Source organism: Streptomyces sp. TRM64462, assembly GCF_013362995.1.
GTDB lineage: Bacteria > Actinomycetota > Actinomycetes > Streptomycetales > Streptomycetaceae > Streptomyces.
This window is the reverse complement of record NZ_JABWDV010000273.1, coordinates 1-49,008: the sequence shown is the minus strand read 5'-3', so window position 1 is coordinate 49,008 and position 49,008 is coordinate 1. Positions and strand designations below refer to the sequence as shown.

Annotated in this window: 40 protein-coding genes, 2 pseudogenes and 1 riboswitch; of the genes and pseudogenes, 16 read left to right on the top strand and 26 right to left on the bottom strand. The window is 73.5% G+C overall.

All coding sequences use genetic code 11. The features are described from left to right. Positions 1-98: 98 nt before the first annotated feature. On the bottom strand, positions 99-1,637 hold the full coding sequence (locus HTZ82_RS12960) for a hypothetical protein (protein WP_175409496.1): 1,539 nt from the start codon (positions 1,635-1,637) through the stop codon (positions 99-101). A 91-nt stretch (positions 1,638-1,728) separates the two neighbouring features. After that, positions 1,729-2,427: a GntR family transcriptional regulator gene (locus HTZ82_RS12955; protein ID WP_175409495.1), complete on the bottom strand. Its 699-nt coding sequence runs from the start codon at positions 2,425-2,427 to the stop codon at positions 1,729-1,731. Positions 2,428-2,637: 210 nt separating this feature from the next. Between HTZ82_RS12955 and HTZ82_RS12950 the strand changes: the two genes are divergently transcribed. Genes HTZ82_RS12950 through HTZ82_RS12935 form a run of 4 tightly spaced genes read left to right on the top strand, consistent with a single transcriptional unit; the run spans position 2,638 to position 6,188 of the window. Then, positions 2,638-3,918 carry an MFS transporter gene (locus tag HTZ82_RS12950; protein WP_175409494.1) on the top strand — a complete coding sequence of 427 codons (1,281 nt, stop codon included), beginning with the start codon at positions 2,638-2,640 and terminating at the stop codon, positions 3,916-3,918. A gap of 31 nt (positions 3,919-3,949) precedes the next feature. Continuing rightward, on the top strand, positions 3,950-4,714 hold the full coding sequence (locus HTZ82_RS12945; protein ID WP_175409493.1) for a LamB/YcsF family protein: 765 nt from the start codon (positions 3,950-3,952) through the stop codon (positions 4,712-4,714). After that, complete coding sequence (pxpB, locus tag HTZ82_RS12940) at positions 4,711-5,328, top strand: 5-oxoprolinase subunit PxpB (RefSeq protein ID WP_175409492.1); 618 nt, start codon at positions 4,711-4,713, stop codon at positions 5,326-5,328. The genes HTZ82_RS12945 and pxpB overlap by 4 nt, the downstream gene beginning before the upstream one ends. After that, positions 5,325-6,188, top strand: coding sequence for a biotin-dependent carboxyltransferase family protein (locus tag HTZ82_RS12935; protein ID WP_175409491.1), 864 nt, complete (start codon positions 5,325-5,327; stop codon positions 6,186-6,188). The genes pxpB and HTZ82_RS12935 overlap by 4 nt, the downstream gene beginning before the upstream one ends. 30 nt (positions 6,189-6,218) lie before the next feature. Here the strand turns inward: HTZ82_RS12935 and HTZ82_RS12930 are convergent, their stop codons facing one another. The 6 genes and pseudogenes from HTZ82_RS12930 to HTZ82_RS12900 all read right to left on the bottom strand — a co-directional run bounded on the left by HTZ82_RS12930 (position 6,219) and on the right by HTZ82_RS12900 (position 16,398). Beyond that, the gene (locus HTZ82_RS12930; RefSeq protein WP_175409490.1) at positions 6,219-9,827 is read right to left on the bottom strand and encodes a hydantoinase B/oxoprolinase family protein; all 3,609 of its coding nucleotides are present in this window, start codon (positions 9,825-9,827) and stop codon (positions 6,219-6,221) included. Next, a complete protein-coding gene (locus HTZ82_RS12925; RefSeq protein ID WP_175409502.1) occupies positions 9,824-10,774 on the bottom strand; it encodes an SGNH/GDSL hydrolase family protein in 951 nt (316 codons plus the stop codon). The genes HTZ82_RS12930 and HTZ82_RS12925 overlap by 4 nt, the downstream gene beginning before the upstream one ends. Before the next feature lie 572 nt (positions 10,775-11,346). Next, positions 11,347-12,516: pseudogene (locus HTZ82_RS12920) on the bottom strand (glycosyltransferase); the annotation flags it as partial. Further along, positions 12,513-13,652 carry a glycosyltransferase family 1 protein gene (locus HTZ82_RS12915; RefSeq protein WP_175409501.1) on the bottom strand — a complete coding sequence of 380 codons (1,140 nt, stop codon included), beginning with the start codon at positions 13,650-13,652 and terminating at the stop codon, positions 12,513-12,515. The pseudogene HTZ82_RS12920 and the gene HTZ82_RS12915, both read right to left, overlap by 4 nt. Before the next feature lie 271 nt (positions 13,653-13,923). Next, positions 13,924-15,342, bottom strand: coding sequence for a HEAT repeat domain-containing protein (locus HTZ82_RS12910; protein ID WP_175409489.1), 1,419 nt, complete (start codon positions 15,340-15,342; stop codon positions 13,924-13,926). Positions 15,343-15,996: 654 nt separating this feature from the next. Then, the gene (locus tag HTZ82_RS12900) at positions 15,997-16,398 is read right to left on the bottom strand and encodes an ankyrin repeat domain-containing protein (RefSeq protein ID WP_175409487.1); all 402 of its coding nucleotides are present in this window, start codon (positions 16,396-16,398) and stop codon (positions 15,997-15,999) included. 251 nt (positions 16,399-16,649) lie between these two features. Between HTZ82_RS12900 and HTZ82_RS12895 the strand changes: the two genes are divergently transcribed. After that, positions 16,650-16,844, top strand: a complete 195-nt coding sequence (locus HTZ82_RS12895) for a hypothetical protein (protein WP_023589716.1) — start codon at positions 16,650-16,652, stop codon at positions 16,842-16,844. 78 nt (positions 16,845-16,922) lie between these two features. Further along, positions 16,923-18,614: a hypothetical protein gene (locus HTZ82_RS12890; protein WP_175409486.1), complete on the top strand. Its 1,692-nt coding sequence runs from the start codon at positions 16,923-16,925 to the stop codon at positions 18,612-18,614. A gap of 13 nt (positions 18,615-18,627) precedes the next feature. Here HTZ82_RS12890 and HTZ82_RS12885 read toward each other — a convergent pair whose 3' ends face one another. Then, positions 18,628-20,133 (bottom strand): PLP-dependent aminotransferase family protein, encoded by a 1,506-nt coding sequence (locus tag HTZ82_RS12885; protein ID WP_175409485.1) that lies wholly within the window; start codon positions 20,131-20,133, stop codon positions 18,628-18,630. 125 nt (positions 20,134-20,258) lie between these two features. Between HTZ82_RS12885 and HTZ82_RS12880 the strand changes: the two genes are divergently transcribed. The 4 genes from HTZ82_RS12880 (at position 20,259) to HTZ82_RS12865 (ending at position 23,786) form a co-directional block, all read left to right on the top strand. Then, positions 20,259-20,936 (top strand): YitT family protein, encoded by a 678-nt coding sequence (locus tag HTZ82_RS12880; protein WP_175409500.1) that lies wholly within the window; start codon positions 20,259-20,261, stop codon positions 20,934-20,936. After that, a complete protein-coding gene (locus tag HTZ82_RS12875; RefSeq protein WP_175409484.1) occupies positions 20,933-21,718 on the top strand; it encodes a glycerophosphodiester phosphodiesterase family protein in 786 nt (261 codons plus the stop codon). Before HTZ82_RS12880 ends, HTZ82_RS12875 begins: the two co-directional genes overlap by 4 nt. Positions 21,719-21,731: 13 nt before the next feature. Continuing rightward, positions 21,732-23,114, top strand: a complete 1,383-nt coding sequence (locus HTZ82_RS12870; RefSeq protein ID WP_175409483.1) for an MFS transporter — start codon at positions 21,732-21,734, stop codon at positions 23,112-23,114. A gap of 297 nt (positions 23,115-23,411) precedes the next feature. Next, entirely contained in the window at positions 23,412-23,786 is a 375-nt protein-coding gene (locus HTZ82_RS12865) for an RNA polymerase-binding protein RbpA (protein WP_010468770.1), read from the top strand. Between the two features lie 108 nt (positions 23,787-23,894). Here HTZ82_RS12865 and fxsA read toward each other — a convergent pair whose 3' ends face one another. The 4 genes from fxsA to HTZ82_RS12845 all read right to left on the bottom strand — a co-directional run bounded on the left by fxsA (position 23,895) and on the right by HTZ82_RS12845 (position 27,958). Next, positions 23,895-24,488, bottom strand: coding sequence for an FxsA family membrane protein (gene fxsA / locus HTZ82_RS12860; RefSeq protein WP_175409482.1), 594 nt, complete (start codon positions 24,486-24,488; stop codon positions 23,895-23,897). A 61-nt stretch (positions 24,489-24,549) separates the two neighbouring features. Next, the gene (locus HTZ82_RS12855; RefSeq protein ID WP_175409481.1) at positions 24,550-25,323 is read right to left on the bottom strand and encodes a polyprenol monophosphomannose synthase; all 774 of its coding nucleotides are present in this window, start codon (positions 25,321-25,323) and stop codon (positions 24,550-24,552) included. A gap of 513 nt (positions 25,324-25,836) precedes the next feature. Beyond that, positions 25,837-27,462, bottom strand: a complete 1,626-nt coding sequence (locus HTZ82_RS12850; protein WP_175409480.1) for an amidohydrolase — start codon at positions 27,460-27,462, stop codon at positions 25,837-25,839. 55 nt (positions 27,463-27,517) lie between these two features. Beyond that, the gene (locus tag HTZ82_RS12845; RefSeq protein WP_175409479.1) at positions 27,518-27,958 is read right to left on the bottom strand and encodes an Lrp/AsnC family transcriptional regulator; all 441 of its coding nucleotides are present in this window, start codon (positions 27,956-27,958) and stop codon (positions 27,518-27,520) included. A gap of 202 nt (positions 27,959-28,160) precedes the next feature. Here HTZ82_RS12845 and HTZ82_RS12840 point away from each other — a divergent pair. Beyond that, positions 28,161-28,517: pseudogene (locus tag HTZ82_RS12840) on the top strand (hypothetical protein); the annotation flags it as partial. Positions 28,518-29,023: 506 nt separating this feature from the next. On the opposite strand, the gene HTZ82_RS12835 reads toward HTZ82_RS12840, so the two are convergent. From HTZ82_RS12835 to HTZ82_RS12825, 3 genes are all read right to left on the bottom strand, one after another. Next, the gene (locus tag HTZ82_RS12835; protein WP_175409478.1) at positions 29,024-30,196 is read right to left on the bottom strand and encodes an acyl-CoA dehydrogenase family protein; all 1,173 of its coding nucleotides are present in this window, start codon (positions 30,194-30,196) and stop codon (positions 29,024-29,026) included. 212 nt (positions 30,197-30,408) lie between these two features. Beyond that, positions 30,409-30,564 (bottom strand): SCO1431 family membrane protein, encoded by a 156-nt coding sequence (locus HTZ82_RS12830; RefSeq protein WP_175409477.1) that lies wholly within the window; start codon positions 30,562-30,564, stop codon positions 30,409-30,411. A gap of 142 nt (positions 30,565-30,706) precedes the next feature. After that, complete coding sequence (locus HTZ82_RS12825) at positions 30,707-32,179, bottom strand: peptidase C39 family protein (RefSeq protein WP_175409499.1); 1,473 nt, start codon at positions 32,177-32,179, stop codon at positions 30,707-30,709. A gap of 231 nt (positions 32,180-32,410) precedes the next feature. Here HTZ82_RS12825 and HTZ82_RS12820 point away from each other — a divergent pair, with 231 nt between their 5' ends. Both HTZ82_RS12820 and HTZ82_RS12815 read left to right on the top strand, forming a co-directional pair. After that, positions 32,411-33,070, top strand: coding sequence for a uridine kinase (locus tag HTZ82_RS12820; protein WP_254711814.1), 660 nt, complete (start codon positions 32,411-32,413; stop codon positions 33,068-33,070). 401 nt (positions 33,071-33,471) lie between these two features. Next, the gene (locus HTZ82_RS12815) at positions 33,472-35,454 is read left to right on the top strand and encodes an AAA family ATPase (RefSeq protein WP_175409476.1); all 1,983 of its coding nucleotides are present in this window, start codon (positions 33,472-33,474) and stop codon (positions 35,452-35,454) included. 17 nt (positions 35,455-35,471) lie between these two features. On the opposite strand, the gene HTZ82_RS12810 is transcribed toward HTZ82_RS12815, so the two are convergent. From HTZ82_RS12810 to ribD, 10 genes are all read right to left on the bottom strand, one after another. After that, on the bottom strand, positions 35,472-36,524 hold the full coding sequence (locus tag HTZ82_RS12810; protein ID WP_175409475.1) for a hemolysin family protein: 1,053 nt from the start codon (positions 36,522-36,524) through the stop codon (positions 35,472-35,474). Beyond that, positions 36,521-37,855 carry a hemolysin family protein gene (locus HTZ82_RS12805; RefSeq protein ID WP_175409474.1) on the bottom strand — a complete coding sequence of 445 codons (1,335 nt, stop codon included), beginning with the start codon at positions 37,853-37,855 and terminating at the stop codon, positions 36,521-36,523. The genes HTZ82_RS12810 and HTZ82_RS12805 overlap by 4 nt, the downstream gene beginning before the upstream one ends. Before the next feature lie 258 nt (positions 37,856-38,113). After that, the gene (locus HTZ82_RS12800) at positions 38,114-38,590 is read right to left on the bottom strand and encodes a PH domain-containing protein (protein WP_175409473.1); all 477 of its coding nucleotides are present in this window, start codon (positions 38,588-38,590) and stop codon (positions 38,114-38,116) included. Between the two features lie 32 nt (positions 38,591-38,622). After that, on the bottom strand, positions 38,623-39,471 hold the full coding sequence (gene hisG / locus HTZ82_RS12795; protein ID WP_175409472.1) for an ATP phosphoribosyltransferase: 849 nt from the start codon (positions 39,469-39,471) through the stop codon (positions 38,623-38,625). 50 nt (positions 39,472-39,521) lie between these two features. Continuing rightward, entirely contained in the window at positions 39,522-39,794 is a 273-nt protein-coding gene (locus HTZ82_RS12790) for a phosphoribosyl-ATP diphosphatase (RefSeq protein WP_175409471.1), read from the bottom strand. A gap of 35 nt (positions 39,795-39,829) precedes the next feature. Continuing rightward, on the bottom strand, positions 39,830-40,315 hold the full coding sequence (gene ribH, locus HTZ82_RS12785) for a 6,7-dimethyl-8-ribityllumazine synthase (protein WP_175409470.1): 486 nt from the start codon (positions 40,313-40,315) through the stop codon (positions 39,830-39,832). A gap of 96 nt (positions 40,316-40,411) precedes the next feature. Next, entirely contained in the window at positions 40,412-41,743 is a 1,332-nt protein-coding gene (locus HTZ82_RS12780) for a bifunctional 3,4-dihydroxy-2-butanone-4-phosphate synthase/GTP cyclohydrolase II (protein ID WP_175409469.1), read from the bottom strand. Then, positions 41,740-42,321 carry a nicotinamide mononucleotide transporter family protein gene (locus HTZ82_RS12775; protein WP_217624022.1) on the bottom strand — a complete coding sequence of 194 codons (582 nt, stop codon included), beginning with the start codon at positions 42,319-42,321 and terminating at the stop codon, positions 41,740-41,742. Before HTZ82_RS12775 ends, HTZ82_RS12780 begins: the two co-directional genes overlap by 4 nt. 56 nt (positions 42,322-42,377) lie before the next feature. Then, positions 42,378-42,980, bottom strand: coding sequence for a riboflavin synthase (locus HTZ82_RS12770; RefSeq protein WP_175409467.1), 603 nt, complete (start codon positions 42,978-42,980; stop codon positions 42,378-42,380). Next, positions 42,981-44,165 carry a bifunctional diaminohydroxyphosphoribosylaminopyrimidine deaminase/5-amino-6-(5-phosphoribosylamino)uracil reductase RibD gene (gene ribD, locus HTZ82_RS12765; protein ID WP_175409466.1) on the bottom strand — a complete coding sequence of 395 codons (1,185 nt, stop codon included), beginning with the start codon at positions 44,163-44,165 and terminating at the stop codon, positions 42,981-42,983. 167 nt (positions 44,166-44,332) lie between these two features. Further along, positions 44,333-44,463: riboswitch (FMN riboswitch) on the bottom strand. 275 nt (positions 44,464-44,738) lie between these two features. Here ribD and HTZ82_RS12760 point away from each other — a divergent pair. The 3 genes from HTZ82_RS12760 (at position 44,739) to HTZ82_RS12750 (ending at position 48,904) form a co-directional block, all read left to right on the top strand. After that, positions 44,739-47,078: a chitinase C-terminal domain-containing protein gene (locus HTZ82_RS12760; protein ID WP_175409465.1), complete on the top strand. Its 2,340-nt coding sequence runs from the start codon at positions 44,739-44,741 to the stop codon at positions 47,076-47,078. 99 nt (positions 47,079-47,177) lie between these two features. After that, complete coding sequence (locus tag HTZ82_RS12755) at positions 47,178-48,101, top strand: RNA polymerase sigma-70 factor (protein ID WP_309235440.1); 924 nt, start codon at positions 47,178-47,180, stop codon at positions 48,099-48,101. Positions 48,102-48,142: 41 nt separating this feature from the next. Further along, entirely contained in the window at positions 48,143-48,904 is a 762-nt protein-coding gene (locus tag HTZ82_RS12750) for an SDR family oxidoreductase (RefSeq protein WP_175409464.1), read from the top strand. Positions 48,905-49,008: the final 104 nt, after the last annotated feature.

Below are 49,008 nucleotides of genomic sequence, written 5' to 3'. Positions count from 1 at the left end.
GGGCGTCCGGGTCGCTCCACGCGTCGGGGTGCTCGGCGTGGTGGTCGCTCACGGCTGGGGCTCCTTGGTGCGGATGAGGTTACGGAGGGCGGTGGGGCTCATGCCGTGTCCGTGCGGGCGGCGGCCATGCCGGCCGCGTCGAGGAGGGCCGTACCGACGATGAGGTCGGCGCCGCCGAACTCGGGGTCGTCGAGCTCGGTGCCGTCGTCGACGGCGAACAGCAGGCGTTCCTCGCCCTGCCGGTAGGCGGTGCCGACCGGGGGGCTGGCCGCGTGGACGGCGAGGAGGGCGACCAGGTAGGCGAGGTCGGAGCCGCCGCGGCGGCGGGCCTCGGCGAGGAGTCCGGAGAGGCGGCGCGGTGCGTCGTGCTCCAGGTCGAGCAGCTCCATGGCCGTCGCCAGCTGCTCCTCGCTGAAGCGGCTGTCGTCGGGTGTGGCGATCAGGTCGGGTTCGGGCATCTCGGCGCCGAGGTGTTCGCGCTCCATGGGCGGGGTGAGGAGCAGGTCGATCAGGTCGCCCATGCGGACGGAGCCGGGGGTGCGCAGGCCCGTACCGCGCGCGAAGTAGGCGTCGGTGACGCGCGTGGCCTGCTCGACGGGGAGGGGCAGCAGGGGGGCGACCAGCTGGCCGTACAGGTCGAGGCCGGTGCGGGTGGCGGGCTGGGCGAAGGCCTGGCGGTCCTGTTCGGCGCGGAAGAGGGGGCCGGCTTCGAGGAGGCGGGACTGGAGCTGGGTGTGGCGGCGGATGCAGTCCTTGACGATGTCGACCAGCTCGGCGGCGCGCCGCTTGTGCTCGGGGTCCTCGGCCTCGTCGCGGGCCTTGCGGATGTTGGTGAGGATCGCGTTCTCGTGGCGGTACCGGTCGGCGACGTGGGCGAGGGCCTCGTCGATCATGTCGGGTACGGCGCTGAGCCAGTCGACCGCGCGGACATTGCGCCGGGTGGCCTCCAGGGTCTTGCGGAGGGTCTCCGCGTACTGCACGGTGCGGTAGCGCGCCTGTTCGGCGGCGAGCTGGGCGTCGGCGAGACGGCCCCTGCTGATCAGGACCTCAAGTTTGACTTCGGCGGCGATCTGGGCGCTGGTGACGTCCGTGTCGAGGGCTCCGACCAGGACGTTGACGGCCTCGTCGGTGGTGCGGAGGTAGACACCGCCGCCGTAGCCGGGGACCTCTTCGAGGAGCTTGAAGTCGTAGTCGCGGCGGACGTACACGCCGTCGGGCCCGAAGGTGCCGTAGACGGCGCGGAAGCCTCGGTCGACGCTGCCGACGTTGATCAGGTTCTCCAGGACCCAGCGGGCGACCCGCTCGTGCTCCGCGGCGGGGCGCCGCGGAGCCTGCGCGGCGACGCGGGGCAGCAGCCGGGCGACGATCTGTTCGTGGTCGGCGCCCGTGTCGAAGTCCATGTGGAGCGTGACGAGGTCGATCGCGGCGAGGGCGACTTCGGCCATGGCGTAGACCGAGTACTCCCCCGCCAGGTTCGCCTTGCGGGCGTCGAGGTCGTGGAGCGGCGCAGTGCAGGCGAGCGCGCGGAGGCGCCGCGCCAGTCCTTCGTCGGCGGCCGGGCCCTGCGCGGGCCGCGGCCCCGCGCTGAGCTGGGGCGGAACGAGTTCCGTCGGTTCCGTCGGGGCAGGCGAAGTCACGCTGCACAGAGTAGGTGCTGACACTGACAGCGGTCGAAACGGCGCGGGTCGTGCGGCGGCGCGTGACCTTCGTACGACGTGGGGACGCGACCTAGCGGCCGCCGTCGGTGACGTGGCGTGCGTACACGTCGACGAGCCGGCTGCGGGAGTCGTCGAGGTAGTCGGCCAGGAGTTGTTCGGCGCGGGTACGCTCCCCCACTCGCAGGGCGTCCAGAATCTCCTGGTTTCGGGCGAGATAAGGCTCGTGGAGTTCGCGGGGTTCGTCCACCGCGTGGAAGGCGAGCCGTAGTTCGGCGAGGACGCGGCGCATGAGTTCGTCGGTGTGTTCGCTGCCGGCGAGCGCGACCAGTTCACGATGGAAGTGGATGTTCGCCGTCGCGACGCCCGTCCAGTCGCCGTGCTCGGCCGCTTGCTGCCCTTCGGCGACCGCGGCACTCAGCGACGCGAGCGCGAACGGCGGTTCGCCCAGGCCCCGGACGACGGCGCATTCGACGAGCCGGCGGGTGCGGTAGAGGTCCTCGACGTCCTCGACGGCGAGGAGCCGTACGAACACCCCGCGGTTGAGCTCGTGGACGAGCAGCCGTTCGTGGGTGAGCAGGCGGAACGCCTCGCGCAGGGTGTTGCGGGAGACGCCGAGCGCACCGCCGATGCTGTCCTCCGACAGCCGGGTGCCCGGGGGGAAGTAGCCCTCGGCGATCCGGGTCCGCAGGATGTCCGCGACCCGCTCGGCCGTGCTCGTGCGCCCCAGGAGCGCGCGGTCGTCCGCCAGTCCGCCGCCCGTCGTTGCCACCGGCGATCCCTTCTCCGCGCCTGCGCCGCGTGTGCTCTCGGTTCCGTCGCCATCGTAGATCCGTCGGTGCCGGGCGGGCGGGGTGCGGGCGGATACGGGACGCAGAGCAGGTTTTCCACAAGCCTTGTCGGATCGTTCAACAATCCTCTACGTTGTCGGGCACTGCACGGATCCACTCAGGCACGCTCCTCTCCGTTCTGCGAGGTGCAGATGAGTACGACCCAGACCGAGAAGACATCCGAATCCCGACTCGACGACGACTCCCGTCCGTTCGGCTGGCTGCGCGCCCTCGGCCCGCGCGGCCGGCGGGCGTTCGGCGGTGCGTTCGGCGGCTACGCGCTGGACTCGTACGACTTCTTCACGCTGCCGCTGAGCATGGTGGCGATCGCCGCGTACTTCAGCCTGGACAGCGGCCAGACGGGGCTGCTGACCACCGTCACGCTGGTCGTGTCGGCGGTCGGCGGGGCGCTCGCGGGGATACTCGCCGACCGGATCGGCCGGGTGAAGGCGCTGATGGTGACAGTGATCACCTACGCCGTGTTCACCGTGGCGTGCGGCTTCGCGACCGACTACGGCACGCTGCTGGTCTTCCGCGCCCTGCAGGGGCTGGGCTTCGGCGGCGAGTGGGCGGTCGGCGCGATCCTGGTGGCCGAGTACGCCTCCACCAAGCACCGGGGCCGCACTCTGGGCGGCGTCCAGAGTGCGTGGGCGGCCGGCTGGGCACTCGCCGTGATCGTCTACACACTGGTGTTCCACTTCCTCGACGCGGACACCGCGTGGCGGGTGATGTTCTGGACGGGCGCGCTGCCCGCGCTGCTGGTGGTCTACATCCGGCGGAACGTGGAGGACGCACCGCAGGCCGCCGAAATACGCAGGACCAGCGCCGAAAGGGGCTCGTTCACCGTGATCTTCCGCCCGCCGCTGGTGCGGACCACGCTGTTCGCGGTCCTCCTGTCGACCGGTGTGCAGGGCGGCTACTACACCCTGGCCACGTGGGTGCCGACGTATCTGAAGACCGAGCGTGGACTGACGGTGGTGGGCACCGGAGGCTATCTGGCGTTCCTGATATCCGGTGCCTTCATCGGCTATCTGACCGGTGGGCATCTCACCGACCGGCTGGGCCGGAAGCGGAACATCGTGCTCTTCGCCGTGCTGTCCGCCGTGTGCATCCTCGCCTACACGAACATCCCGGCCGGCGCCGACGGCCTGGTCCTCGTCCTGGGCTTCCCGCTCGGGTTCTGCATGTCGGCCATCTTCAGCGGGTTCGGTTCCTTCCTGGCGGAGCTGTACCCGACGGCGGTGCGCGGCACGGGGCAGGGGTTCACGTACAACACGGGCCGTGCCGTGGGGGCGTTCTTCCCGACGCTGGTGGGCTTCCTCGCGGACAGCTGGGGCGTGGGCGGGGCCCTGGTGTTCGGTGCGGTGGGTTACGGGATCGCCGTGCTGGCGCTGCTGGGCCTGCCCGAGACGCGGGGCCGGGAACTGGTGTGAACGTACGGATGAGTGTGAGGAGTTGACGGGTGTGACCTGGGCTTCGATCGATCTGAACGCCGACCTCGGGGAAGGCTTCGGGCGCTGGCGGCTGACCGACGACGAGCAGTTGCTGTCCGTCGTCACCAGCGCCAACGTGGCCTGCGGCTTCCATGCCGGGGACGCGGCCACGATGCGGCGTGTGTGCGCGCTGGCGGCCGAGCGGGAGGTCCGGATCGGGGCCCAGGTCTCCTACCGGGACCTGGCCGGGTTCGGGCGGCGCGCCATGGATGTGCCGGCGGAGGAGCTGGCGGCGGAGGTGGCGTACCAGATCGGTGCGTTGGAGGTGTTCGCGCGGGCGGCCGGAGCTCGGGTGTCGTACGTGAAGCCGCACGGCGCGCTCTACAACCGGGTGGTCCACGACGAGGAGCAGGCGCAGGCCGTGGTGGAGGGGGTGCTGCTGACCGGTGAGCGGCTGCCGTTGCTGGGGCTGCCCGGCTCACGGGTGCACCGGGCGGCCGAGAAGGCGGGGCTGCCGGTCGTCACCGAGGCGTTCGCGGACCGGGCGTACACGGCCGAGGGCACCCTGGTGCCGCGCGGCCGGGAGGGCGCGGTGCTGCACGACCCGGGGGCGGTGGTGGAGCGGTCGGTGTCGATGGCGCGGTTCGGGGTGGTCACCTCGCACTGCGGGCGGTCGGTGCCGGTGCGGGCGCGGTCGCTGTGTCTGCACGGCGACACACCGGGGTCGGTGGAGCTTGCCCGGCGGGTGCGGGCGCGGCTTGAGGAGTCGGGTGTGCGCGTGGAGGCATTCGTATGAGGGTGCGGGAGGTGGGTGAGAGGGCGCTGCTGGTGGAGTTCGGCGGCGGGGAGGAGGCGCGGGCCTTCCATGCCGAGGTGCTGAGGCGGCGGGCTGCGGGGGCGCTGCCGGCGGTACGGGAGGTGGTGCCCGCGGCGCGCACGGTGCTGCTGGACGGGGTGGACGAGCCGCGGGCGCTGGCCGCGCGGATAGCCGGGTGGCGGCCGGAGCCGCTGCACGCGCGCGTGGAGCCGGTGGTGGAGGTGCCGGTCCGGTACGACGGTCCTGATGTGGCCGAGGTGGCCGCGGTGTGGGGGGTGGCGCCCGGGGAGGTGGGGCGGGTCCATGCGGCGGGCGAGTACCGGGTGGCGTTCTGCGGGTTCGCGCCGGGGTTCGGCTATCTGACCGGGCTGCCCGAGCGGTACGAGGTACCGAGGCGGGCCACGCCGCGGACCGCTGTGCCCGCCGGGTCGGTGGCGCTGGCCGGGCCGTACACGGGCGTGTATCCGCGGTCGTCGCCCGGTGGGTGGCAGATCGTCGGTACGACGGACGCGGTGCTGTGGGACCCCGGGCGGGAGCCGGCCGCGCTGCTGACGCCGGGGGCCCGGGTGCGGTTCGTACGGGAGGGGGTGTGACGGACCGGGCCTTCGCGGTCGTACGGGCCGGGGCGCTGACCACGGTGCAGGACCGGGGGCGGTTCGGCCACGCCCATCTGGGGGTGCCGCGTTCGGGTGCGCTGGACCCGGGGGCCGCAGGGCTGGCCAACCGGCTGGTGGGCAATTCGGTCGGCGCGGCCGTGCTGGAGACGACCCTCACCGGGTGCGCGGTGCGTCCGCGGTGCGCGGTGACCGTGGCGGTGGGCGGTGCGCCGTGCCCGGTCACGGTGGACGGGCGGCCCGCGGCGTGGGGGGCGGCCGTGCGGGTGCCGGCGGGTGCGGTGCTGGAGGTGGGCGCGGCGGTGCGGGGCGTGCGGTCGTACGTGGCGTTCGCGGGGGGTGTCGCCGTCGAGCCGGTGCTCGGCAGCCGGTCGACGGATCTCCTGTCGGGGCTGGGGCCTGAGCCGCTCGCCGACGGGGCGGTGCTGCCGCTCGGGCGGCCGGGGGCGGGGGTGCCGGTGTGCGACGGGGTGCCGTGGGCGGGTGTGGCCGGGGAGGTGGTGCTGCGGGTGCGGCTCGGCCCCCGGGACGACTGGTTCACGGGGCGGGCACTGCGGACGCTCACCACCGGCGCGTACCGGGTGTCGGCCGCGTCCAATCGGATCGGGCTGCGTACGGAGGGGCCCGCTCTGGAGCGTGCCGTCGCGGGCGAGCTGCCGAGTGAGGGCATGGTGCTGGGGGCGGTGCAGGTGCCGCCGGACGGGCGGCCGGTGGTGTTCCTGGCGGACCATCCGACGACCGGGGGGTATCCGGTCGTCGCCGTCGTGCGCGAGAGGGATCTGGCGAGGGCGGCCCAGGCGGTGCCGGGGACGCGGGTGCGGTTCGTGGTGGCGGGGTGAAAGGTGCCGCGCAGTGGCCGGTTCCGGTTCTCACACGGCGGTCGGTGGGGTGCCGTAACCGCCGCCTCCCGGGGTGGTGACGATCAGGACGTCGCCCGGGTGAACGTCCACTGTGGCGACACCGTCCAGGGGTTCCAGGGTGCCGTCGGCGCGTTCGACGGCGTTGGCGCCGAGGGCGCCCGGGTGGCCGCCTGCCATGCCGTACGGGGGGACGCGGCGGTGGCCGGTGAGGAGGGTGACCGTCATCGGCTCCAGGAACCGGATGCGGCGGACGGCGCCGTTGCCGCCGTGCCAGCGGCCCCGGCCGCCGCTGGCCTCCCGTACCGCGAAGGACTCGACCCGCACCGGGTAGCGCCACTCCAGCACCTCGGGGTCGGTCAGGCGGGAGTTGGTCATGTGGGTCTGGACGGCGTCGGCGCCGTCGAAGCCGTCGCCCGCGCCGGAGCCGCTCGCGACCGTCTCGTAGTACTGGACGCGGTCGTTGCCGAAGGAGACGTTGTTCATGGTGCCGGAGCCCTCCGCCTGGACACCGAGGGCCGCGTACAGGGCGCCGGTCACCGCCTGGGACGTCTCGACGTTGCCCGCGACGGTCGCCGCCGGGTAGGCCGGGGCGAGCATCGAGCCGTCCGGAACGCGGACCTCCAGGGGCTCCAGGCAGCCGCTGTTGAGCGGGATGTCGTCGGCGACGAGCGTGCGGAAGACGTACAGGACCGCCGCCATCACGACCGATGTGGGGGCGTTGGTGTTGCCCGGCTGCTGCGGTGACGTGCCGGTGAAGTCGAGGACGGCGCTGCGGCGTTCGCGGTCGACGCGCAGGGTGAGGTTGATGACGGCACCGGCGTCGGTCTCGTAGCGGTACGCGGCGTCGTGGAGGGTGGCGATGATGCGCCGCACGGACTCCTCGGCGTTGTCGCGTACGTGCCTCATGTAGGCGTGGACGACGTCGAGGCCGAACTCGTCGACCATGCGGTGGAGTTCCTCGATGCCCTTCTCGTTGGCGGCGATCTGGGCGCGCAGGTCGGCGAGGTTGGTGTCGGGGTCGCGCGAGGGGTACGGCGCGGTGGTGAGGAGTTCGCGGGTCTCCTCCTCGCGGAGCCGGCCGTCCCGCACCAGCAGCCAGTTGTCGAAGAGGACGCCCTCCTCGTGGATCGTGCGGCTGAAGGCGGGCATGGAGCCGGGTGTGATGCCGCCGATCTCGGCGTGATGGCCGCGGGAGGCGACGAGGAAGCGCAGCGGCCCGCCGTGCGGACCGTGGACCGGGGTGACGACGGTGATGTCCGGCAGGTGCGTGCCGCCGTGGTACGGGTCGTTGATGGCGTAGACGTCGCCGGGCCGCATGGTGTCCCCGTTGCGGCGCAGCACCTCTTTGATGGACTCGCCCATGGAGCCGAGGTGGACGGGGATGTGGGGCGCGTTGGCGATGAGGTTGCCTGCGGGGTCGAACAGGGCGCAGGAGAAGTCGAGGCGTTCCTTGATGTTGACGGAGTGGGCGGTGTTCTCCAGGCGTACGCCCATCTGCTCGGCGATGGACATGAAGAGGTTGTTGAAGACCTCCAGGAGGACGGGGTCGACGTCCGTGCCGACGGCGGTGCGGCCGGGCCTGGGGGTGACGCGGAGCAGCGAGAGGTGGCCGGTGTCGGCGGCCGTGGCCTGCCAGCCGGGGTCGACGACCGTTGTGGCGTCGGCCTCGGCGATCACGGCGGGGCCGGGGACGGTGTCGCCGGGGCGCAGGTCCTCGCGGTGGTACAGGGGCGTGTCGGTGCGCCGGCCGTCCAGGTGCACGGGGACGGTCGCGCGGGGACGCAGCGGGCCTTCGCGGGGCGGCTGCTCGGTGGCCACCGGTCCGTGCGGGCCCGCGCTCCCCACGGCCTCGACGGAGACGGCCTCGACGACCAGGGGCTTGTCCATGGTGAAGGCATAGCGGGCGCGGTGCGCCGCCGTGAAGGCCTCGCCCATGGCGGTCGCGGTGTCCAGCGGTACGGGGAGGGTCGCGTCCGTCCCCGCGTAGCGCACGAGCACGCGCGCGTGGGTGGTGATCGCGCTGTCGGGGACGCCGTCGGCGCGGAGTTCGGCCCTCGTGCGGTCGGCCAGTTCGGTGCACAGGGTTTCCACGCGCGCGTGGAAACTGTCGTTGAGCTCCGCCTCGACGGACTGTTCGCGCATGGCGGTGGCGTCGGCGAGGCCGATGCCGTACGCGGAGAGGACGCCGGCGAGGGGCGGTACGAGCACGGAGTCGATGCCGAGTGCGTCCGCGACGGCGCAGGCGTGCTGGCCGCCCGCGCCGCCGAAGCTCGTCAGGGCGTAGCGGGTGACGTCGTGGCCGCGCTGGACGGAGATCTTCTTGACGGCGTTGGCCATGTTGAGGACGGCGATGTCCAGGAACCCGGCGGCGACCTCCTCGGGGCTGCGGCGGATGCCGGTGCGGCGCCTCACCTCGTCGGCCAGGCTCGTGAAGCGTTCCCGTACGACGTCGGCGTCGAGGGGCTGGTCGCCGTCGGGGCCGAACACCGCGGGGAAGTGGGCGGGCTGGATGCGGCCGAGCATCACGTTGGCGTCGGTGACGGTGAGCGGCCCGCCGCGGCGGTAGCACGCGGGACCGGGGACGGCTCCGGCGGAGTCGGGGCCGACGCGGTAGCGCTGGCCGTCGAAGTGCAGGACGGAGCCGCCGCCGGCGGCCACGGTGTGGATGTTCATCATGGGGGCGCGCATCCGTACCCCGGCCACCTGCGTGCCGAGTTCCCGTTCGAACTCGCCCGCGTAGTGCGACACGTCGGTGGAGGTGCCGCCCATGTCGAAGCCGATGACCCGGTCGAAGCCGGCCTGGCCGGACGTACGGGCCATGCCGACGACGCCGCCTGCGGGCCCTGACAGCACCGCGTCCTTGCCGCGGAAGTGGGCGGCTTCGCGCAGGCCGCCGTTGGACTGCATGAACATCAGCCGGACACCGGGGAGTTCGGCGGCGACCTCGTCGACGTAGCGGCGGAGGATCGGGGACAGGTAGGCGTCGACGACCGTGGTGTCCCCGCGTGGGACGAGCTTGATGAGCGGGCTGACCTCGTGGGAGCAGGAGACCTGGGTGTAGCCGAGGGCGCGCGCTGCTTCGGCGATGCGCTGCTCGTGGGCGGGATGGCGGTACCCGTGCAGGAGGACGACGGCGGCGGAGGTGAAGCCGTCGCCGCGGGCGGACTTGAGGTGCGCGGCGACCGTGTCCAGGTCGAGGGGGCGTACGACGGTGCCGTGCGCGTCGATGCGCTCCGGCACTTCGACGACCCGGTCGTAGACGGCTTCGGGGAGGAGGATGCGGCGGTCGAAGATGCGGGGCCGGTTCTGGTAGGCGATGCGCAGGGCGTCCCGGAAGCCTTCGGTGGTGACGAGGACGGTCGGCTCGCCGCGGCGCTCCAGGAGGGCGTTCGTGGCGACCGTGGTGCCCATCTTGACGCCGGCGACGCGGTCGGCGGGTACGGGCTCGTCCGGGCCGAGTCCGAGGAGGCGGCGGATGCCGGCGACGGCCGCGTCACGGTACCGCTCGGGGTTGTGCGAGAGCAGTTTGCGGGTGGCCAGGGTGCCGTCGGGGCGCCTGGCCACGATATCGGTGAACGTGCCGCCCCGGTCGATCCAGAACTCCCAGCGTCCGGTCATTCCCCCATTGTTCCCCGCAAGGCGGTCAGCGGCTCCGCCTGTGGACAAGGGGCCGGTCCGGGCTTCCGGCCGGCTGCCTGCCGGGGAGCCGGGAGCGCCGCGAGGGCGGCCTGCAGGGACCGGTCGGCGCGGACGTCGAGGCGTGTGCTGGTGCCGCGCGCCCAGTGCGCGGCTTCCGTCCCGGCCAGGCGCAGGAGCTGCGGCAGCAGGTCGTGGCACCGCCGTGCCACCCAGGCCGTTCCTGCGGTGGCGAGCCAGCGGGCGGTGTCCGCGCGCGTGGGCGGCGGCTGGTCGGGGTCGGGGGCGGGTGCGGGGCCGTGTGCCAGGCCGTGGGCGGCCAGCAGGGCGTGGAAGCGCGCGGCGATCAGGCGGTGGCCGCGCTCGCCGGGGTGCAGCCGGTCGGCGCTCCACAGGCCCCGGTCGTCGACCCAGGCGGCGTCGGCCAGGTGCAGGTGAACGGCGCCGTGCCGGGCGGACAGAGCGTGCACGACGGCGTTGACGGACCGCTGGCGGCGGGCGAGGGGCCGGGCGAGCGGGGCGGGCAGTCGCAGCATGCGGCCCGGGTCGGGCAGGCAGGCCGTCAGGAGCACGGCGTCCCCGCGCGCGAGGCGCCCCAGCACGTGGTCCAGGTCGGCGGCGACCTGGGAGATGTCGAAGGTGCTGCGGAGGGTGTCGTTGAGGCCCACGACCACGGACGCGAGGTGGGGGCGGTGCTCAAGGGCGCGCGGCAACTGGTCGAGGGCGACGTCCCGCGTACGGGCTCCGCTGACGGCGAGGTTCCGGAAGTCCCCCGCGCGCGGCGGCTCGGCGGCGAGCCCGGCGGCCAACAACGCCGCCCAGCCCCGCAGCGCGCCGCCGACGGGGTCACCGACGCCCTCGGTGAGGGAGTCCCCGAGCGCGGCGAACCGCACGGCCCGGACGGCATCGGACGGAACCGGCCGGGACACGGCCGCCGCGGGTCGGACGGCTGCGGGGTGAACCGTCACCGGTCTGCCGGACGACGGCGCTTCGCGCGCGTGCAGGGCGTCGCGGGCGGCGGTCACACCGCACCCCCCTTCGTCGCGTCCTCGCGGGAGCCGACGGACGACCGGGTGGTGGACGCGGCCGATGCGGCAGGCACAGAGGCCACGGGCGTCCGCCCGGGGACCGAACGGCCCTCGGTAGGGCCGTTCACGCCACCGTCAGCCGGAGCATCGTGCGGCCGAGGCCCGGCCTGCGGCCTCGACGCGGCCGACTCCGCCGTGGGGCGCCGGGCCACCAGCCCGGCGGCCACCAACCCGGCGGCCACCAGCCCGGCCACCGGTGCGGCCGCCGCCCCGTCGGCCGTGCTGTCGGGGCGGGCCTGCTCCCGGGCGCCCGCCGGGCGCGGCTGCCGGGACGAGGCGGCCAATATCGCGGCCGACGTCAGGCGGCGCCCGGCCACCACGGCGCTCTCAGGCCACCCGCTCGCGCCGTCCGGATCCGGGACCGTCCCGTCGCACGGGGCCGCTGCCGTCCGACGTGCCGTGGAGGCGGCGGGCGGTGGGGCGTCGTGGGCGGCCAGAAAGGCGGCGACCGCGCGGTCCCAGCCGAACAGCTCCGCCCGCGCCCGGGCGGCGGCCCGCCGTACGGTCTCGGGACGGGCCAGCAGCACCGACACGGCAGCCGCGAAGGCGGCCGGTGTGTCGCACGCCGCCGCCCCGGCATCGCCCAGCACCTCGGGCAGGGCGGAGGAGGCGCTGGCGACGACGGGCGTGCCGCAGGCGAGGGCCTCCAGTGCGGACAGCCCGAAGGTCTCGGCCGGCCCGGGGGCGAGGCACACGTCCGCCGCCGCCTGGAGGTCGGCGACCGCGTCACGCCCGCGTACGTGCCCGACGAACCGCACCGGCAGCCGCAGCGCCCGCGCCCTGCGCTCCAGCGCGCCGCGCAGCGGGCCGTCCCCGGCGACCACCAGGGCGGCACGCACCCCGCCGGCCCGTAGCGCGGCCAGCGTGTCCAGGGCCGTGCCGGGCCGCTTCTCGACCGACAGGCGGGAGCAGAGCAGCAGCAGGACGTCCGCACCGCGCGCGTAGTGGGCCCGCAGTGCGGCGTCCCGGCGGTCCGGGCGGCAGCGGCGCAGGTCCACTCCGAGGGGCGCCCGGACGACGTTCCGCGCCCCGATCCGTACGAACTCCTGCTCGGCCCAGCGCGTCGTGCAGACGATCCGTGCGTAGGACCAGGCGCTGCGCCGGTTGAGGCGGTCCGCCGCCCGTACGGCTGCCGAGGGCGGTACGCCCCAGGTGCGCAGGACACCGTCGGTGGCCTCGTGGGAGACCATGACGGCGGGTACGCGGGCGCGGCGGGCCCATTCGCCGGTCCAGCGCAGCGTGGTGCGGTCCGACACTTCGAGGCGGTCAGGGGCCAGCTCCTCAAGGAGCCGCCGCAGCGTGCGACGGCCGGTCAGTACCCGGTATCCGCCGGTGCCGGGGACGGTCGCCCCGGGCAGCGTGATGACACGGCCCTGCGGGGTGAGTTCGTCGCTCGCCGCAGGGCCGGGAACGATCAGGACGGGTTCGTGCCCGGCGGCGAGGTAGCCGCGGCCCAGCTCGTCGAGGGCGGTGCGCAGCCCTCCGGACGAGGGCGTGACGAAGTTGGCGAGCCGCACGATCCGCAGGCCGTCCGCCGCTCGCCGGGCCCGTGCGGGGCGCGGCGGGCCTCCGGAGGCGCTCATGCGGCCACCGCCTGCCCGGCCCGCGCGTGCAGCACCTCGGCGTAGTGGCCGAGGAGCTGGTCGCCCACCGCTGACCAGGTCCGCCCCTCCACGGCAGCGCGCCCAGCCCTTCCGTACGCCCCGCGCAGCGCCGGGTCGGCAGCGAGGGCGGCGACGGCCGTACGCAGCGCGCCGGCGTCGTGCGGCGTTACGAGGAGCCCGGTCCGGCCGTGGTCGACCAGGTCCAGGGGGCCGCCCGCGGCGGGCGCGACCACGGGGAGCCCGGCGGCCATGGCCTCCTGGACGGTCTGGCAGAACGTCTCGTACGGCCCGGTGTGCGCGAAGACGTCCAGCGACGCGAAGATCCGGGCCAGGTCGTCGCCCGTGCGCCGGCCCAGGAACACGGCACCGGGCAGCGCGGTCCGCAGCGTGGGCTCGCTGGGCCCGTCGCCGACGACCACGACCCGTACGCCCGGCAGGCCGCACACGCCCGCCAGCAGCTCGACGTGCTTCTCGGGCGCGAGGCGCCCCACGTACCCGACGATCGTCTCGCCGTCGGGCGCCAGTTCGCGGCGCAGCGTCCCGTCGCGGAGGTCCGGCCGGAAGCGGGCCGTGTCGACGCCCCTGGGCCAGAGCCGGACGCGGGGAACGCCGTGGCCGGCGAGGTCCCGTGCGGCCGCGGTCGACGGGGCGAGGGTCCGGTCGGCTGCGCTGTGGACGGCTCGCATACGGCGCCAGGCGGCGCCCTCGCCGGTGCCGAGGTACGTACGGGCGTAGCCGCCGAGGTCGGTCTGGTAGACGGCGACCGCGGGCAGGCCGAGCCGTGCGGCGGCGGCCATGCCCCGCACGCCGAGGACGAAGGGGCTCGCCAGGTGGACGAGGTCGGCCCGGTGGGCGGCGATGGCGGCGCCGACCCGTCGGCTGGGCAGCGCGACCCGTACCTGCGGATAGCCGGGCAGCGGCATGGACGGCACCCGGACGACCGGGCAGGGCGGTTCCGTGCCGGCGGGGCCGTTGTCAGTGGCGGCTGCGATGGTGGGAGCTATGACCAGGGGGTGGTGGCCGCGGGCGGCGAGGTGCCGGGCGGTCTGGAGGGCGCAGTGCGCCACGCCGTTGACGTCGGGTGGGAAGGACTCGGTGACGATGACGACACGCAGACGGGTGCCTGCTCGCATACGCATGCTGGCTCGCATACGGGTGTTGTCGTCGCGCCCGGCGTGCCCCGGCCGACTTGGATCTTTCCCTGCGGGGAACGTCCCATGAGCGTTTGGGCCCCGCGTCCCAGGCGTGCTGGGGCGTTCGGGCTCCGCGTCCCCCGCGCGCCAAGGCGTTCGGGCTCCGCGCGCGCCGGTCGGTCATCGCGTGGGCATGTCTCGGGGGTCGCGCTTCCTCGCACGGCGGCGTCACTGGGCGAGCAGAACAGGGCGGTCACACGGCGGAGGCGTCCGGGCCGATCCTGCTCCGTACGGCCGTCTGCACCTCGTCCTCCTCGGCGGGGTCGGCGGCGAGCCTGCGCAGGCGCTCGGCGACGCGTATGTCCCCGGTCTCGGCGTGCAGGGCGGCGACCTCGCGGGTGGTCTCCTCGCAGTCCCAGAGACATTCGACGGCGAAGCCGGTGGCGAAGGAGGGGTCGGTGGCGGCCAGGGCGCGGGCTGTGCGGCCGCGCAGTTCGGAGGAGGCGGTCTCGCGGTAGATGTGGCGCAGTACGGGGGCGGCGCAGCCGATGCCCAGGCGGCCGGCTCCGTCGACGAGCGGGTACAGCGACGTGGCGTCGGGGCCGTCGGTGCGGACGGCCTGGCGGAGGGCGCCGAGGACGAGCGGGGCGTCCTGGGCGCCGCCGCGGGCGGCCAGCACTCCGCCGGCGGAGGTGCCGAGGGCGTCGGGCCGGTGGACCCAGCCGCGGGCCCGGTCGACGGCGGCCTCGCCGCACATGCGCTCGAAGGCGCTGACGGCGGCTTCGGCGACGGTGTACGAGGGGCTGCTCGCGGCTGCCTCGATCAGGTCGAGCACGGCAGGGTCGCGGGCCTCGGCCAGGTAGTGGAGGGCGGCGCAGCGGGCGCCGTCTGGGCCGCTGCGGGCGGCCTCCAGAATGAGCGGCCGGTCGTCCGGGCCCGCGACGGCGGTGAGGCACCGGGCGGCGGGTCCGTGCAGCGTGCTGCCGCGCTCCAGGCCCTGCTGGGCCCAGTCGAAGACGGCCTGGACGCTCCAGCCGGGGCGGGGGCCGCTGGGCCGCAGCTGCCGCTGCCAGCGGTCGAAGGAGCCCTGCTCGCGGGCGGCCCGCACGCGGGCGCCGACGGTCTCGCGCGGGTCCTCGGCCCACAGCCGCCACGGCCGGGGCTCGAAGGCGTCCCGGACGGCGGCGGCGAGTTCCGCCTCGCCCTCGGGCGTGCCGGGGAAGCGCGCCAGGACGGGATCGGCGAGGCCGCGCAGCGCGGTGTCGTCGTCGCGCAGGGCCAGCTCGTCGAGGGCCCACGCCCAGTTGGCTCCGGTCGCGGCGTAGCGGCGCAGCAGCAGCAGCGCGTCCCTGCGGCCGTACGAGGCGAGGTGGCCGAGCACGGCGAGTGCCAGGCCGGTGCGTGACTCGTCCGGGTCCAGGTGGTCGTCGGCGCTGAAGAGATGGGCCTCGACCGCCCCGAGTCCGCCGCGGAGGTCGAGGTAGAGGCGCGCGTAGTAGAGGGAGCGGTTCTCGACCTGCCAGTCGCGGCGCGGGTCGTGGAGGACGCAGTGGTCGAGGGCGGCGAGGGCTTCGTCGCGTGGCGCGGCGAGCGCGTGCAGCGTGCCGTCGCCGCGACCCCTCTGCAACAGGCCGAGCAGGGTGCCGCTCGGCGCTATGACTGGTTCGAACATGGAAAATGCCTCACATCAAGCTGTCGACGTGGCCGGGTGGCCGGAGACCGGCGGCCGGTGACCCTCATGGCCGGACAATCCGGTACGACCGGACGATCCGGTACGACCGGACGATCCGGTACGACCGGACGATCCGGTACGGCCGGAGGGTCCGGATGACCAGGGAGTCCGGGCTGACCGGCCGGTCCCGAGCGACCGTGCGGGCCGGGGAACCGAAAGGGCCGGAGGGGCCGGAGGGGCCGGGAAAACCGGTGGTTCCGGGAGTACCGGTCGGTCCAGGACAACCGGTCGGTCCGGGCAGCCCACGGAATCCGGGAGGACCGAAGGGTCCAGGGAGACCGCGGAGTCCGGAGAGACCGGACGACCCGGACGACCCAGCGGGACCGGACGGCCCGGAAGACCCAGCGGGACCGGACGGTCCGCAAGGCCCGGGGAGACCGGAGGAACCCGGGAGGGGTGTCCGGCTAGGCCGCGCAGCAACATGTCGAGCCGCTCGTCGTCTTCTGCTCGGTGTCGACCATCTTCCTCGTCCTCTGCCTTCTCTCGGGGTGGCCCCCAGCGGGCCCGTCGTCATGATGACCCAGCGGTTTCGCCGCCGCGACCACATTTACGGAGCCGTGTGCACCCGGCGTTCCCTGCCCGTTCCCGGGCCGTTCACCGGTTCTGGAACAACTCCAAGAGGTCTGTCTTCCCAAACATCCGCGCGGTATCCACAGCGGACGGAGCGCCGGCTTCCGGATCGGCGCCGCCGGCGAGGAGGGCGCGGATCACGGCTTCCTCGCCCTTGAACACGGCGCCGGCGAGGGGCGTCTGGCCGCGGTCGTTGGGTCGGTCGGCGTCGGCACCGCGCGCGAGGAGGGCCGTCACGGCGTCGGTGTGGCCGTGGTAGGCGGCGAGCATGACGAGGGTGTGGCCCTGCTCGTTGGCGAGGTCGACGGGGGCGCCGGCGTCGACGTACGCGGCGAGCGTGCCGGCGTCCCCCTGGCGTGCCAGGTCGAAGAGCTTGGACGCGAGGGCGACGACCTCGGGGTCCATGCCTTCCGGGGTCTCACTCATCGGTGGGGCCACCTTTCTTCCGTTCCCGAGCCGGTACGCGCTGTGCCCGTACGGCTGCTCCTCCGCCCGTACGGCCAGGTCAGCCGTACGAGTGAACCGACAGGGTACTGCCCCGCAGCGCGAGGGTCCGACGTGCTCCAGTCAAGTGAAAACACAGATTTTTCACCCATTTGCACCTTTTATCGCATAGATGCTTACTGTGAGCCTGGAATGACTCATGGTGACTGTCCCTACAACCAGGAGAACCCCTCATGATCCTGTCCATCTCAGGCGTGGTCCTGCTCGGCATCATCGTCTTCCTCTTCTTCAAGAAGGACGGGCTCAAGGCGTCCCACGCCCTGGTCTGCGCCCTCTTCGGCTTCTATCTCGCGGGCACGGCGATCGCCCCGAGCATCACGGCGGGCGGGCAGAGCCTCGCCAGCCTGCTGGGCGGCATCAACTTCTGACGCCCCCGGCACGACCCCGAAACCACCCCCGCACTCCCCTTCCACGACCAGGAACCGAGATCAGGACCAGGAGACGACGTGGCCCGGCGACCACTCCCCCGCATCCTCACCAGCGGCGGCGCATCGATCACCCGCGGACGCGAGGTCGTACGCACGGCCGCCGACAGCGCCACGGACGTCCTGCATCCGTTGATCACCGTCACCCGCGGTCTGCGGAAGCTCGCGGCGGCAGGGCGCGCCAAATGGGCGGCGACCCCCAAGGAACGGCGCGGTCCCACGCTGTTCCTGACCGCCGTGTGCCTCCTGGCCGTCGCGCTCATGCCGTACGGGCCGCTGCTGGCCCTGATCACGGTGATGGCGGCGGCGGCGTGGAAGGGGCGGGAGCGCCCCGTCGAGAAGACCGGGCCGGACGAGGCCGAGGCCGAGCGGCTGCGGGCTCTGTACGAGGCGCTGGTGCCGTTCTTCTCGGTGCCGGAGGACCCTTCTCCGCTCTTCTCCCACGGCGGCGCGTGGAGTGCCGCCTTCAGTGACTTCACGTTCGACGACGACGGGCGCCTGACCCGGCTGCGCATCGCGTACCCGGCCTACTTCCCGGACGGGGAGCCCGCGTCGCGCGCGCGGATCGAGCAGCTGCTGCACGCCAAGTCGGGCCGTGGCCGCGAGTACCTCTTCGAGTGGGACGAGGAGGGCAATCAGCTTCTGATGCGGGTGCTGCCCGCGCTGCCGACGTCGATCGTGGCGCAGCGGTTCGTGACGGTGCCCGGCGAGACCGTGCTCGGCTTCACGGACGCGGAGGCCGTGCAGCGCACGGTGCCGGTGCGGGACGGCGACGGCTCACGGGACGCACCGCCCGTGGTGTGGCGCACGGGACCGCGCTCGACGGAGCCGCATCTGCTGGCCGTGGGCCAGCCCGGCAGCGGTACGAGCACGCTGCTGCGCTCGGTCGCGCTCCAGGCGCTCCAGCACTCCGGTGACGTACTGGTCGTGGAGGGCTGCGGCACCGGCGAGTACGCGTGCCTGGTCGGCCGCGACGGCGTGCTCGGCGTCGAGTGCGGGCCCGACGGGGCGCTGGCCGCCCTGGAGTGGGCGGCACGCGAGACGGAACGGCGGCTCGCGGCGGCCCACCGCGCGCGTACGGCGGGCGAACCGGCTCCCGCCGACGTGCGGCGCCCGCTGTGGATCCTGCTCGACCGGCCGAGCGTGCTGCGGGATCTGGCGGCGGCCGACGGCCGTACGGACCCGCAGGAACTGCTCCAGGTGCCGTTGCGGCACGGGCGGGCGGCGCATGTGACGGTCGTGGTGGCCGAGCAGTTCGACACGGTGGACACGCTGGGCGAACCGGTACGGGCCCACACCAGGGCCCGGGTGACGCTGGGCCCGGCGACACCCGGGCAGCTCGCGGCCGTGCTGGGCACCCCGCCCCACACGACGCCCCCGCCGCACGTCCCGCCGGGCCGCGGCTACGTCCGCCTGGGCACGGGCCCGGTGCTGCGGCTCCAGGTCCCGGCGACGCCCGACCCGTACGACGAGGCGACGGTCGAACCCCACCGCCAGGCAGTCCTGTCCCTCCTCCCGAACCGCCGCCCTCCGTCCCCGTCCATGGCCCCGGCCCCGTCCATGGCCCCGGCCCCGGCCCCGTCCCCGGCGCCGACCACGTCCCCGTCCACGTCCCCGGATCCCTCCCCGGCCCCGCTGCCCCCGGCCGAAGCCCCGCGCGCCGCCGAGGCCGCCGAAGCCCTGCGCGCCGCCGAGAACGTCACCTCCGGCTGACCAGGCCACCCGCCTACGCCACGAACGTGCGCGGCTCCTCCGCCACAGGGCCCGCCGTCGAGCCCGCGCGGACCATGCGGGCGGCGGCGGCCAGGCGGGAGGCGGCCTCGTCGGCCACCGGGCCGCTGACGGTGAACGGCAGGCGGACGTACCCCTCGAAGGCACCGTCCACGCCGAAGCGGGGGCCCGACGGGACGCGGACGCCGACGCGCTCGCCGGCCTCCGCCAGCCGGGAACCGGAGAGCCCGCCCGTCCGGACCCACAGCGTCAGGCCGCCGCGCGGCACCTCGAACTCCCAGCCGGGCAGCTCCCGGCGCACCGCGTCGACCAGGGCGTCCCGGTTCTCACGGGCCTGGGCCCGCCGGAAGGCGACGGCCTCCTCCCAGCCGCCGGTCCCCATCAGCCAGCTCACGCCGAGCTGCTCCAGCACGGGCGTGCCCAGGTCGGCGTACGCGCGGGCGGCGACCAGCGAGCGGATGACGTCCGGCGCTGCCCGCACCCACCCGATGCGCATGCCCGCCCAGAACGCCTTGCTCGCCGAGCCCACCGTCAGCACGGTGCTGCCCGCCGGGTCGAAGGAGCAGACGGGACGCGGCATCTCCAGGTCGTCCTCCAGGTACAGCTCCGACATGGTCTCGTCGACCACCAGCACCGTCCCGGCCGAGCGCGCCGCGTCCACGAGCGCCCGCCGCTGGTCGTCGTCGGCGAGTGCGCCCGTCGGGTTGTGGAAGTCGGCCACGACGTACGCGAGACGCGGCGCGGCGTCACGCAGCACCTGACGCCAGCGCGGCAGGTCCCACCCGGCCAGGCCCGGGGCCATGGCGACGGGCACCAGCCGGGCGCCGGCCTCCCGCATGAGCTGGAGGATGTTGGCGTACGACGGCGACTCGACGGCGATGCGCTCGCCGCGCCCGGCGAACAGATGGCAGATCGCGTCGATGGCGCCCATCGCGCCAGTCGTCACCATGATCTGCTCGGGCATCGTCGGGATGCCGCGCTCGGTGTACCGGTCCGCGAGCATCTGCCGCAGCGCGGGCAGGCCGGCCGGGTAGTCGCCGTGCGTGTGGGCGTACGGCGGCAGCTCCTCCAGGGCGCCCTGGAAGCCGCGGGTGAGCCACGGTTCGGGCGCGGGGAGGGCCGCGCAGCCCAGGTCGATCATGGAGCCGAGCGACTCGGGCGGCAGCGGCTCCAGGCCGCGCGCGGGCAGCGGGTTGCCCGCGGGGACGGTGGTCCAGCTTCCGGCGCCGCGCCGGGACTCCAGGAAGCCCTCGCTCCGCAGCGCCTCGTAGGCCGCGGCCACCGTCGTACGGCTCACGGACAGGGCGAGGGCCAGTTCACGCTCGGCGGGCAGGCGGGCGGCCACCGGGACGCGCCCCTCCAGGACGAGGAGCCGGATGCCGTCGGCGAGGGCGCGGTAGGCGGGCGGCTTGCGCGTGCCGGGCCCCGCCGGGCGCTGCTGCTGCGCGGTGAGCTGGCGGGCCAGCTGGGCGGTGCCCACCGCCGAAGTCCACTGGGCCATGAAATCAGTCCACCTTCCTCGGATTGGCCGTATTCGGCCTCCGATCCCACGCCAGAGAGTGACACAAGTCAGTCCACCACCAACACCCCGGGGGGTACAACTTGTCCGGCACCGGCGCCACCGCCATCACCCCGCAGCGGCACCCGCGACGCCACCCGCATCGACACCTCACCCGCCGGCTCCTCCAGCTCTTCGGTGGACTGGTCCTGTACGGGGTGAGCTCGGCGCTCCTCGTCCGCAGCGGCCTCGGCCTGGAGCCGTGGAACGTCCTGCACCAGGGCCTTTCCGAGCTGACCGGCCTGTCGATGGGGCTGGTCCTCACGATCGTCGGCGCCACGGTCCTGCTCCTGTGGATCCCGCTCCGCCAGCGCCCCGGCCTCGGCACGGTCGCGAACGTCCTGGTCATCGGCGCGGCCATGGACGCCGCGCTCGCCGTCCTGCCGGACGCCCGCGGGCTGCCCGTCCAGGTCGCGGTGATGGCCTCCGGGATCGTGCTCAACGGCGTCGCGACCGGCCTCTACATCGCGGCCCGCTTCGGCCCGGGCCCGCGCGACGGCCTGATGACCGGCCTGCACCGCGTCACAGGACGCTCCGTCCGCCTCGTCCGTACGGTGATCGAGGTCACGGTCGTCGTGACCGGCTTCCTGCTCGGCGGGTCCCTGGGGATCGGAACGGTCCTGTACGCGCTGACGATCGGCCCGCTCGCCCAGTTCTTCCTTCGCTTCTTCGCCGTTCCGGGGCAGAGCGCCGGCAGCACCGTGGTCGCCTCCGGGTCACCGCGGCAGGCCATACTGCCGCGGTGACCCAACTACCGCGCCCCCGTGCGGGCCACCACCCGTATCTCGACCACCCGTCCCCCATACCGTTCGCGCACCGCGGCGGCGCGGCGGACGGTCTGGAGAACACCGCGACCGCGTTCCGCAGGGCCGCCGACGCGGGCTACCGCTACTTCGAGACGGACGTCCACACCACCGCCGACGGCCGGCTGGTGGCGTTCCACGACGCGACACTGGACCGGGTCACCGACGCCCGGGGCCGGATCGCCCGGCTGCCGTGGAGCACGGTGCGGCGGGCCCGGGTCGGCGGCAGGGAGCCTCTGCCGCTGTTCGAGGAGCTCCTGGAGGAGTTCCCGCGGGCGCGCTGGAACGTGGACGTGAAGGCCGAGTCGGCGGTGGCCCCGCTGGTCGGGCTGATCCGGCGTACGAACGCCTGGGACCGGGTGTGCGTGGGCTCGTTCAACGAGGCCCGTGTGGCCAGGGCGCGGCGCACGGCCGGGCCTCGGCTGGCCACCTCGTACGGCGTGCGCGGCGTGCTGGCGCTGCGCCTGCGCTCGTACGGGATCCCGGCGGCGCTGCGTGCGGGAGCGGTCGCGGCCCAGGTCCCGGAGTCGCAGAACGGGGTGCGGGTCGTGGACCGGCGCTTCGTACGGGAGGCGCACGCGCGCGGGCTCCAGGTCCATGTGTGGACGGTCAACGATCCACGGCGTATGGAGTCTCTCCTCGACCTGGGGGTCGATGGCATCATGACCGATCATCTGGAGACGCTGCGTACGGTGCTGACCGGCCGGGGAGCGTGGGTCCGATAGCGAGGGGGCGCGTGTGACCGCCGAGACCACCGACCGCGAACCGGACAGACCGGACGCCCCGGACTCCGCCGCCGCGCGGCGGCACCAGCAACGCGGCTGGTACTTCTACGACTTCGCGTGCTCGGTCTACTCGACGAGCGTGCTGACCGTGTTCCTCGGGCCGTATCTGACGTCGGTCGCGAAGGCGGCGGCGGACGCGGACGGCTTCGTGCACCCGCTGGGCGTGCCGATCCGGGCGGGGTCGGTCTTCGCGTACGCGGTGTCCGTGTCGATCGTCGTGGCGGTCCTGGTGATGCCACTGGTGGGCGCGGCGGCGGACCGTACGGGGCGGAAGAAGCCGCTGCTGGCCGCGGCCGCGTACCTGGGGGCGGGCGCGACGGCCGGGATGTTCTTCCTGGACGGCGACCGCTATCTGCTGGGCGCGCTGCTGCTGATCGTGGCGAACGCCTCGCTGGCGGTGTCGATGGTGCTGTACAACGCCTATCTGCCGCAGATCGCCAAAGCCGACGAGCGCGACGCCGTCTCGTCGCGGGGCTGGGCGTTCGGCTATACCTCGGGGGCGTTCGTCCTCGTCCTGAACCTGGTGCTGTACAGCGGGCACGCGTCGTTCGGTCTGTCGGAGTCCGACGCGGTGCGGATCTGTCTGGCGTCGGCGGGCGTGTGGTGGGGCGCCTTCACGCTCGTACCGCTGCGGCGGCTGCGGGACCGCCGGGTGACGCCGACGAGCGAAACCGGCACGGGCGCGGGTGCGGTCGGGTCGGGCTGGCGGCAACTGCTGTCGACGCTGCGGGACATGCGGCGCCACCCGCTGACGCTCTCGTTCCTCCTCGCGTACCTGGTCTACAACGACGGTGTGCAGACGGTGATCTCGCAGGCGTCGATCTACGGCTCCGAGGAGCTGGGCCTGGAGCAGACCACGCTCATCACGGCGGTGCTGCTGGTGCAGGTCCTGGCGGTGGCGGGCGCGCTGGGCATGGGGCGGCTCGCCCGGTCGTACGGGGCGAAGCGGACGATCCTGGGCTCGCTGGCGGTCTGGACGCTGATCCTGGTGGCCGGGTACTTCCTGCCGGCGGGGGCGCCCGTGTGGTTCTACGCGCTGGCGGCGGCGATCGGGCTGGTGCTGGGAGGCAGTCAGGCGCTGTCGCGGTCGCTGTTCTCGCATCTGGTGCCGCGCGGCAAGGAGGCGGAGTACTTCTCGGCCTACGAGATGAGCGACCGGGGACTGAGCTGGCTCGGGCCGCTGGCGTTCGGGCTGGCGTACCAGATGACCGGAAGTTATCGGGACGCCATCGTGTCTCTGGTGGTGTTCTTCGCGCTGGGGTTCGTACTGCTCGCACGTGTGCCCGCACGGCGGGCGGTGGCGGCCGCAGGTAATCCCGTACCCGATCGGATCTGATCGACTTCGATCGCGGAGCTCCCGAATCCGGACCTGATTTAGACGGCGAAGCGAAAGGCCGGTAGTGTACGCCTTTGGCCTGCCAGGAGGACCGTTACTGCGTGGTCAGATGACGAAAACGCTGGGTGACATCTGCTGTCAGATGTGACAAACCGGGCACTGGTGGGTACAAAAAGGGGCGGCACGACGGGCGACGCATAACCCACATCGGGAATCTTTACCGCCGACCGGACGTTGACCGGATGACGACGACAGCGACACCTGTCCTGTGGGCGACAAGCCCGGGAGGCACGATTCATGAGTGAGCGAGCTCTTCGCGGCACGCGCCTCGTGGTGACCAGCTACGAGACCGACCGCGGCATCGATCTGGCCCCGCGCCAGGCGGTGGAGTACGCATGCGAGAAGGGGCATCGTTTTGAGATGCCCTTCTCGGTCGAGGCGGAGATCCCGCCGGAGTGGGAGTGCAAGGTCTGCGGAAGCCAGGCGCTCCTGGTGGACGGGGACGGCCCCGAGGAGAAGAAGGCGAAGCCTGCGCGTACGCACTGGGACATGCTCATGGAGCGGCGCACCCGCGAGGAGCTCGAGGAAGTGCTGGCCGAGCGGCTGGCGGTCCTGCGCTCCGGCGCCATGAACATCGCGGTGCATCCGCGCGACAGCAGGAAGTCCGCGTGACCGGGTAGCACGGGTCACAGCACAAGCCGCGGGGCGCGGTACGCGACTGATGCGTACCGCGCCCCGCGGCTTTCCCGTGCGGACGCGTCACGTCACGGGGTCACCGGGTCACGGGGTCAGGGGCGGACGCGGGCCCTCGTCCGGGCGCGGCTCCGCCGGGGTGTCCTCGCGGACGACCTCGCCGGGGACGACCTTGCCGTCCGGGCGGTGTATGCGGGCCTGCTGGAACGCGTCGCCGAACGAGCCGGGCGCGGCCGCCCGCATCCTGCGGTCCAGGCTCCGCTCCACGTACCCGCCGAGCGCCGTCCGCAGGGGCGGCACCAGCAGGAGCAGGCCCACAGCGTCCGAGGCCAGGCCCGGCAGCATCAGCAGCAGCCCGCCCAGCATCAGCAGACCGTTGCTCTCGCTGCCCCGGCCGGCCGCCGGGGACCCGGCGGCGCCGGCACCCGCCGCGGCGGCCTGCTGCCGCTGCAGCGTCTCCGTCAGTGTGGTGAACGCACGCCGCCCGGCCCGCTTGATCACGGCGGCGCCGAGCACCCCCGTGCCGAGCAGCAGGGCCACGACGGCGAGGCCGCCGGCCTGGCCGGCCACGAGGGTCAGCAGCCAGATCTCCAGCACCAGCCACGCGGCGATGCCGAGAGGGGCGAGGGTGCGGGCGCGGGAGCGCCTACGGGCGAGAGGAGTGGGTGCACCGGTCGTCATGCCCCCAGTGTGCCTGGGGCGGCGACAGAACGGCGTAAGACCGACGGCGTAAGACCGGTGCCTAGAGCCGCTTGCGGCCCAGCAGGCGGCCCGCCCGGGTGCCGACGCCCCACGCGGTGACCCGCCACAGCGCCTCGACCACGATGTCCCGGCTCATCTTCGAGTCGCCGTGCTCCCGCTCCACGAACGTGATCGGCACCTCGACCACATGGAAGCCGGTCTCGACGGCACGCCGGGCCAGGTCGATCTGGAAGCAGTACCCCTGCGACGCCACGTCCTCCAGGCCCAGGCCCTCCAGGGTCTCCTTGCGGAACGCCCGGAAGCCCCCGGTGACGTCACGGATCGGTACGCCGAGCAGCAGCCGTGAGTAGACGCTGGCGCCCCGGGACAGGAACTCGCGGGACTTCGGCCAGTTGACGATCCGCCCGCCGGGCACCCAGCGGGAGCCGAGCACCAGGTCGGCGCTCTTCAGGGCGGTGAGCAGCCGGGGCAGCTCCTCGGGCCGGTGGGAGCCGTCGGCGTCCATCTCGACGAGGACGCCGTAGCCGTGCTCGATGCCCCAGCGGAAGCCCGCGAGGTAGGCGGCGCCGAGGCCCTCCTTGCCGGTGCGGTGCAGAACGTGCACGTGCGTGTCATCGGCGGCCAGCTCGTCGGCGAGCTTGCCGGTGCCGTCCGGGCTGTTGTCGTCCGCGACGAGAATGTCCGCGTCCGGCACGGACTCCCGTACCCGGGCGACGATCGGCTTGATGTTCTCCGCCTCGTTGTAGGTCGGGATGATCACCAAGGCGTTGCCGAGCGGGCCGTACCGTCGCTGCCCCTGACCGCCGTCGTTCACTTCTGCCCCTTACGTCCTGTGCGCAGGACCCCACCATAGCGAGGCCGCGGGTACGTGACGGGGCCGTCCTGGGGGCCCGGCGTCCTTCGGGCCGACCTTGGGGCCCGCTGGCTGCGGGTCGTCCGAGAGCCGTTGTCTACTGAACGTCCGGGCCCCACCCGGGTCGCACCCTCCCCCGTGCCCTCGTGGGGCGGTCAGGGGGGACTCCCTGCCGGAGCCGCCGTCCCCCGCCGCGCGGCGCGGGCACTGAACCTGGCTCCCAGTGGTGGTGCGCCGGTGCGGCACACCACCCCACGATCCAGCGGCGCTCGGCGGCTGCGGGCAGGCTCTGCCGGTGGGGCGTCCTCGGTGGACCCGGCCGAACCTACCCGCCGCCGACCGCTGTCTGTCAACACCCGCCCCACCTGCGGCGATTGGACGAACGGCCAGGTCAGCGAGGAAGATCCGCAGGTCGCGGCGGAAGCCGCGGCGCAGCGGGCCCGCGACGGGCTCATCCTCCGGGGCGTCCCCATGTCACTCGTTCGGTCGGACGAACACCGTGTGGCCGGCGACCACCGTCCGGAGGCACACCGGCAGCGGGGCGCCCGGGGTCAGGTCGGGCAGGCCCGGCGTCCCGGAGCGGGGGTCGGTCGACCAGCGGGCGACCCGGTCGTCGGGGGCCTGCACGACCAGGTCACCGGTGCGCCAGACCGCGTAGTCGGCGGGAGCGCCCGGTACGAGGACCCCGGCGTCGTCCCGGCCTGCGGCCCGCCAGCCGCCGCGGGTGTGGGCGGTGAAGCCGGCCCGTACGGAGATGCGGTGCTCGGGAGTGCGGTGGAAGGCGGCGGCCCGCACGGTGCCCCACGGGTCGAGCGGGGTGACGGGGCTGTCCGAGCCGAACGCCAGGGGCACGCCGGCCCGCAGGAGGGCCGCGTACGGGTTGAGGGCGCGGGCCCGGTCGGGGCCGAGGCGCTGGGCGTACATGCCGTCGTCGCCGCCCCAGGCCGCGTCGAAGGCGGGCTGGACGGAGGCGGTCAGGCCGAGTTCCGCGAACGCGGCGATGGTCTCGGGCGTGAGCATCTCGGCGTGCTCGACGCGGTGGCGCGCGGCGCGGATCCGGGCCGGGCCGAGCGTCTCCACGGCCGCGCGGACACCGTCGACGACGGTGGTCACGGCGGCGTCGCCGATGGCGTGGAAGCCTGCCTGGATGCCGGCCTCGGTGCAGGCGGTGACGTGGGCGGCGACGGCGGCCGCGTCGAGGTGGGCGGTGCCGGTGTGCGGGGCGTCGGCGTAGGGCTCGTGGAGGCAGGCGGTGTGGGAGCCGAGGGAGCCGTCGGCGAAGAGGTCGCCGGCGGCGCCGATCGCGCCGAGTTCGCGGATGCGGCGGGCGTCCTTCTCCCCGGTGACGTGCTCGGCCCAGTAGCCGACGACGCGCGGCCCGGGCTCCTCGCGGGCCAGGTCGAGGAGGGACGTGAAGTCGTCCTCGTCGGAGATGGCGGGGCCGCCGCACTCGTGGACGGTGCCGATGCCGAGGGACGCCGCGTGGCGCAGGGCGGCGCGCTGGGCCTCGGCGCGCTGGGCCGGGGTGACGGCGGCGTGGGCGGCTGCGCGCACGGCGTGGTGGGCGTCGCCGGTGAGCGGCGCGTCGGGCCGGTAGCCGGCGAGGCCGGTGACGCCGGGGCAGAGGTCGAGGAGGGCGGTGGTCACGATCGCCGAGTGGACGTCGACGCGCGGCAGGTACAGGGGGCGTCCGCCGGTGGCCTCGTCGAGTTCGGTACGGGACGGGGGCCGCTGCTCGGGCCAGCGCGTGGCGTCCCAGCCGTGGCCGAGGAGGACCCGGTCGCCGGGGCGGGCGGCGGCGAAGTCCCGTACGAGGACGAGGGCGTCGCCCAGCGTGCGGGCGGCCGACAGGTCCAGGCCGGTGAGGGCGAGGCCGGTGGCGGTGGTGTGCACATGCGCGTCGGTGAACGCGGGCGTCACCAGGGCACCTTCGAGGTCGATCACCTCGTCCACGCCCGTGGCGAAGGCGTCGGCGGCGCCTTCGGAACCCACCCAGGCGACATGGCCGCGCTCGACCACCATCGCGGTGGCGAAGGGGTCGGCGGGGCTGTGGACGTCTCCACCGCGCAGCAGCACGGTCCGGTGTTCGCGCTCGGTCATGGTGACCAGCGTAGACAGCGCCGGGACGCCCGCGGACGAGGGGCGGTGCCCGGGCTCAGACGCGCGGCGGTCTGGCCTCGTACGGGGTGGAGAGGACGACCGTCGTACGCGTGGAGACACCGGACTTCGAGCGGATCCGGGTCAGGAGGTTCTCCAGTTCCAGGGGCGTGGCGACGCGCACCTTGAGGATGTAGTTCTCGTCGCCGGCGACGCTGTGGCAGGCCTCGATCTCGGGGATGTCGGCGAGCCGGTCCGCGATGTCGTCGGGGGCGCTGGGGTCGAACGGTTTGACCGAGATGAACGCGGTCAGGGGCAGCCCGACCGCTTCGGGGTCGACGACGGCGGCGTAGCCGCGGATGACGCCGCGCTGTTCGAGCCGGCGGACGCGCTGGTGCACGGCCGAGGTGGACAGGCCGGTGGCCTTGCCCAGGTCCGTGTAGCTCATGCGCCCGTCCTTGACGAGCAACTCGACGATCTGACGATCCAGCTCCTCCATGCGGTCAACCTATTGCCCCGGGCCCCTTCCGGCACAGTCGGCGGAGTGCGGGACCGGCACCTGCGAGCGGCATGTGACGAACGCCACACGTTCATGGTCACCGAGGTTCGAGACCGGACGGTTACCTGCCGAGCGGGGAGGGAAATCCTTGCTGTGGTCGGGGCCGCATGCCTGGTCGGCCCGCCTGAGGGGGAGATTCTCCATGCAGGAGCCTGTTGATTCGGTCGAGACCGAAGAGCTCGACGCCTACGACACGTTCGAGATGTTCCGGGTCATGTGCCCGGACTGCGCGCAGCCCATCGCGCTGCTCGCGGACGAGGACGTCCTTCCGGAGCACGCCCTGTGCCCGACGCCGTGGAACCCGTTCGTCCTGTCGGTGTGCACCGGGTCCGGGCGGCCGGCCTCGGACGCCCGGGCCGCTGACGAGGCGTCGGAGCCGCAGGAGCAGGAGATGGGCCTGCTGGTGACGCTCCCTCAGGGCTTCGACTGGCGGACGCAGCCGTTCTCGCACGTGGGCGGTCCCGGCTCGCGGCCGATCAAGGTGCCGTGGATGCGCCGCGCGACCTCGCCGCAGGCGTCGCAGACGGCTCAGACGGCTCAGGCGTCGCAGCCGTCGCAGCTCTCGCCGGCGTCGCGGGCTCCCCGGATGCGCCGGGCGGCCTGACCCCCACCAGACCGGTACGACAGGAACGGACCGCCCCGGTGCGCGGCTGCGCACGGGGCGGTTTCAGGTGTGTCCCGGGGCGCTCGGTGCGTCGCGGGAGGCGCGTGGAGGGGAGCGCGCGAACTGGCGGCCTATTGCCGCCGGCGGTGACCCGGCGGCGCCGGTGCCCGTTGCCCTGAGTATGACTTCCCTGTACTCGACGAGCGGCTACGTCCGGGGCCGGCTGGTGGTTCCCGGCTCCGGTCCGGGCTACGGAGAATCGGTTCCCCAGGCGGCCGATCCCCCCATCTACCGGGCGCTGCTGCGCCACTGGGCGAACTGCGGGCGGACCCTCCCGGGCCGCCGCGACCAGGAGTGGACCCGGCTCACGGCGGCGCCCGTGTGGGCGCAGCCCGGGGACGTCAGCGGCTCTCGGGCCCGGCGAGGTGACGGGCGATGACCACCCGCTGGATCTGGTTCGTGCCCTCGACGATCTGCAGCACCTTCGCCTCGCGCATGTAGCGCTCGACCGGGAAGTCGGCGGTGTAGCCGTAGCCGCCGAGCACCTGGACCGCGTCCGTGGTGACCTTCATCGCCGCGTCCGTGCAGAACAGCTTGGCCATCGCCGCCTGCCGCGAGAACGGCTGTCCGGCGTCGCGCAGCCGCGCGGCCGTGAGGTATAGGGAGCGGCCGGCCTCGATCTGGGTGGCCATGTCCGCGAGCATGAACCGCAGCCCCTGGAAGTCCGCGATGGGGCGGCCGAACTGCCGCCGTTCCCGCGCGTAGGAGACCGCCTCGTCGAGGGCGGCCTGGGCGACGCCGATGGCGCACGCGGCGATGCCGAGCCGGCCCGAGTCCAGCGCCGACAGGGCGATCGTGAAGCCCTGGCCCTCCTCGCCGATCCGGCGGGCGTCGGGGACGCGGACTCCGTCGAAGTGGAGCTGCGCGGTGGGCGAGCCCTTCATGCCCATCTTCTTCTCGGGCGCCGCGGCGGACAGCCCCTCGGCGTCGCCGGGCACCAGGAACGCGGTGATGCCGCGCGGACCCTCGCCGCCCGTACGGGCCATGACCGTGTAGAAGTCGGCGATCCCGCCGTGCGTGATCCACGCCTTCGTACCCGTGATGACCCAGTCGTCGCCGTCGCGCACCGCCTTCGTACGGAGCGAAGCGGCGTCGGAGCCGGAGGCGGGTTCGGACAGGCAGTAGCCGCCGAGGAGGCCGCCGCCCAGCATGGCGGGCAGGTGCTCGGCCTGCTGCTCCTTCGTGCCGTAACCGGCGAGGCCGTGGCAGGCCAGGCTGTGGACGCTGACGCCGAGGCCGACGGTGAGGCGGGCCGCGGCGAGCTCCTCCAGGACCTGGAGGTACACCTCGTACGGCTGGTCGCCGCCGCCGAGTCCGGCGTCGTACGGCAGGCCGAGCAGGCCCGCCTCGGAGAGGACCCTGAAGACGTCGCGGGGGAAGTGCCCGGCGTCCTCCTCCTCGGCGGCCCGGGGAGCGACCTCCCCCTGGACGATGTCGCGCACGAGCGCGATGAGGTCCCTGGACTCCTCGGTGGGCAGCTGACGTTCCACCGGCTGCGGGGCGCGGTCGGACATGGGGCGGCTCTCCTCCCTGATCGGGCGCTGCGGCGGTCGCGCGCGAGGGGATGAGGGCGGCGCCGCCGGGTCTCACTGCAGCGCCGATGCTGCCCGTCCGGATCACGGAAACGGCAGATCAGCGGCTGTGGCGGCACGAGTATGCCCGATCGGGTGGCTCCCGTCGATAACGCTCGTTCACTTCGTGCGTGCGGAGGCCGGCGCGGAGCCGGTCAGAGCAGGCCGAGGCGGGTGACCAGCACGGCGAAGGCAATGACGAGAACCCATCCCAGGGCGTGCTCCAGCAGCCCGGGGCCGTCGTCCTTCGGGCCTCCCGTGCGGGAACGGGCACGTGCGGGGGCGGTGACGGTGGCGGCGGCTGCGGTCATGGCTTCTGGCTCCGGTTCGTACGGCGGTGACGGTCCCCATGTCCCCCGAGCCCCCCGGGGCCCTCCACCATGCCAGCGCACGGGGCCTCCGGGGGAGAGACGTTGCTCACGTCCACGCCGCTTCCCCGGGGCCCCGGGCGGCTCAGCAGATGCCGACGGCCGCCAGGGCGCGGCGCTGGGCGGGGGTCGGGTGGGCCGGCCAGTACAGGTAGCAGACACCGCCGGTGCCGGAGACGACCTTGCCGGCGGCGTTGTGGCGTTTGGTGCGCAGCCAGATGGTCTCCCACTCGCGGCGCTTGTAGACGCGGCGTACGGCCTGGTTGGACGGGGACGCCGGGTCGTTGGCGATGACGTCGCCCTCCGCCGTGAAGCCGATGACGGTCATCAGGTGTCCGGCGGTGCCGTAGCCGGCGCCGGTGAGCTCCTCCTCCAGGAACGACTGGGAGGTGATCGCGGGGATGCCCGCCGCGATCAGGGTCTCCAGGTCGTCGAGCGAGTGGAGGCGGGTGACGACGCCGTTCAGGTCGTCGTACGTGGCCGCGTAGGCCGCGTTGAAGGGCCAGTTGCCGCAGCCCTCGTACTGGTGGTCGTAGGTGAAGCGGGCGGCGTGGCAGACCTGCGGGTCGGCGTAGTCCGGGTTCACCCAGGCGAGGTCCTCGGGGGTGGGGCGGCGGCCCCAGTACTCGATGATCATCTGGGAGGACGTGGGGCTGCACCACGCCTCTCCCCCGTTGTCGTACTCGGGGTACTGGCCGATGTGCGTGTTCTGCGAGTAGCGCGGCACCGCCAGCTCGCGGGCCACGCGCGGCACGGAGGCCGGGACGGTGAAGCGGTCCGGGATGTCCGACGCCATGGCGCCGAGCCGCCACACGGTGGGCGTGCGCCCGCTGCCGGGGGCGCGGTAGAGGGTGAGGCGGAGGCGGTACGAGGTGATGCGCAGGCCGCTCGCGGGGTCCTTGACGGCGAGGGTGTCGGTCCAGACGCTGCTCCTGCCGTCGGTCTGGCCGTCGACGGAGGTGCGCCGGATGTCGCCGTCCCCGTCGCCGGAGGTCCAGCGGCCCATGACGTACCAGGGGGTGTCGGTGCCGTCCGAGTAGCGGCAGGACAGCTCGACGCCGATCCAGGTGCCGGCGGGCGTGTGGGCGTTCCAGGACGGGATCAGCTCGGTGGCCGGGACGGCGCAGGTGTGCCGGGGCGAGGTCCAGGTCGCGTAGTCCCAGGCGGCGGTACGGCCGGTGTGCGGGTCGGTGTAGTCGGTGCGGCCTGCCGGGGCGGCGAGGACCAGTCCGGGTCGGCGGCCGCCGACCGCGCGTACGCCGTGGGCGGTGCCGGAGCGCCAGTCGGTGAAGGACGTCCAGAAGCGGTTCTCGACGCGTGCCGTGGCGGACTGCGCGGACTGCGCGGGCTCCCGGCCGGCGGCCGCGTCCGCGGGCGGCGTGGTGGTGGTGGTGGTGCTGGTGCTGGTGCTGGGTGGAGCCGCGGCGGCCGGTGCCGTGGAGGCGACGGCGGCGGTGCCTGCGGCCGCCAGGGCGGCGGCGATCACGCTTCTGCGGGAGGCGGGGCACGGCGCGGAGCTGGCGGGCCCTGGGCCGGCGGGCGTCGGGATGCCGGGCATCGGGCCGGGCGTGGGGCTGCCGGGCATCGGGCCGGGCGTGGGGCTGCCGGGCGTCGGGCTGCCGGGCGTGGAACGGGTCATACGGAACCCCCAGTCGGGAACGGGCGGCTGCGGACCGCACGAGTCGATCACGGAAGGATGTCGGCGCGGGGCCCACTATCGCGGGCCTGTTCGGGCTTGGCCAGGCATTCCGCCCCGCGTCGCCCCTGGTGGCCTCTGTAGGGTGACGGCATGCCCGCCCCCTCCCCCGCCCGGCCGACGCGCGCGCAGGCCGCCCCGCGCACGCTGCGCCTGGGCGCGTTCGCGGACGGGCTGCGGGGGCTGCCGCCGTCCTGCGGGCAGGTGCGGCTGGTGGCCGTCGACGGGCACGCGGGTTCGGGCAAGTCCACGTTCGCCGGCCGGCTCGCGGAGGCGCTCGGCGGGGCGCCGGTGCTGCACCTCGACGACGTCGCCACTCACGAGGAGCTGTTCGCCTGGACGGACCGGCTGCGCCGCCGGATCCTGGAGCCGCTGACCCGTGGCGAGGTGGCGGAGTATCACCCGTACGACTGGAATCTGCGGCGCTTCGGCCCGCCCCGGCGGCTGCCGCCCGCACCCGTCGTCCTGATCGAGGGCGTGGGCGCCGGGCGCCGCGCGCTCCGCCCCCACCTGGCCCGTCTGCTGTGGATGGACCGCGGCCCCGAGGAGTCCTGGAGCAGGGGACGGCACCGGGACGGACCTGCGCAATCCGCCTTCTGGGACGGATGGACAGTGGCGGAGACCCGCCATTTCGCCGGCGACCCCTCGCGGCCGTTCGCCGACATGCTGGTACGGGAGTGCCGGGAGGGGTACGAGTGGCTGCCGGGGCGCCTTCCCGCTCCGGATCCGAAGCCGGATCATCACGGATCGTGACGGTGATATGCCGCCGTACTGAGCAGTCGGAAATCGGCCGTCCAGAGTGCCTCAACTTCGCTTGACCGACGAGCCGTACAGGTCTTACGTTCTCAATGTGCGGCTTTTCGGAGTCGCCCGCAGATGCGAAGCCCCCGGTTGTTCCCCCGTGATCGGGGGCTTCGTTCTGCCCCCGGCCCTCTCTCCGGGCCCCTCATCCCCCTCCACGCTCACCCTGGGTCACCGTCGCGCCCGCCCCCGCGGACGCCCCCGGAGCGCTCGGTGCGCCCTTAGTCGCACGCCCCCTGCGCAGGTACGATGCCCCCCGGTGCGGTCAAAACCCGTCCAAGAGAAGGCGATTGGGAAGGCTTCCGGCGGGCGTCCGCCCGGCGGCTACGGGGACACGGTTTGTGGGGGACCCGATGGACTTCGGCACGCAGGGCACGCAGCCCCCGGCCGACCTCGCCTGGCTGCGCGGCGTGGACGCCTACACCATGGGCGCGTATCCGCAGGCGGAGGAGGAGTTCCGGACGGCGGCGCGGATCGACCCGGGCATGGCCGACGCCTGGCTCGGGCTGCACGCGCTGCGCGTCGACACCACCACGGCACTGCTCCGGATGTACCACCACCGGGACCGGTTCGGGGAGCAGCGGGCGCGGCACCGGCGGACGCTGAACTCCTGGTACTGGCTGGGCTGGTGGGTGCAGCCGGTGCTGGAGACCCCGCGCGATCTGCTGCTGGCGCACGCCTCGCACTGGCTGGACGGCCGGCACGTTCCGGAGCTCGACCGGGCGCTGGCGGGACTGCCGCCCGTGGACACCGACCCGCAGGTGCGGTTCCTGCACGCCTGCCGGGCGTATCTGGTGAAGGACTGGGAGCAGCTCGTGCGGCACACCGAGCCGCTCGTCGACGACCCGCTGCTCGGCATCGAGGCGGGGCTGTTCGGCGGCATGGCGCGGGTGCGCCTGGAGATGTACGGGCAGGCCGAGCCGCTGCTGTCGTCGGCGCTCATGCGGTGCCGCAGCGAGCAGCCGCAGCGCAAGGAGCTGCGCTACTGGCTGGCCCGGGCGCACGAGGGCACGGGGCGCACGGCCGCGGCGCTGCCGCTGTACCGGGCGGTGCACCGGGTGGACCCGGCGTTCATGGACACCGCGGCGCGGCTGGCGACGATCGCCGAGTACGACGGGTTCGAGGGCTCACCCGACGAGGTCGGCGACCTGGCGGCGGTGTCGCTGGCCGGGGCGGGCGCCGGTGCCGGCACGGATGTGCGGGACGCGGGGGCGGACGGGCAGGACGGCATGGCCGTTCCGGGGGCGGACCCACCGCAGGCACCGTCCGGCCTCGGAGGCGGGGGCGGCGGCGTACCGGGGGGCGGTGGCGGCGCGTCCGGTGGGCCGGCCGCGCCCGTACCGCCCGGCGGGGCGCGCGAGAAGGCCGCGGCGACCGTGCCGGGGCAGGCGGAGCCGCCGCCGTTCCCGGCGAGCCCCACCGATCCGGAGCTGCTCGCGGACGCGATGTCGGAGCTGGAGCGGATGGTCGGGCTCGAACCCGTGAAGCGTCAGGTGAAGGCACTGTCGGCGCAGCTGGAAATGGCCCGGCTGCGGGCGGGCCAGGGCCTTCCGGTGCAGCCGCCGAAACGTCACTTTGTCTTCTCCGGTCCCTCCGGCACCGGGAAGACCACGGTGGCGCGGATTCTCGGGCGGGTGTTCTACGCGCTGGGGCTGCTGGGCGGCGACCATCTGGTGGAGGCGCAGCGGGCCGACCTGGTCGGTGAGTTCCTGGGCCAGACGGCGGTGAAGGCCAACGAGCTGATCGACTCGGCGCTGGGCGGGGTGCTGTTCGTCGACGAGGCGTACTCGCTGTCCAACTCGGGCTACAGCAAGGGCGACGCGTACGGCGACGAGGCGCTGCAGGTGCTGCTGAAGCGTGCCGAGGACAACCGCGACCACCTGGTGGTGATCCTCGCCGGCTACCCGGAGGGCATGGACCGGCTGCTGGCCGCGAACCCCGGGCTGTCGTCGCGCTTCACGACGCGGGTCGACTTCCCCTCGTACCGGCCGCTGGAGCTGACCGCGATCGGGAAGGTGCTGGCGGCGGCGAACGGGGACCTGTGGGACGAGGAGTCGCTCGACGAGCTGCGGTCGATCAGCGGGCATGTGGTGGACCAGGGGTGGATCGACGAGCTGGGCAACGGGCGGTTCCTGCGGACGCTGTACGAGAAGTCGTGCGCGTACCGGGATCTGCGGCTGTCGGGGTACACGGGGACGCCGACCCGTGAGGATCTGGCGACCCTGCGGCTCCCGGACCTGATGCAGGCGTACGGCGAGGTCCTCTCGGGCCGGGGACCGAGCACCCCTCGGGGGCAGGCCCCTGGCCCCCAGGACCCGCCGCCGCCGGCGTACTGACGGGACCGCCCCCCGGGTCACGAGGGTGTCGGTGCGGGAGGGGTGCGGTGGGAGGGGTCCCGTACCTCGCCCACCAGCATTTCCAGCATGTCCTCCAGGGCGACCAGGCCCAGGACCCGGCCCGACGCGTCGGCCACCTGGGCCAGGTGGGTGGCCGCGCGGCGGAGCGCCGTGAGGGCGTCGTCGAGCGGGAGTTCGGCGCGGAGCGTGGCCATCGGGCGCCAGATGTGCGGGGGCACCGCGCGGTCCGGGTCCTCCAGGTCCAGGACGTCCTTGACGTGCAGGAAGCCCAGGAACGCGCCGCCGCCTTCCGCGCGGACGGGGAAGCGCGAGTACCCGGTGCGCACCGTGAGCGCCTCGATCTGCGCCGGGGTGACCGACGGGGGCACGGTCACCAGGGCCGTGCGCGGGATCATCACGTCCCGTACGGGCCGGGTGCCCAGTTCCAGGGCGTCCTCCAGGCGCTCCTGCTCGGCCGGGGCCAGCAGGCCGGCCTGCCCCGCGTCCTCCACGAGGCGGTTGAGCTGTTCGCTGGTGAAGACGGCCTCCACCTCGTCCTTCGGTTCGACCCCGAAGGTCTTCAGTACGGCGTGGGCGCATGCGCCCAGGGCCCGTGTCACGGGGCGGCACAGGCGCGCGAAGCCCACCAGCGCCGGGCTCAGCCACAGGGCCGTCTTCTCGGGTGCCGCCATGGCGAGGTTCTTCGGGACCATCTCGCCCACCACCAGGTGGAGGAAGACGACCGCCGCCAGGGCGATGACATAGCCCAGCGGATGGATGAGGCCCTCGGGGACGCGGATCGCGTGGAACAGCGGTTCCAGGAGCCGTGCGACCGTCGGCTCCGCGACCGCGCCCAGGGTCAGGGAACAGACGGTGATGCCGAACTGGGCCGCCGCCATCATCTGGGGCAGGTTCTCCAGGCCGTACAGGACTCTGCGGGCCCGCTTGGAGCGGGGGCCGAGCTGTTCGATCTGGCTGCGGCGGACCGACACCAGGGCGAACTCCGCGCCGACGAAGAAGCCGTTCGCGAGGACCAGGAGCAGGGCGAAGAGGAGTTGCAGGGTGCTCACCGGACGGCCTCCACCCTGTCGTCCGCCGTGCGGACCAGGCGGACGCGTTCGGCGCGGTAGCGGTCGACCTGGCGTACGAAGAGGCGCCAGCCGGGGAGTTCGGCGTGGTCGCCGGGGGCCGGGATGCGGCCCAGCAGGTCCGCGACGAGCCCGGCGACGGTCTCGTACGGGCCTTCGGGGACCTCCAGGCCTATGCGTTTCAGTTCGTGGACCCGGCAGCTGCCGTCGGCCTCCCAGGCCGGGTGCCCGTCCTCGGGTGCGGCGGCGGCCAGTTCGGGCTCGTCCTCGCCGGGGATGTCGTGCTCGTCGCGTACCTCGCCGACGAGTTCCTCGACGATGTCCTCCAGGGTGACCACGCCGGCCGTGCCGCCGTACTCGTCGACGACGACGGCTATGGGCTGCTCGCTGCGCAGCCGCTCCAGGAGGGCCTGGGCGGGGAGCGTCTCCGGGACGAGGAGCGGCGGCACGGCGATACGGCTCAGGCGGGTGCGCGGCCGCTCGTGGGCGGGGACCGCGAGGGCGTCCTTGAGGTGGACCATGCCGACGATCTCGTCGATGCGCTCCCGGTACACGGGGAAGCGGGACAGGCCCGTCGCGCGGGTCAGGTTGAGGACGTCGGCGGCGGTGGCGTCCGACTGGAGCGCGCTGACCTTCACGCGGGGCGTCATGACGTGCTGTGCCGTCAGTCCGCCGAGGGACAGGGTCCGTACGAAGAGGTCGGCGGTGTCCTGTTCGAGCGCGCCGGCCCGGGCCGAGTGCCGGGCGAGCGCGACGAGTTCGCCGGGTGTACGGGCGGAGGCGAGCTCTTCGGTGGGCTCCACGCCGAGGAGGCGTACGAGCCGGTTGGCGATGGCGTTCAGCAGGGCGATCACCGGGCGGAAGACCGCCGAGAACGCGTACTGCGGGCCGGCCACGAACCGGGCCACCTGGAGCGGACGGGACACCGCCCAGTTCTTGGGCACGAGTTCGCCGATCACCATCTGCAGGGCCGACGCGGCGAGCATGCCGATCACGACGGCGACGCCGGGGACGGCGCCGGCCGGCAGCCCGGTGAAGGTGAGCGGCCCGGCCAGGAGCTGCGCGAGGGCCGGCTGGGCGAGCATGCCGACGACGAGGGACGTCAGAGTGATGCCGAGCTGGGTGCCGGAGAGCTGGAAGGACAGCTCCCGCAGGGCTTTGACGACCGTACGGGCCCGGCGGTCGCCGTCCGCCGCGGCGCGCTCGGCGTCGGCCCGCTCGACGGTGACGAGGCCGAACTCGGCCGCCACGAAGAAGCCGTTGGCGAGGATCAGGAGGAATGCCGCGCAGAGCAGCAGGAGGGGGATGGTCATGCCGCCGCCTCCTCGGGTGCGGAGGGGGCGGCGCGGGTACTACCGGACGAACCGTCCATTGCTGGAGGGAGTCACTCCTCGGGTCGCAGGTGCCCCGCCGGCCCGACCGCTGCCGTGTTCCGCGGGGCGGGGCGCGCTGGGCACCGCCGCGGACAAGAGTAATCACGCGGAGGTGAGGTGGGCAGCCGGCGGACCCACTCGGCCGACCGTCCGTGTGCCGGCCGGTTTCGGTTGTCGTCAGTGGTGTTTCGGTTGTCGTCAGTGGTGTTCGGTGCCCGTGCCTCGGGTCTCGACGAGGGCGCGCAGGGTCTGCGCGTCGCGGATGGCCTGGGCCTTGCCGATGCCGGGCTGGATGCCGAGGGCGGGCAGGCTGGTGCCGTCGCTGAGGTCGAGGAACACCCACGGGTCGCCGACGCGCAGATTGACCCGGAGGATCTCGGGCCAGGCGAGCCGGCGGCTGCGGGTGAGGTTGACGACGGTCACCCCGGTGTCGTCGGCGACGACCTTGGGGCGGCTCAGCGTGATCAGCACTCCGTAGAAGAGCGCGGCCGTGAGGACGAAGCTGATCCGCTCCCCCGTGCCCAGTCGCTCCAGCGTCAGGGCGATCACCGTGATGACGGAGAACATGGCCGCTCCGACGGTCAGCAGGACGGCGCGGGTGCGCCGGGGCCTGAACGTGACCGGAAGTGCGGGGGGCACGGGCGGCGCGGAGGGCGCGGGGGGCGTCTCGGGCATGGTGTGGTGCGTCGGCTTCCTCGGTCACCCGCTCAGAGGCGGCAGGCGTGGATCTCCGTGGTGAGGATGGCCCGGGCGCCCAGCGCGTACAGGTCGTCCATGATGCGCTGCGCCTCCTTCGCGGGGACCATCGCGCGGACGGCGACCCAGCCCTCGTTGTGGAGCGGGGAGACGGTCGGGGACTCCAGGCCGGGCGTGAGGGCGACGGCCTGCTCCAGGTGCTCGGCGCGGCAGTCGTAGTCCATCATCACGTAGCTGCGGGCCACGAGGACGCCCTGGAGGCGGCGCAGGAAGCGCTGCACCTCGGGGTCGTCGGCGGGGGCGCCGGTGCGGCGGACGACGACGGCCTCGGAGGTGAGGATCGGCTCGCCGATGACCTCCAGGCCGGCGTTGCGCAGGGACGTGCCGGTCTCGACGACGTCGGCGATGACCTGGGCGACGCCGAGCTGGATCGCGGTCTCGACGGCGCCGTCGAGGTGGACGACGGAGGCGTCGATGCCGTGGTCCGCGAGGTGCTTGGCGACGATGCCCTCGTAGGAGGTGGCGATCGTCATGCCGGTGAAGTCGGCGGGTCCGCTCGCCGTGCCGGGGCGGGTGGCGTAGCGGAAGGTGGAGCGGGCGAAGCCGAGCTCCAGGATCTCCTCGGCGTTGGCGCCGGAGTCGAGGAGCAGGTCGCGGCCGGTGATGCCGATGTCGAGCTTGCCGGAGCTGACGTAGATGGCGATGTCCCGGGGGCGGAGGTAGAAGAACTCCACCTCGTTGTCCGGGTCCACCAGGACGAGCTCCTTGGACTCCTTGCGCTGCTTGTAGCCGGCCTCATGGAGCATCGCCGACGCAGGCCCGGACAGTGAACCCTTGTTGGGGACGGCGATGCGCAGCATGGGGTGGGCTTCCTTTGCTCGGAGTGGGGCGTGTGGTGCTGTGGGGTTGATCAGAGGTGGGCGTAGACGTCGTCGAGGGAGATCCCGCGGGCGACCATCATCACCTGGACGTGGTACAGCAGCTGCGAGATCTCCTCGGCGGCGGCTTCCTTGCCCTCGTACTCGGCGGCCATCCACACCTCGGCGGCCTCCTCGACGACCTTCTTGCCGATGGCATGCACCCCCTTGTCCACCAGCTCGGCGGTACGGGAGGTGGCGGGGTCGCCGGTCCTGGCCTTGAGCTCCAGCTCGGCGAAGAGCTCTTCGAAGGTTTTGTTCGCCATGATGTCCCTAAGGGTACGGGGTGCCGGGCGCCCACTCAGCGCCAGGGTTCGCTGACCGTGCGCAGCGTCATGGCGGTGGCGACGGCGGCGGTGACCGCTTCGTGGCCCTTGTCCTCGTTCGAGCCTTCCAGTCCTGCGCGGTCGAGGGCCTGCTCCTCGGTGTCGCAGGTGAGGACGCCGAAGCCGACGGGGACGCCGGTGTCGACGGTGACCTGCACGAGGCCCTGGGTGACGCCCTGGCACACGTAGTCGAAGTGGGGGGTGCCGCCGCGGATGACGACGCCGAGGGCGACGACCGCGTCGTAGCCGCGGCCCGCGAGGACCTTGGCGACGACGGGCAGCTCGAAGCTGCCGGGGACGCGCAGCAGGGTCGGCTCGTCGATGCCGAGCTCGTGGAGGGTGCGCAGGGCACCGCCGACCAGGCCGTCCATGATCTTTTCGTGCCACTGGGCCGCGACGACGGCGACGCGGAGGTCGCCGCAGTTCTTGACGGTCAGCTCGGGTGCGCCCTTGCCGCTCACGTTTCTCCTCGGGGTGGTGCGTGCGGGTGTTCTGTCTGCGGGTGGTGGTGCTCGGTGGTGCCGGGTTGCGTGGTGCCGGCGTTGCGTGGTGCCGGGTTACTGGGTCGCGCAGGCCGACACGTCGGCCGGGTCGAGCCACGGCAGGTCGTGGCCCATGCGGTCGCGCTTGGTGCGCAGGTAGCGCACGTTGTGCTCGCCCGCCTGGACGGGCATGGGTTCGCGCGCGGTGACGGTGAGGCCGTGGCGGGCGAGCGCCGCGGTCTTGTCGGGGTTGTTGGTCATCAGGCGGACGCTGCGGACGCCGAGGTCGGCGAGCATCCGGGCGCCGGCGGCGTAGTCGCGGGCGTCGGCGGGGAGGCCGAGCTCCAGGTTGGCGTCGAGGGTGTCGCGGCCGCGCTCCTGGAGTTCGTACGCGCGGAGCTTGGACAGCAGCCCGATGCCGCGGCCCTCGTGGCCGCGCAGGTAGACGACGACGCCGCGGCCGGCCTCGGTGATCCTGTCCATGGCGGCGTGCAGCTGCGGGCCGCAGTCGCAGCGCAGGGAGTGGAAGACGTCACCGGTGAGGCACTCGGAGTGGATGCGGACGACGACGTCGTCGCCGTCGCCGATGTCGCCGTGGACGAGGGCGACGTGCTCGACGCCGTCGAGGGTGGAGCGGTAGCCGTACGCGGTGAAGTCGCCGTGCGCGGTGGGGAGGCGGACCTCGGCCTCGCGCCGGACGGTGGGGGCGGACGGGCGTGCCCCCTGCTCGGCGGGCCGGGTCGGGGCCGCCTCGGCCGCTCTGCGGTAGGCGATCAGGTCCTCGATGGAGATGATCGTCAGGCCGTGCTTGCGGGCGAACGGGATGAGCTCCGGGAGGCGGAGCATCACGCCGTCCTCGCCGGCGATCTCGACGATGGCGCCGGCCGGGCGGAGCCCGGCGAGGCGGGCCAGGTCGACGGCGGCCTCGGTGTGGCCGTTGCGGACGAGGACGCCGCCGGGCCGGGCGCGCAGCGGGAAGACGTGGCCGGGCCGCACGAAGTCGGACGGCTCCGCGGCGCCGTTCGCGAGGAGCTGCAAGGTGGTGGCGCGGTCGGAGGCGGAGATGCCGGTGGTGACGCCGTGGGCGGGGCCCGCGTCGACGGAGACCGTGAAGGCGGTCTTCATCGCCTCGGTGTTGTCGGTGACCATCTGCGGCAGCTGGAGGCGGTCGAGCTCGTCGCCCTCCATGGGGGCGCAGATGAGGCCGCGGCACTCGCTCATCATGAAGGCGACGATCTCGGGGGTCGCCTTCTCGGCGGCGATGACGAGGTCGCCCTCGTTCTCGCGGTCCTCGTCGTCGACGACCACGACGGGGCGTCCGGCGGCGATGTCGCGGATGGCCTGCTCGACGGGGTCGAGGGTGAGGTCGGCGGTGTCCCACACGGGGAGCTGAGGGGCGGTGCTCATGCCGGTGCTCCTTCCAGAGCCTGGGCCGGGGTGCGTGTGCGGAGCCACCAGTCACGCAGGCCCCACAGGACGAGGGCGAAGTAGATGACGTACACGAGGCCGGAGAAGGCGAGGCCGCTGCTGAAGGCGAGCGGGACGCCGACCACGTCGACGAGGAGCCAGGCGAACCAGAACTCGACGAGACCGCGGGCCTGGGCGACCATCGCGACGAGGGTGCCGACGAAGATGTACGCGTCGGCCCAGGGGCTCCAGGACAGCGACGGGTAGAGGGTGAACAGGCCGCCGACGGCGAGGGTGCCGAGGGCGGCGCCCGCCAGGAGGAGGCCGCGTTCCTTCCAGGTGGCGAAGCGGACGGCGATGGAGCCGTCCTGGGCCTTGCCGCGGCCCAGGTGCCACTGCCGCCAGCCCCACACGGCGACGGCGATGACCAGGAGCTGCTTGCCGACGCCGCCGCCGAGCTGGGCGGAGGCGTAGGCGGCGACGAGGAGGACGCCGGACAGGAACTGCGCGGGCCAGGTCCATATGGAGCGGCGCCAGCCGAGAGCGAGGGCGAGCAGACCGATCACGTTGCCGATCATGTCGGACCACTTGATGTCCTGTCCGAAGGCCGTGAGGGCCACGGAGTTGAGGGCGTTCACCGCGCTGTCCCCCGGTCGCCGACGAGGCGCTCGACGTACTTGGCGATGACGTCGACCTCGAGGTTGACCGTGTCGCCCGGCTGCTTGATGCCGAGCGTGGTGAGGGCGAGGGTCGTGGGGATCAGGCTGATGGTGAAGAAGTCGGGGCCCGCCTCGACGACGGTGAGGCTGACGCCGTCCACCGTGATGGAGCCCTTCTCGACCACGTAGCGGGCGAGTTCGGCGGGGAGGGAGATCTTGACGATCTCCCAGTTGTCGGACGGGGTGCGCTCGACGATGGCGCCCGTGCCGTCGACGTGGCCCTGGACGATGTGCCCGCCGAACCGGCCGTCCGCGACCATCGGGCGCTCCAGGTTGACCCGGGAGCCGGTGGTGAGCGCGCCGAGGCTGGAGCGCTTGAGGGTCTCGGCCATCACGTCGGCGGTGAACTCGTCGCCCTCGTGCTCGACGACGGTGAGGCACACACCGTTGACCGCGATCGAGTCGCCGTGCTTGGCGCCCTGCGTGACCACGGGGCCGCGGAGGCGGAAGCGGGAGGAGTCGCCGAGGTTCTCGACGGCGGTGACCTCACCCAGTTCTTCGACGATTCCGGTGAACACTCAGTGCTCCTTGGTGGTGGTGGCGTGGACCGCGGTACTGCCGTTTCCCCGGGGGCGACCCCCGGACCCCCGGCCGGGACCGGTGCGCTCGCTCCCGGTACCAGTGGAGGCCGGGCGCGCGGTCACCCGCAGGTCGGGGCCGATGCGGGCGGTGTCGGTGACGTCGAGGCGCAGGGCCTCGGTGATGGTGGTGACGCCGGCGTCGCCGAGAGCGGCGGGGCCCGCGCCGAGGAGTACGGGGGCGAGGTAGCCGACGACCTTGTCGACGGCCCCCGCGGCGGCGAAGGACCCGGCGAGGGTCGGGCCGCCTTCGAGGAGTACGGAGCGGACGCCGCGCTCGTGGAGGGCGGCCAGCAGGGCCGGTACGGACAGGCCGCCGCCGTCCGTTCTCGGCAGCCGTACGACGTCGACTCCGGCGAGGTGCGCGGCCTCCACGTCATCGGCGACCGCGATCAGCGTGGGCGCGGCGTCGTCCAGGACGCGGGCGCCGGGCTTCACGGCGGTGGCCTCGGTGTCGAGGACGACGCGCAGCGGCTGGACGGCTCCGTCGACGCCCCGTACCGCCAGATGGGGGTCGTCGGCGCGGGCGGTGCCGGAGCCGACGAGGACGGCGTCGGCCTCGGCGCGCAGCCGGTGCACGTCGGCGCGGGACTCGGGCGAGGTGATCCAGCGGCTGGTGCCGTCCTGGGCGGCGATGCGGCCGTCGAGGGTCGCGGCGTACTTCCACAGCACGTACGGGCGGCCGAGGCGTACGGAGGTGAGCCAGGCGGCGTTGCCGGCCTCGGCCTCGTCGGCGAGGAGCCCGTGCTCGACCTGGACGCCGGCCGCGCGGAGCGTGTCGGCGCCGCCGGTGGCCTGCGGGTTCGGGTCCGCCACGGCGTACACGACGCGGGTGACGCCCGCTTCGACGAGCGCCTGGGCGCAGGGGCCGGTGCGGCCGGTGTGGTTGCAGGGTTCGAGGGTGACGTACGCGGTGCCGCCGCGGGCGAGGACGCCGGCCTGGCGGAGGGCGTGCACCTCGGCGTGCGGGCCGCCGGCGCGCTCGTGGTACCCGGCGCCGACCTCGTGCCCGGAGGCGTCCAGGACGACGCAGCCGACGACGGGGTTGGGGCTGGTGGAGCCGAGTCCGCGGGCGGCGAGCGCGACGGCTCGGCGCATGGCGTTCACATCGGCCGCTGTGGCCACCGGGTCCTCCTGCCTCGTCGGGCGCGGACTCCGGGGCCTGTCGGTGACGACAGATGAGCGGGACGACACTCCCGTACGGGGATACGCCGGTGCGGCGTCCGGCCGGCCACCCGGCATGGTCGCCCGGCGGCCAGCAGACGGCCGGCGCGCCCTGGTCGGGTCGCCCGCCGCGCACTGCCTCCCATCCGGACTTTCACCGTCGGTCCAGGAATTTCACCTGGTCAACCGGCCACTGGATGCGGCCGGGTCGCGGACTGTAACCGCCGGTTCGGAATTGCACCGACCCCGGAGTGCGCTGCTGCTGATACAGGGCCAGTGTGCCATGGCGGCACGTCCGCCATACGGGTGATCCTCTGTGGGGTGACTCACAGTGGGGGCCGGAATGCGGTGCGGAGCACCCGCCGAAAGCTATTGGTCCAGACCTATTGACGCTCTGGTCTAGTCCTCTTAATGTCTGCGTCACCTCTCCGCGGAGGCGGCCCTCCGGTGTGCGCACACCCAGGCCCGGCACGACCAACCCCCTGCCAGTAGCCGCACGTTGTGTGAAGCCCGACTCCCCAGGAGGAGCCGACCGTGCTGTCATCCCCCCGTGCGAGGGCCTCGCTGCTCGCATCCGGCGCCGCCGTCGCCGGACTGCTGCTCAGCTCGCTCTCGGGTGGCGTCTCGTACGCCGCCGATCATGAAGTGTGTCGCCCCGACGGCCTCTACAAGACCCCCGGCGTCGACGTCCCGTACTGCTCGGTCTACGACACCGAGGGCCGCGAGAAGATGGGCGCCGACCACCAGCGCCGCGTCATCGGCTACTTCACCGGCTGGCGCACCGGCAAGGACGGGACGCCCGCCTACCTCGCCTCCGACATCCCGTGGGACAAGATCACCCACATCAACTACGCCTTCGCGCACGTGGACGCGGCCAACAAGCTCTCCGTCGGCACCGACGGCCCGAGCAACGCCGCCACGGGCATGACCTGGCCGGGCGTCCCCGGCGCCGAGATGGACCCGGCCCTGCCCTACAAGGGCCACTTCAACCTGCTGAACAAGTTCAAGAAGCAGCACCCGGACGTGAAGACGCTGATCTCGGTCGGCGGCTGGGCGGAGACCGGCGGCTACTTCGACGACAACGGCGACCGGGTCGCGTCCGGCGGCTTCTACTCCATGGCCACCAACGCGGACGGCTCGGTCAACCAAGCCGGCATCGACACCTTCGCCGACTCGGCGGTCGAGTTCATCCGGAAGTACGGCTTCAACGGCGTCGACATCGACTACGAGTACCCGACGACCATGAAGGACGCGGGCAACCCGCTCGACTGGTCCATCTCCAACGGCCGCCGCGCCGGCCTGGTCCAGGGCTACTCGGCGCTGATGAAGACCCTGCGCGAGAAGCTCGACCGCGCGGGCGCCGCCGACGGCAGGCACTACATGCTGACCGTCGCCGCCCCGTCGTCCGGCTATCTGCTGCGCGGCATGGAGACGTACCAGCAGCAGAAGTACCTGGACTACGTCAACATCATGTCGTACGACCTGCACGGCGCCTGGAACGAGTACGTCGGCCCGAACGCCTCGCTGTTCGACGACGGCAAGGACGCCGAGCTGGCGGCCGCGGGCGTCTACACGACCTCGCAGTACGGCGGCATCGGCTACCTCAACACCGACTGGGCGTACCACTACTTCCGCGGCTCCATGCCGGCCGGCCGCATCAACATCGGACTGCCCTACTACACGCGCGGCTTCAAGAACGTGCAGGGCGGCACGGACGGCCTGTGGGGCAAGGCTGCCACGACCACCTGCCCGGCCGGCTCCGGCCTGACCAAGTGCGGTGACGGCGCCGTCGGCATCGACAACCTGTGGCACGACAAGGACGACAACGGCAAGGAGTCCCCGGCGGGCTCCAACCCGATGTGGCACGCCAAGAACCTGGAGAAGGGCGTCGTCGGCGACTACGTCACGCGGTACGGCTTCCCGGCCGGCACGGAGCTGACCGGCACCTACGCCCGCAAGTACGACTCCACGCTCGTCGCGCCGTGGCTGTGGAACGCCGAGAAGAAGGTCTTCCTGTCCACGGAGGACGAGCAGTCGGTCCAGGCCAAGGCCGACTACGTGGTCGACCGTGGCATCGGCGGCACCATGGTCTGGGAGCTGGCAGGCGACTACGACTGGAACGCGGCGAAGGGCCAGTACGAGCCCGGCGACACGCTCACCACGGTGATGTACGAGAAGTTCAAGGCAGCCGCCCCCTACGGCGCCACGCGCGCGACGACGCCGCTGCCGAGCCAGGCCGTGAACGTGGACGTGGCGTTCGGGAACTTCCCGCTCGGTGACTCCAACTACCCCATCAGCCCCAAGCTGAAGATCACCAACAACACGGGGACGACCCTGCCGGGCGGTACGGAGTTCCAGTTCGACTACGCCACGTCGGCGCCGGGCAACGCCAAGGACCAGTCGGGCTTCGGCACGACGATCATCCGCAGCGACCACACCGGGAACAACGTCGGCGGCCTGAAGGGCGACTACCACCGCGTGTCGCTGAAGCTGCCCGCGTGGCAGACGCTGGCGCCTGGCGCGTCCGTGGAGCTGGACTTCGTCTACTACCTGCCGACGTCGACGCCGTCGAACTGGACGGTCACCTTCGGCGGGAAGACGTACGCGCTGGCCGGTGACCTGACACGCGGGACGACGGTGGTCGAGCCGGGCACCGGTACGGACCCGACGCCGACACCGACGCCGACGGGCCCCACGCCGACCCCGACGCCCGGGGCGTGCACGGAGCCCGCGTGGGACGCGTCGGTCGCGTACGGCGGCGGCTCGCTGGTCTCGCACGGCTCCCACACCTGGAAGGCCAAGTGGTGGACGAAGGGCGAGGAGCCCGGCACCACCGGCGAGTGGGGCGTCTGGCAGGACATGGGGGCCTGCTGACGCGGCTTCATGAGACGGAGACCCGGTGGCGGTAGTGAAGGCCCTTGCCCGCCACCGGGTCTCTGCTGTCGTCCCGGGCGGGCATGGCACGCTGTCCTCGTGACGGGGACGACGGAGAGCGCGATGGAGTTCGAGGCCCACCGGCCGCGCATGTTCGGCCTGGCGTACCGCATGCTCGGTTCCGCCGACGAGGCCGAGGACGTGGTGCAGGACGCGTATCTGCGCTGGGACGGCGCCGACCGGTCGGCCGTCGAGCGGCCGTCCGCGTGGCTGGCGAAGGTGGTCACGAACCTGTGCCTGAACCGGCTCACCTCGGCGCGCGCCCGCCGCGAGCAGTACCCCGGCCCCTGGCTCCCCGAGCCGGTCGTCACCGGCGGAGGGGCGCTCGGGCCGCTGGAGTCGGCCGAGCAGCGGGACGCGGTGTCGACGGCGCTGCTGGTGCTCCTGGAGCGGCTCACGCCGACGGAACGCGCGGTGTACGTGCTGCGTGAGGCCTTCGCGTACAGCCACCGCGAGATCGCCGGAGTGCTGGACGTCAGCGAGGCGAACAGCCGCCAGCTGTACCGCAGAGCGGCCGGGCGGGTCACCGAACACGGGGCGCGGTTCCCGGCACGGGGCGAGCGGGACGAGCAGCGGCACCGGGAGCTGGTCGAGTCGTTCGTGGCGGCGGCCCGGGAGGGCGATGTGGCCGGCCTGGAGAAGGTGCTGGCCGCCGATGTGACCTTGTGGAGCGACGGCGGAGGCGTCGTGTCGGCGGCCCGGCGGCCGATCCTCGGCCGGGACAAGGTGCTGCGGTTCCTGGCGGGAGTCATGCCGCGTTACACCGGGGCGATGCGCTTCACGACGGCGGAGGTCAACGGGACGACGGCGCTGGTGGCGTGGGTGGGCGGCACACTCGCCGCGACGGCGACGTTCGAAGTCCGGGACGGGGCCGTCACAGCCGTGCACAGTGTGGTCAACCCGAACAAACTCGTCTTCGCCGAGCGCCAACTGTCACATCCGGGGGAACCCGTCGGTTCATAGCCGGTGACGGACACCGGCTACGGAGGAGCGGGAACGGGACCATGGGCACGATTCTGGTGACGGGCGGTACGGGCACCCTCGGGCGGCCCCTCACGGAGCGGCTGCGCGCCGACGGGCACGAGGTGCGGGTGCTGAGCCGCCACTCGGCCCCGCACGCGGTCGACCTGCGCGACGGGGCCGGCCTGGACGCGGCGCTGTCCGGCGTCGACACGGTGGTGCACTGCGCCACCACGCCCAAGGGCGGCGACGAGCGGGCCGCGTGCCATCTGATCGCGGCGGCGCAGCGGGCGGGCGTCGGGCACCTGGTCTACATCTCCATCGTCGGCGTCGACCGGGTGCCGCTGGGCTACTACAAGACGAAGCTTGCGGTGGAGCGGCTCATCGGGGGCTCGGGGCTCGGCTGGACGGTGCTGCGGACGACGCAGTTCCACGACCTGGTGCTCCAGGTCCTGGAACGCTGCGCGCGGCTGCCGGTGATGCCGGTCTTCGCGGGCGTGTCCGACCAGCCGATCGAGGTGAGGGAGGTCGCCGCCCGGCTCGCCGAGCTGGCAGCGGCCGCCCCGGCCGGGCGCGTACCGGACATGGGCGGGCCCGAGGTGCGGACGTTCGCGGACCTGGCCCGCGCGTATCTGCGGGCGGCCGGCAAGCGCCGCCCACTGCTGCCCGTACCGCTGCCGGGCGCCACGTACCGCGCGTTCCGCGCCGGCGGACACCTGGCACCGGAGCGTGCGGTGGGACGGGGCACGTTCGAGGAGTACCTGGCCCGGCGCTTCGGAGACGACGGCGGGGCTACGCGCGCGTAGGGGCGGCGGGGGGCGGGGGCGCGGCCAGGGCGGAGGGACGGCGGGTCTGTCCCCTGTCCCGCCCCTTCCCGAAACTGGGGGCTCCGCCCCCAGACCCCCGTATC

Coding starts and splice junctions, on each gene's coding strand:
- HTZ82_RS12900 (WP_175409487.1), bottom strand. CDS start 16,398: ATGAGTGAGACCCCGGAAGGCATGGACCCCGAGGTCGTCGCCCTCGCG.
- HTZ82_RS12815 (WP_175409476.1), top strand. CDS start 33,472: ATGGACTTCGGCACGCAGGGCACGCAGCCCCCGGCCGACCTCGCCTGG.
- HTZ82_RS12895 (WP_023589716.1), top strand. CDS start 16,650: ATGATCCTGTCCATCTCAGGCGTGGTCCTGCTCGGCATCATCGTCTTC.
- HTZ82_RS12805 (WP_175409474.1), bottom strand. CDS start 37,855: ATGACCATCCCCCTCCTGCTGCTCTGCGCGGCATTCCTCCTGATCCTC.
- HTZ82_RS12780 (WP_175409469.1), bottom strand. CDS start 41,743: ATGAGCACCGCCCCTCAGCTCCCCGTGTGGGACACCGCCGACCTCACC.
- HTZ82_RS12950 (WP_175409494.1), top strand. CDS start 2,638: ATGAGTACGACCCAGACCGAGAAGACATCCGAATCCCGACTCGACGAC.
- HTZ82_RS12825 (WP_175409499.1), bottom strand. CDS start 32,179: ATGCCCGGCATCCCGACGCCCGCCGGCCCAGGGCCCGCCAGCTCCGCG.
- HTZ82_RS12750 (WP_175409464.1), top strand. CDS start 48,143: ATGGGCACGATTCTGGTGACGGGCGGTACGGGCACCCTCGGGCGGCCC.
- hisG (WP_175409472.1), bottom strand. CDS start 39,471: ATGCTGCGCATCGCCGTCCCCAACAAGGGTTCACTGTCCGGGCCTGCG.
- HTZ82_RS12835 (WP_175409478.1), bottom strand. CDS start 30,196: ATGTCCGACCGCGCCCCGCAGCCGGTGGAACGTCAGCTGCCCACCGAG.
- HTZ82_RS12845 (WP_175409479.1), bottom strand. CDS start 27,958: ATGGAGGAGCTGGATCGTCAGATCGTCGAGTTGCTCGTCAAGGACGGG.
- HTZ82_RS12775 (WP_217624022.1), bottom strand. CDS start 42,321: ATGATCGGCAACGTGATCGGTCTGCTCGCCCTCGCTCTCGGCTGGCGC.
- HTZ82_RS12850 (WP_175409480.1), bottom strand. CDS start 27,462: ATGACCGAGCGCGAACACCGGACCGTGCTGCTGCGCGGTGGAGACGTC.
- HTZ82_RS12800 (WP_175409473.1), bottom strand. CDS start 38,590: ATGCCCGAGACGCCCCCCGCGCCCTCCGCGCCGCCCGTGCCCCCCGCA.
- HTZ82_RS12820 (WP_254711814.1), top strand. CDS start 32,411: ATGCCCGCCCCCTCCCCCGCCCGGCCGACGCGCGCGCAGGCCGCCCCG.
- HTZ82_RS12885 (WP_175409485.1), bottom strand. CDS start 20,133: ATGGCCCAGTGGACTTCGGCGGTGGGCACCGCCCAGCTGGCCCGCCAG.
- HTZ82_RS12910 (WP_175409489.1), bottom strand. CDS start 15,342: ATGTTCGAACCAGTCATAGCGCCGAGCGGCACCCTGCTCGGCCTGTTG.
- HTZ82_RS12830 (WP_175409477.1), bottom strand. CDS start 30,564: ATGACCGCAGCCGCCGCCACCGTCACCGCCCCCGCACGTGCCCGTTCC.
- HTZ82_RS12930 (WP_175409490.1), bottom strand. CDS start 9,827: ATGACCGGACGCTGGGAGTTCTGGATCGACCGGGGCGGCACGTTCACC.
- fxsA (WP_175409482.1), bottom strand. CDS start 24,488: ATGACGACCGGTGCACCCACTCCTCTCGCCCGTAGGCGCTCCCGCGCC.
- pxpB (WP_175409492.1), top strand. CDS start 4,711: ATGAGGGTGCGGGAGGTGGGTGAGAGGGCGCTGCTGGTGGAGTTCGGC.
- HTZ82_RS12790 (WP_175409471.1), bottom strand. CDS start 39,794: ATGGCGAACAAAACCTTCGAAGAGCTCTTCGCCGAGCTGGAGCTCAAG.
- HTZ82_RS12865 (WP_010468770.1), top strand. CDS start 23,412: ATGAGTGAGCGAGCTCTTCGCGGCACGCGCCTCGTGGTGACCAGCTAC.